Source organism: Streptomyces camelliae (assembly GCF_027625935.1).
GTDB lineage: Bacteria > Actinomycetota > Actinomycetes > Streptomycetales > Streptomycetaceae > Streptomyces > Streptomyces camelliae.
Genome location: NZ_CP115300.1, coordinates 4688159 through 4745360, shown reverse-complemented (window position 1 = coordinate 4745360; position 57202 = coordinate 4688159). Strand labels below are relative to the sequence as shown.

Below are 57202 nucleotides of genomic sequence, written 5' to 3'. Positions count from 1 at the left end.
ATGACATGGGGGTTTGCGATGCTTTCCAGCAATACGCACCGGTCTGAAGGCCGGACACCATGAACGCCCCGCACCCTCCGAAAGTGGCCGGAATCGATCCACCGGTTCCGACGCCCGCACACACTGTCGCGCCCACTCCCCCCGCCCCGGGCGCCACAGCCTCCCCGGACGCCGCTTCCGTCCCCGCGCCGACCGGGCCCGCCCCCGGCACCCTCCTGCAGGACCGGCTGGCCGGCTGGGTCTCGGACCTCACGACCCTCCACGAACTCACCGAGCGCCTGTCCCGCACGAACGCGCTCGACCCCGCGCTGCACGAGCTGCTGTGCGCCGGAGCCGCCCTCGTCGGCGCCCGCCGCGGCCTCGTCGTCCTGGAGCCCGCCGACGGACTCGGCCCGCGCACCACCCTCGGCCTCGGCCTCGGCCGCGCCGACCTCGGCCACATCGAGACCGTCCCGCGCGGCGCCCTGCCGTACGACACCGGCGCGGGCACCGAGATCGCCCACCCCGACCTGTTCGCCGAGGACGGCCTCGACCCCCGGCACCGCGAGGTGGCCGCCCGCCTCGGCTACGCCGCCAGCTACGCCCTCCCCCTCGCCGGCGACTCGGCCGGCCGCCTCGGCGCCGCCGTCTGGCTCTACGACGAACCGGCCGAGCCCGACGAGCGCCGGCGCCATCTCGCCGGCCTCTACGTCCGCCACGCCACCGAGCACCTCGCCCGGCTGGTGGAGGTGGAACGCGCACGCGCACGCGTGGCGACCATCACCGAGGAGCTGCTGCCCTCCCGGCTGCCCCGCGTGGCCGGCGTGCAGCTCGCCGCCCGGCACCGCACCGGCCCGCGCGGCGGCGGCGACTGGTACGACGCGCTGCCGCTGCCCGACGCCGCCCTCGGCCTGTCCGTCGGCTCGGTCACCGGCTCCGGCCCGAGTGCCGTGGCCGCCATGGGCCGGCTGCGCGCCTCTCTGCGCGCGTACGCCGTGATGGAGGGCGAGGACCCGGTCGCCGTCCTGTCCGACCTGGAGCTGCTGCTGCGGCTCACCGAGCCCGCCCGCTCGGCCACCGCCCTGTTCGCCTACTGCGAGCCCGCCCTGCGCAAGATCACCCTGGCCGGCGCCGGCCACAGCCCGCCGCTGCTGATCGGTGAGCGGCGCACCGAGTTCGCCGAGACCTCCGTCTCCGCCCCCCTCGGCATGCTCGCCTGCTGGGAGGCGCCCAGCGTGGAGATCCAGGCCGAGGCCGGGGAGACGGTCCTGCTCTACACCGACGGGCTGCTGCACCGTACCGGCGACCCCATGGACCGCGCCTTCGCCCGCCTCCACGCGGCCGCCGCGAGCATCCCGCGCGCGCTGCGCCAGGACCCCGACGCCATCGCCGACCACGTCCTGCGCACCGTCCTGCCGGACGGCCCGGAGACGGCTGACAGCGAGGAGGACGTGGTGCTGCTGGCGGCCCGCTTCGACTGAGCATTCGGTGCGCATCCGGAATGCATGACCGGGCATAACAGGTCATGCGACCCTGGCCCGCTCCTGGTACGACCGTACGATGATGGAGGCCCCCCGCTCGGACACGATCGCGAGCAGCGCGGGCCGCCGGGGGAGATCACACGCCGTACCGAGGAGGAACACGTGGCCGACGAGCTCAACCCGGAGACCCCGGAAACTGAGTCCGAGGAGCCCATCAAGCAGCGGAAGAACGGCCTGTACCCGGGCGTCTCCGACGAGCTGGCCGAGAACATGCAGTCCGGCTGGGCCGACACCGAGCTGCGTGACCTGAAGCCGATCGCGCAGGCCGCCGAGACCGCGCGCCGCCGCGCCGCGCTCTCCGCCCGCTTCCCGGGCGAGCGCCTGGTGATCCCGGCGGGCAACCTGAAGACCCGCTCGAACGACACGGAGTACTCCTTCCGCTCCTCCGTGGAGTACGCGTACCTCACCGGCAACCAGACCGAGGACGGCGTCCTGGTCCTGGAGCCGAAGGACGGCGGCCACGAGGAGACGATCTACCTCCTGCCCCGCTCCAACCGCGAGAACGGCGAGTTCTGGCTCTCCGGCCAGGGCGAGCTGTGGGTCGGCCGCCGCCACTCCCTCACCGAGTCCGAGGCGCTGTACGGCATCCCGGCCGCCGACGTGCGCGAGCTGGCCGACAAGCTCCGCGAGGCCACCGGCCCGGTGCGCGTGGTGCGCGGCTACGACGCCGGCGTCGAGGCCGCGCTCACCGACAAGGTCACCGCCGAGCGCGACGAGGAACTGCGCGTCTTCCTGTCCGAGGCCCGCCTCGTCAAGGACGAGTTCGAGATCGGCGAGCTGCAGAAGGCCGTCGACTCGACGGTCCGCGGCTTCGAGGACGTGGTGAAGGTCCTCGACAAGGCCGAGGCGACCTCCGAGCGCTACATCGAGGGCACGTTCTTCCTCCGCGCGCGCGTGGAGGGCAACGACGTCGGCTACGGCTCCATCTGCGCCGCCGGCCCGCACGCCTGCACCCTGCACTGGGTCCGCAACGACGGCCCGGTCCGCTCCGGCGACCTGCTCCTGCTGGACGCGGGCGTGGAGACCCACACCCTCTACACCGCCGACGTCACGCGCACGCTGCCGGTCAACGGCACGTACAGCGAGATCCAGAAGAAGATCTACGACGCCGTGTACGAGGCCCAGGAGGCCGGTATCGCGGCCGTGAAGCCGGGCGCCAAGTACCGCGACTTCCACGACGCCGCCCAGCGCGTGCTCGCCGAGAAGCTGGTCGAGTGGGGCCTGGTCGAGGGCCCGGTCGAGCGCGTCCTGGAGCTGGGCCTGCAGCGCCGCTGGACCCTGCACGGCACCGGCCACATGCTCGGCATGGACGTCCACGACTGCGCCGCCGCGCGGACCGAGACGTACGTCGACGGCACCCTGGAGCCGGGCATGGTCCTCACCGTCGAGCCGGGGCTGTACTTCCAGGCCGACGACCTGACGGTGCCGGAGGAGTACCGGGGCATCGGCGTCCGGATCGAGGACGACATCCTCGTGACGGAGGACGGCAACAGGAACCTTTCGGCCGGACTGCCGCGCCGGTCCGACGAGGTCGAGGCGTGGATGGCCGCGCTGAAGGGCTGATCTGCGTTTCAATGGCCGGGTACCGGGGAGTGCCCGGCCATTGGCATGCCTAGGGGGAGGGCTTTCATGGACGACTTCTGGTCCGGTGCGGGGGTGGACCTGCATCTGGAGACCGACACGGGGGACGGCCGGCGGATCGGGCTGGAGCGAGCGCTCAGGGCCGCCGTCCGGGACGGGCGGCTCGCGCCCGGGACCCGGCTGCCCGCCACCCGGCGGCTCGCGGCCGACCTCGGCGTCTCCCGGGGCACGGCGAAGGCGGCGTACGACCAGCTGGTCGCGGAGGGCTATCTGACGGCCCGGCAGGGCTCGGGCACGCGGGTCGCCGCGCTACCGCCCGCCCTGGACGCCGCAGGCCCGCGGACCGCCGCACACGCGCGTGCGCCGCGTTTCGATCTGCGCCCCGGCAGCCCGGACGTCGGCGCGTTCCCGGCGGCCGCCTGGCTGCGCGCGCTGCGCCGCGCCATAGCGACGGCGCCCTCCCTGGCGTACGACTACGGCGACCCGCGCGGCCGCATCGAACTGCGTACGGCCCTGTCGGGCTATCTGGGCCGGGCCCGCGGGGTCATCGCGCCCCCGGAGCGGATCGTCGTCACCTCCGGGTACGTCCAGGGCCTCGCGCTCCTCACGCGCGTGCTCGACGGCGCCGTCATCGCCATGGAGGACCCCGGTCTGCCGTTCCACCGGGAGGTGGTCCGGCACAACGGCGGCACGGTGCGCCCGGTGCCGGTCGACGCGCGCGGGGTACGCCCCGGGGAACTCGGCGACGCGGCCGCGGTGGTGGTCACCCCGGCACACCAGTACCCGACCGGGGTGACCCTGCATCCCGAACGGCGCCGGGCGCTCGGCGACTGGGCACGCGCGCGTGGCGGACTGATCGTCGAGGACGACTACGACGGCGAGTTCCGCTACGACCGCCAGCCGGTCGGCGCGCTGCAGGGCATGGCACCGGGCCAGGTGATCTACCTGGGCACCGCCTCCAAGACACTCGGCCCGGGGCTGCGGCTCGGCTGGATGGTGCTGCCGCCGCACCTGGTCGACCCGGTCGCCGACGCAAAGCTGCACAGCGACCACCACACCGAGACCATCGGCCAGCTCGCGCTCGCCGAGCTGATCGACAGCCACGCCTACGACCGCCACGTACGCGCGTGCCGGCTGCGTTACCGGCGCCGCCGGGACCAGTTGCTGGACCGGCTGGGGGCGGGCCGGAGCGTGCACGGGATCGCGGCCGGGCTGCACGCGCTGATCGACGTGCCCGACGAGGCGGAGGTGCTGGCCCGCGCGCAGGCGGAGGGTCTCGCCCTGGGCGCCCTGAGCGACCACTGGCACACCCCGGGCGTCCCGGCCGGCCGCCCCCAGGGGCTGGTCGTGGGCTACGGCACGCCTCGGGAGCGGGCCTATCCGGAGGCGCTGGAGGCGCTGGCGAAGGTGCTGGAGGTCTGAAGGCGCCGTCAGGCGGTGAGCAGCGAGGGGTCCTTCGTCCACTTGAGGATCTTGTCGAAGCTGACCACCGTCCCGCCGCCCCGGCCGGGCTTGGCACCGATGTGGACGTGATCGGCCAGTTCCCGGATCAGACAGAGGCCGCGGCCGCTCTCGGCGTCCACGCGCGCGGGGCGGATGTCCTGGACGCGGGTGAATCCGGGCCCCGAATCGGCCACTTCGATACGGCACTTCTCGCCGTCGAGGTAGGCCGTCACCCGGTACGCCTCCACGGCGCCTTCGCGGGCGGGGTTCCCGCCGTGCTCGACCGCGTTCGCGCAGGCCTCGGTCAGGGCGACGGACAGGTCGTAGGAGATCTCGGGGTCGACGCCCGCCGTCTCCATCGTGCCGATCAGCAGCCGGCGGGCGAGCGGCACGCTCGCTGCCTCGCGGCGCAGATGGAGTGACCACCAGATGCTCATGCTCCAGCCTCCTGGCCGCGGCTCGACATACCGTTACGTATTGCCGCCCATACACGGCCGTAAGCACACTCTTGACGTGACGCCGCCCATACAGCCGATGCGCCACGGGAGGAATCGGTGTATGAGGGACACCTCCACCCCTCCCAAGACCCGCTCCCGAGCCCGGCCGTAGCAATCCTCCGCCCGGCTTCCGCCTCCCCCCGCGGTCCCGCTTTCCGCGCCCTGCCGTAGGGCGTCGGTGAGCGCAGTGCGATGATGAGGCCGCCATGACTGCCCCCCACGCGCGCACGGCGCGGCCCGGAGCCGGGCTGCGGACTCTGCGGGCCGCGGTGTTCGCCGCGGTCTGTGTCGTGCTGGCCGCGTGCGGGCACACCCTGGCGTCCTGCGTGGGCGTGCCGCTGTGGACGCTCGGCGCCGGGTTCCTCGGTTGTCTGGTGGTCGTGGTGCCGCTCGCCGGGCGGGCTCGCTCGCTGCCCGGCATCGCCGCGCTGCTCGCGCTCGGCCAGACCGCCCTGCACGCGCTGTTCGCGCTGGGCGGGCACGGGGCCGCGATGGCCTCCGGCGGCATGGCGATGGGGTCGATGAACGCCATCGGCACCACGGGTGCCACGGGCGCCACGGGTTCGTCGCTCAGCGACACCGCGCTCGTCGAGCAGGCCGCGCGGCTGCTGTGCGGGACGAGCGCCACCGGGCTCACCCCCGGGCACGCCTTCCATCTGCTGCTCGACGCGCATCTCATCGACCGCGCGGGCCGACCCGTCGCCGGCCGGGGCGTTCTGTCCCACGCGGCCGACGCCACCGGCCCCTCCGCGGGGCTGCTGCCCTCGCTGCCGATGCTGCTCGGCCACGTCCTCGCGGCCGTCGCCGCCGGCTGGCTGCTGCGCCGCGGCGACCTGGCTCTGCTGCGGCTGATCGAACTGTCGGCGCACGGAGTCGCGGAGGGCGTCGCAGAAGGAGCCCTCGTACGCTCCCTGCGCGCTGCTCTCGCGCTGACGTACGCCCTGTGCGCCGGGCTGCTGCCCGCCGCCGAGCGGGGCCCGCGCGCCCGGTGCGGCGCCCCGGACGACGCGCCCGCCCCGCACACCACCGCACTCCAGCACACGGTGATCCGGCGCGGTCCGCCCGCCGCCGCCTTCCTCCTCGCCGCCTGACGCGACGCGAGCACTCCCTCCCGGTCAAGACCCGGTGGAGAGGCCGCCGTCGCGCGGCACGCGCGCGTGCGCACCCTCCCCCACTCTCGACTTCGCTCGACCGGGGGACCCCTGCCGATCCGCCCCGAGCGGCGCCGGCACGCGCACGCGTACCTCTCGACATCACCGGAACTCTCACCAGTGGAGTGCTCCTGCCATGCAGGCTTCTCGTATCGCCTCTCGGGTCACCGCCGCCGCTGCCGTCGCCGGCACCGCCGTCCTGACGCTGTCCGTCCCCGCCTTCGCGCACGTCTCCGTGCAGCCGGAGGGCACCGCGGCCAAGGGCGGCTACGCGGTCGTCGACTTCAAGGTCCCCAACGAGCGCGACAGCGCCTCGACCACCAAGGTCGAGGTGACCTTCCCGGCCGACCACCCGCTCGCCTCGGCCATGCCCGAGCCCATGGCCGGCTGGAACGTGCAGGTCACCAAGTCCAAGCTGGACAAGCCGCTGATCGTGCACGGCCAGAAGATCGACGAGGCCGTCACCAAGGTCACCTGGACCGCGGCCGACGGCAAGGGCATCCAGCCCGGCTACTTCCAGAAGTTCCCGCTCTCCATCGGCGCTCTGCCCGACAACGCCGACCAGCTGGTGTTCAAGGCGCTCCAGACGTACTCCGACAAGGAGGTCGTGCGCTGGATCGAGGTGCCGCAGGCGGGCCAGGACGAGCCGGAGAACCCGGCGCCCGTGCTGCAGCTGTCCGCCGCGGCCGACGCACACGGCGGCGCGGCGGACGCCAAGGACACCGCCGACAAGACCGCCGGCACGACCGAGACCGCGGCCTCCGCCGCCGGTTCCGACGGGCACGACACCGACACCACCGCGCGCGTCCTCGGCATCATCGGCATCGTCGCCGGCGTCGCTGGCGTCGCCTACGGCGTCTTCGCGGGCCGCCGCCGTACCGCCTAGCCCCCTCCTTCCGGAGCGCGCACCGGGGTCGCCCGTACGGCCCCGGTGCGCACCGGAGTTCTCACATCTGGGACATTTTTCTATGCGCAAGAAGACGTTCGCCGCGGCCTCGCTGCTCGCTGCCGCCACCCTGACCCTCTCCGCCTGCGGCAGCGGCGACGACAGCAAGTCGCCGGTCACCGTGGTCTCCCAGGAGTCCGACTCGGGCAAGGCCGCCACCGTGCTCGACCAGCCCTTCGCCAAGCCGGACCTGGTCCTCACCGACACGCACGGCCAGAAGTACGACCTCCGCAAGGAGACCCAGGGCCATCCGACCCTCGTCTACTTCGGCTACACGCACTGCCCCGACATCTGCCCGACGACGATGAGCAACATCGCCGTCGCCAAGAAGGCGCTGCCCCAGGCCGAGCAGGACGACCTGCGGGTCGTGTTCGTCACCACCGACCCCGGCCGCGACACCCCCACCGAGCTGGGCAAGTGGCTCAAGGGCATCGACCCGCAGTTCATCGGCCTGACCGGGGACTTCGCCACGATCCAGGCCGGCGCCCGCTCGCTCGGCATCTCCGTGGAGCCGACGTCGAAGGACAAGAACGGCAAGCTCGTCTCCGTCCACGGCACCCAGGTCATCGCCTTCTCGCCGAAGACGAACGGCGGTTACGTCCTCTACGGCGAGGACGCCACGGTCGACGACTACACCAAGGGCCTGCCCAAGATCGTCAAGGGGGCCAACCCGTGAGGCACCCCGTGAGGCGCCGGGCCGTCCTGACCGCCGCCGCCCTCACCGGCACCCTGGCCCTCGCCGGCTGCTCGGACTCCGGGTCCGCGAGCGCCGGGGCCGAACTGTCGGTGAGCGGGGCGTACATACCCCAGCCGGTCTCCGCCGACATGGCCGCCGGCTTCCTGACGATCACCAACAAGGGCGGCGCGAAGGACGAGCTGACCTCGGTGACCAGCGATGACGCCGGCCAGATCACCATGCACAGCACCACCGGCGGTGCCATGCGGGAGCAGGCCTCCTTCGCCGTGCCCGCCCACGGTCAACTCGTGTTCAAAAGCGGCGGCAACCATCTGATGTTCGAGAAGCTGAAGCGACAGCCGAAGCAGGGCCAGACGGTCACCGTGAAGCTCACGTTCGCCGCGTCCGGGCCCCTCACCGTCGAGATGCCGGTGAAGTCCGCGACGTACAACCCGTCGACCGGCCACTGAGGGAGGGACCCACCACCGTGACGCGAACCATCACCCCCAGGCGACGCAGGGGCAGCCTGCGCACCCTGGTGCTGCTGCTCCTCGCCGTCGCCGGCGCGCTGCTCGCGGGCGCCGCCCCGGCCTCCGCGCACGCCGCGCTGACCGGCAGCGATCCCGCGCAGGGGGTGGTGGTCAAGCAGGCACCCAGCCAGGTGGCGCTCACCTTCTCCGAGAAGGTGGCGATGAACGACGACTCCCTGCGCGTCCTCGATCCCCGGGGCAAGCCGGTCCAGACCGGCAAGCCCGCCGACCTGAGCGGGACGACCTACGGCATCCAGCTCAAGAGCGGCCTGGGCAAGGGCACCTACACGGTCACCTACCAGGTCGTCTCGGCCGACAGCCACCCCGTCTCCGGCGCCTACACCTTCTCCATCGGGACGCCCTCGCCGACGGTCGTCTCCGGCACCGGGCCGACCGCGGGCGGCGGCACCGTGGGCATGCTCTACGCACTCGGGCGGTACGCGTCGTACGCCGGCTTCATCGTGCTCGCCGGCGGCGCGGCCTTCGTGCTCGCCTGCTGGCAGCGCGGCGCGGGCGTACAGGCCGTCCAGCGACTGATCGTCGGCGGCTGGCTCACGCTCGCCGCGGCCACCCTGTGGCTGCTGCTCCTGCGCGGCTCGTACACCACCTCGGGGACGTTCGGCGACGTCTTCGACCTCGGGCTGCTCGGGCAGGTGCTGCAGACCAAGACGGGCGCGACCCTGGTCTCCCGGCTGCTGCTGCTCGCCGCCGCCGCACTGTTCGTCACCGTCCTCTTCGGCGCCTACACCAAGCGCGAGGAGGGCCAGGAGAAGCGTGATCTGACCTTCGGGCTGGCGATCGGCGGAGGGGTCGTCGCGGCCGGGCTCGCGACCAGCTGGGCCATGGCCGAGCACGCCTCGGTCGGGCTCCAGCCGGGCATCGCCATGCCCGTCGACGTCGTCCATCTGCTCGCCGTCGCCACCTGGCTGGGCGGGCTCACCACCCTCCTGGTCGCCCTGTACCGGGCGCCCGCCGAGACACCGGTGGAAGCCGCCGCCGTGCGCCGCTTCTCCCGGCTGGCCTTCGGGTCCGTCGTCGTGCTCGCCGGAACCGGCACCTACCAGTCCTGGCGCCAGCTCGGCTCCTGGTCGGCCTTCACCGACACCCGGTACGGACAGCTGCTGCTGGTCAAGATCGGGCTGGTGGCTGTGCTGGTCGCCATCGCGTCGATGTCACGGCGGTGGACGCGACGGCTCGCCGTCGGTGCCGACACGGTCCCGGCCACAGTGGAGGAACGCGAGAAGGTCACGTCGCCTGCCGCATCGGAGACCGCGTCCGGTGCCGTACCGGAGGGCGCATCCGACGCAGCGGCGCAACCCGCGCCCGGCACCGGCGACTCCCGGCGGGCCGCGCAGCTCGCCCGGCAGCGGGCCGCGATGGACACCGCCCGGCGCAAGCGGATGCGCGACGGCGACCCCCACCGCTTCGGGCTGCGCCGCTCGGTGCTCGCCGAGGCCGGTGTCGCGGTCGTCCTCCTCGCCGTCACCACCGCGCTCACCCAGACCGAGCCGGGCCGCACCGAGCTGGAAGCCAAGGCCGCCACCTCGTCCTCCGGTCCGGCCACGGCGCCCACGAACGGCGCGCTGACCCTGGACATGCCCTTCGACACCGGCGGCACCAACGGCAAGGGGGTCGTCAGCGTCGACCTCGACCCCGCGGGCGTGGGCGCCAACGAGATGCACGTCTACGTCCAGACGCCCGGCGGGAAGCCCTACGACATACCCGAGGTGAAGGTCGCCTTCACCCTGGAGGCGAAGAAGATCGGCCCGCTTCCCGTGACCCCCGACCACATCACGACCGGCCACTGGTCGGCGAGCGGAGTGCAGATTCCCATGGCCGGCGACTGGAAGATCGCCGTCACCGTGCGGACCTCCGACATCGACCAGGTGACCGTCTCCAAGAACGCGCAGATCGGCTGAACGACCCATGCCCGACCAGTCCATCCCCCAGACCCGAACCTCCCCCGAGGCGGCGGAGGAGCCGACGTCCGCCGGGGGCCGGGGCGTCTCCCGGCGCGCCCTGCTCGGCACCGCGGGCGCCACCGGGCTCGTGCTCGGCGCGGCAGGCGGTGCCGTGGGCTACGCCGCCGCGCCCGCCCCGGCCACCCCGCTGTCCTCGGTGGGCTCCGAGCGGGCGATGTTTCACGGGAAACATCAGCCCGGCATCACCGAGGGCCTCCAGGCGCGCGGCCATCTCGTCGCCTTCGACCTGGCGGCGGGCGCCGGGCGCAAGGAGGCCGCGGCCCTGCTGCGCCGCTGGTCGACAACGGCCGAACGGCTGATGGCCGGCGAGGCCGCGCCGCACGACGACACCGACGTGGCCCGTGACGCGGGCCCCTCCGCGCTGACGATCACCTTCGGCTTCGGGCACGGCTTCTTCGGCAGGACGGGCCTGGAGAAGCAGCGGCCGAGCGCGCTGGACCCGCTGCCGGACTTCTCCTCCGACCAGCTGGACAAGGCACGCAGCGACGGCGACCTGTGGGTGCAGATCGGTGCGAACGACGCCCTGGTCGCCTTCCACGCCCTGCGCGCGATCCAGAAGGACGCGGGCGGCGCGGCCCGGCTGCGCTGGCAGATGAACGGCTTCAACCGCACCCCGGGCGCCACCGCGCACCCCATGACGGCCCGCAACCTCATGGGCCAGCTCGACGGCACCCGCAATCCGAAGCCCACCGACTCCGACTTCGACCAGCGCATCTTCGTACCCGCCTCGGGCGAGCCCGCCTGGATGGCGAACGGCTCCTACGCCGTCGTACGCCGCATCCGCATGCTCCTGGACGACTGGGAGAAGCTGTCGGTGGCGGCCCAGGAGGCGGTCATCGGGCGGCGGAAGTCCAACGGGGCGCCGCTGTCCGGGGGCGACGAGACGACGCCGATGGACCTGGAGAAGGCCGACGCCAAGGGCCAGTACGTCGTCCCGCTCAACGCGCACGCCCGGATCACCCGGCCCGACAAGAACGGCGGCGCCGCCATGCTGCGGCGCCCGTTCTCCTACCACGACGGCTTCGAGGCGGACGGCACGCCCGATGCCGGTCTCCTCTTCGTCTGCTGGCAGGCGGACCCGCTGCGCGGCTTCGTACCGGTGCAGCGCAAGCTCGACCGGGGCGACGCGCTGTCGCAGTTCATCCGGCACGAGGCGAGCGCACTGTTCGCGGTGCCGGGCGGGGCGGCGAAGGGCGAGTACGTGGGGCAGCGGCTGCTGGAGGGCTGATCCGGCGCGAACCAGAGCGCTGAATCCGGCGCCGGAAGAGAAAATCCAGCCTTTCTGCTGCTTTCCTGGTTCAAACCACTCGGTCGAGTGGATCTCATGAGACACCCGCGCCGAGGCAGCCTGCGGCCATTAGGGTGAGGGACATGCCAGCGAGCTATGCGTATCTCGGCCCCGAGGGCACCTTCACCGAAGTCGCCCTGCGGACGCTCCCGGAATCGGCCACCCGGGAGCTGATCCCGTACGTGTCGGTGCAGTCCGCGCTGGACGCGGTGCGGGCGGGCGAGGCCGAGGCCGCGTTCGTGCCGATCGAGAACTCCGTCGAGGGCGGGATCACCACCACGCTGGACGAGCTGGTCGCGGGCGAGCCGCTGACCATCTACCGCGAGGTGCTGCTGTCGATCACCTTCGCGCTGCTGGTCCGGCCCGGCACGAAGCTCACGGACATCAAGACGGTCTCCGCCCACCCGGCCGCCCAGTCACAGGTGCGGAACTGGCTGCGGAACAACCTCCCCGACGCCGCCTGGGAGTCGGCCGCCTCCAACGCGGACGCCGCCCGTCTGGTGCAGGAGGGCCGCTACGACGCCGCCTTCGCCGGTGAGTTCGCCGCCTCCCGGTACGGCCTTGAGGCCCTGGAGACCGGGATCCACGACTTCCCGGAGACCGCGCAGACCCGGTTCGTGCTGGTCGGCCGCCCCGCCCGGCCCGCCGCACCGACCGGCGCCGACAAGACCTCCGTGGTGCTGTGGCAGCGCGACGACCACCCCGGCGGCCTGCGCGACCTGCTCGGCGAGTTCGCCTCGCGCGGCATCAACCTCATGCTGCTGCAGTCCCGGCCGACCGGCGCCGGGATCGGCAACTACTGCTTCTGCATCGACGCCGAGGGCCATATCTCCGACCGGCGGATGGCGGAGGCGCTGACAGGGCTGAAGCGGATCTGTCTCCAGGTGCGCTTCCTCGGCTCCTACCCGCGCGCGGACATCACGCCGGCCGAGGCCCCGGCGACCCGGCAGGGGACGTCGGACGAGGAGTTCGTGGCGGCGGCGGACTGGGTGGCGCGCTGCCAGGACGGCCGATTCTAGCCAGTCCTACCTGCATATCATCGTTATCCACAGGAGTTATCCACAGGTCCGCTTCTCGACCTGGGGACAAGTCGACAAGGGTGCGTGAGTCGGTCGACAAATCGCCCCTCATGCCCCCGATGCCGCCACCGGGCCGCACCTCACCCTTCGTCCACTCGTTTCCTTTGATTCATCTTTTGGGGCGACCGCTTTCCACCCGAAAGTGGGTGTCACCCAGGTTTGCCCTGGGAATTCTTCAGTTCGCCGCACAGTTCCGGAGTGATCAATTCCGAAGTCCACAGATCTTCCACACAGCCTGTGGATAACTCTCCGGAGGGTGTGGATTCCTGTGGACAGTGAGGCCGCGAAGTCCCGTTCTCCACAAGGAAATCCGGTCAACCGGGCACCAGGGGCCTGCTCCGTCCCAGGGAATGAGACACTTTCGCTTGACGCGCTTCTGGCGCGTACTCACACGTTCCGCAATTTACGCATAACGGAACGTAAGCATCGAAATAGTGGCTGATCGGAACTCCGCCGAATAGTGATTCGTGAGCGGCGAGCCCGCACCGGTAGCCTTGACCTTGTGATTGACCTTCGCCTGCTTCGTGAGGACCCCGACCGTGTGCGCGCGTCCCAGCGCGCCCGTGGAGAGGATGTCGCCCTCGTCGACTCCCTCCTGTCTGCCGACGAGCGGCGCAGGTCCTCCGGCGTCCGCTTCGACGAGCTGCGCGCCGAGCAGAAGCAGCTCGGCAAGCAGATCCCCAAGGCAACCGGCGACGAGAAGGCCGAGCTGCTGAAGCGCGCCGAGCAGCTGAAGGCCGACGTCAAGGCCGCCGACGCCGAGCGCGACGCGGCCGACGCCGAGACCCAGGAGCTGCTGCTCCAGCTCGGCAACCTCGTCCACCCCGACGTGCCCGTCGGCGGCGAGGAGGACTTCGTCACGCTGGAGACGCACGGCACGATCCGGGACTTCGGTGCCGAGGGCTTCGCGCCCAAGGACCACCTGGAGCTCGGCCAGCTGCTCGGCGCGATCGACGTCGAGCGCGGCGCCAAGGTCTCCGGCTCCCGCTTCTACTTCCTCACCGGCGTCGGCGCCCTGCTGGAGCTGGCCCTGGTGAACGCGGCGATGGCCCAGGCCACCGCGGCCGGCTTCACGCCGATGCTCACCCCGGCGCTGGTGCGCCCGCAGTCCATGGCGGGCACCGGCTTCCTCGGCCAGGCGGCCCAGGACGTCTACCACCTCGACAAGGACGACCTGTACCTGGTCGGCACCTCCGAGGTCGCCCTCGCGTCCTATCACATGGACGAGATCATCGACGCCGACCGGCTGCCGCTGCGCTACGCGGGCTTCTCCCCGTGCTTCCGCCGCGAGGCCGGCTCGCACGGCAAGGACACCCGGGGCATCTTCCGGGTGCACCAGTTCGACAAGGTCGAGATGTTCTCGTACGTCGACCCCGAGGACTCCCAGAACGAGCACCGGCGTCTGCTGGAGTGGGAGAAGCAGTGGCTGACCTCGCTGGAGCTGCCGTTCCGCGTGATCGACGTCGCCACCGCCGACCTCGGCTCCTCGGCCGCCCGCAAGTTCGACTGCGAGGCGTGGATCCCGACCCAGGGCAAGTACCGCGAGCTGACCTCGACCTCGGACTGCACCGAGTTCCAGTCCCGGCGCCTGTCGATCCGGATGCGTGACGGCAAGCAGGTCAGGCCGCTCGCCACGCTCAACGGCACGCTGTGCGCCGTACCGCGGACGATCGTGGCGATCCTGGAGAACCACCAGCTGGCCGACGGCTCCGTCCGGGTCCCCGAGGTGCTGCGCCCGTACCTGGGCGGCCGGGAGGTTCTGGAGCCGGTCGCCAAGTGACCGGTTTCCCGTACCGACTGATCGCCACCGACCTCGACGGAACGCTCCTGCGCTCCGACGAGTCGGTCTCGCAGCGCACGCGTGACGCGCTCGCCGCGGCCACCGCGGCGGGCGCCGCGCACATCGTCGTCACCGGCCGCGCGGTCCCGTGGACCCGGCACATCCTGGACGACCTCGGCTACGACGGCCTCGCCGTCTGCGGCCAGGGCGCACAGGTCTACGACGCCGGCGCGCACCGCCTGCTGACCTCGGTCACCCTGGACCGTCAGCTGGCGGGCGTGGCCCTGGCCAAGATCGAGGCCGAGGTGGGCCCGCTGTATCTCGCGGCCAGCCGGGACGGCCTGGACGGCGAGGTGCTGGTGGGTCCGGGGTACGCGGTCACGGGCAGGCTCCCCGCCACCCCCTTCACGGACGCGTCCGACCTGTGGACGGCGCCGCTGAACAAGATCTACATACAGCATCCGACGCTGTCCGACGACGAGTTGGCGCAGGCGGCCCAGCGCGCGGCCGGCGGCTTCGTCACTGTGGCCATGGCGGGCGAGGGCATCGTGGAACTGCTCCCGCTCGGCCTGTCCAAGGCGACGGGGCTGTCTCTGGCGGCCCGCCGCCTGGGTCTCAAGGCGGCCGACACGATCGCCTTCGGCGACATGCCCAACGACATCCCGATGTTCGCCTGGTCCTCCCGGGGTGTGGCGATGGCCAACGCCCACGAGGCGCTCCGCGAGGTGGCCGACGAAGTGACCGCCTCCAACGAGGAGGACGGCATCGCGGTGGCGCTGGAGCGGTTGCTGGGCTGAGCCTGCGGTGTCTTCTGCTTCTTCTGCGGAGGATGCACGGATCGAACGTGCGCGGGGTTGTCCCCCGACCACGGCTTAGCAAGCCGGTGCCTTACCACTCGGCCAATCCTCCGGGTGGGCGGCCCACGCGAGCGCAGCGCTCACGTGCTCGAAGAGGCCGCCCCGGGCGGTTCCTGTGGCTCCACGGCGGGGTAACTACACCGGAGCCGGCCTCGGACCGCCCTGTCGGGAGCTGGGCGTACTGCCGTGCATGGACATCGCCCACCTCCACTCCCGGATCGCGGCGCCGGGACATTCCCGGCGGATGGGCTGCAACCACTCTGCCCCGCCGCCGAGTTGGACGCCACCGAATTACGCGGCGCTCCGCCCTATCGCCGACGCCACCTGCGTCGCCGCGCCTTGCTGAAGAACCAGCCCGCCGGCGGCTCGTCGGAGCGCCACGGCTGCGGCTCGGGCTCCTCGGCGCGCCAGCGGGCGGCGAGCATACGGGCCCGCGCCGACGGCTCGGAGGTCTCGGCGCCCCGGATGAACTCCTCGTCCAGGACGAGCCCGTCCAGCCCGTCCCGGACGTCGCCCTCAAGGCGCCCGTGCCCGTCGTGTGCGGGTATCTCCTCTGCCATCGACGACCTCCTAGCCCTACGTCCTGCTTTGTCCAGTGTGCCCGGCCCGGTGTGAAGCCCCCGTCAAGCGGCCGGAGGCCTACTCCTCGCCCGTGAGCTTCAGTGCCCGCAGCTTCTGGCCGGCGTACCAGGTCGCCAGCACCGTGACGACCACCAGCAGCACGGTGGCCGTCGGCAGGCCCACGTAGGAGGTCACGAGGTCCCCGCCGGCCACCTTGTGGGCGACGGCCAGCGACCACTGCTGGACGCTGAGCGTGCGCGCGCCGGGCACCAGGGAGCCGAACAGCGCCTCCCAGACCAGCGCGTAGACCAGTCCGAAGACCACCGCGTGCCGGGAGACCGTGCCCAGCAGCAGGAACAGCGCCGAGTAGGCGATGGAGGAGACCAGCGCGGCGACCGTGTAGGCGACGGCGATCTGCTGGCCGTTGCCGTTGAGGATCAGGCCCGCGATCAGGGTCGGCACCGCCGAGAAGACCATGGTCACGGCGATGGCGACGATCAGCTTGGTGAAGATGATCGCGGGCCGCTTCAGCGGTTTGGACAGCAGGTAGACGACGGAGCCGTCGTCGATCTCGGGGCCGATCGCGCCCGTGCCCGCGATGACGCCGATGATCGGCACCATCGTGGCGATGGCGAAGCCGCCGAGGACGTCGGACGCGGTCTGGTCGTCGGCTCCGGTCAGGGCCCGCACGGCCACCGAGAGCACGATCAGGAGCAGCGGCAGCGCGCCGAGGATGAGGGCCCGGCGACGGCCGAGCAGGGCCCGGTAGGTGAGCCGGGCGACGGTGGGGTCGTACATCTTCGGCCTCCTACGCCGCGACCAGGTACGAAAAGACGGACTCCAGGGACTCGTCGGACGGCGAGACCGTGAGGAGCCGGATGCCGTGGTCCCGGGCGACCTTCGGCAGCAGGGCGGTGAAGCGGCCGAAGTCGACGGCCTGGACGCGCAGCGCGCCCTCGCTGTGGTCGACCTCGATGCCGGCCGTCGAGGGGTCGGCGATCAGCGCGGCCGCGAGGGCGCGGTCGTCACTGGAACGCACCAGGTAGCGGTGCGGGCGGTCGGTCATCAGGCGGCGGATCTTGCGGAAGTCGCCGCTGGCCGCGTGCCTGCCGGCGACGACGACCTCGATGTGCCGGGCGAGTTGCTCGACCTCTTCGAGGATGTGCGAGGAGAACAGCACCGTGCGGCCCTCGTCGCCCATCTTCCGCAGCAGGTCCATCAGTTGCATGCGCTGACGCGGGTCCATGCCGTTGAACGGCTCGTCCAGCAGGAGCAGCGAGGGCTCGTGGACGAGGGCGCTCGCCATCTTCACGCGCTGGCGCATGCCCTTGGAGTACGTGGCGATCTTGCGGTCCTGCGCATACTCCATCTCGACCGTGGCGAGCGCCCGTTGGGCCGCCTTGTCGCCCAGGCCGTGCAACTCGGCGTTGGCGACGACGAACTCGCGGCCGGTGAGGAAGTCGTACATCGCCTCGCGCTCGGGGACGATGCCGATGTGCCGGTAGATCTGCTCGTTGCGCCACACCTGCTGTCCGTCGAGGGTGACGGTGCCGGTGGAGGGGGCGAGGAAGCCACCCATCATGTTGATCAGGGTGGACTTTCCGGCGCCGTTGGGGCCGAGCAGGCCGGTGACGCCGGGTCCGATGGTCATGGTGATGTCGTTGACGGCGACCACGTTGCCGAACCAGCGGGAGACGTGGTCGATGACGAGCGTGGTCACAGTCCCACCTTCTTGTAGCGGCGCATCAGCAGGCCGTAGCTGCCGGCGATCAGGGCGAGCACGACCAGGACGTAGACCACGCCCTGTCCGGCCGACGGGCTGACGCCTCCGGGGTTGCGGGCGGTCGCGCCCAGGAAGGCCGCCTGGACGCCGTCGATGAGGGTGACCGGTGAGAACAGGCCGATCCACGGAATGGCGCTCGCGTGGTTGTGCACGTCGGAGATGGCCTGGAGCGTGGAGACGGCGCCGTAGGAGATGATCATGACGGCGATCACAGCGGCGATGCCGAAGCCCCGGCGCGGAGTGACGGCGGCGATGACGAGGCCGATGCCGGCGAACAGCAGGGAGAGCAGCGCCACGGAGACCAGTCCCTCGGCGAATTCCTTCGTCTGGTGGGCGAAGCCCAGCTTGGCCAGCAGCGCGCCCACGTACATCACGAGCAGGGGGGCGCCGGTGAGGATGAAGATCGCCGAGGCGAGTGCCGCGAACTTGGCGCGGACGTAGTCGGCGGTCTCGATGGGCCGCGAGAAGTACAGCGGTACGGTCTTGAAGCGCAGGTCGCGGGAGACGGACTGGGGCGCCTGGGAGGCGACGTACAGGCTGATCACGGCCTGCAGCAGGATCGCGTAGCGGGTGTAGGCGACCGGCAGTTCGTGCGCCTTGGTGAAGACCGCGACGGCCACCATGATGGCGGCGGGCACGCACATCACCGCGAACAGCAGCATCGGCAGCACCTTGGACTTGGCCGAGCGGCCGAGTCCGTAGGCGCCGCGCAGGGACTGCGCGTACAGCGAGCGGCGGGCGTAGGCGCGGCCGAGGCGGGGGCCGTCGTAGCCGCGGTAGCCGATGTCGTGGATGCGGGTCTGGTCGCCGGCGGGGGCGGCCAGGGGGTGCTCAACCGCCATGGACGGCCGCCTCCTTGCGCTGCTCGTCGCTGTCCCGGAAGACCTCCGAGATGTGGTGCCGGCGCTGCTCCATGCGCACCAGGCCGAGGCCGAGGTCGGCGACGACGTCCCGGACGAGGTCGTAGATCTCCTCGCCCTCGGCGGTCAGCAACAGGATGTGTCCCGCGCCGGGGAGTCCCGCGCCTTCGCCCTGGGTGTCGACCCCGCGCGCGTGGAGCGCCTCGCGGACCGCGCGGGTGCCGTCGGGGTGGGTCTCGCTGTCGGTGACCTCGATCGCGAGGGTGGTCGTGGTCTGGGTGAAGTCGGTGGTGGAGCTGGAGCGCAGGAGCTTGCCGCCGTCGATGACGACGACGTGGTCGCAGGTACGCTCCAGCTCGCCCAGCAGGTGGGAGGTGACCAGGACCGAGATGCCGAAGTCGGTGTGGATGCGGCGGATCAGGCCGAGCATGTCGTCCCGGCCGACCGGGTCGAGGCCGTTGGTCGGCTCGTCCAGGAAGACCAGCTGCGGGTCGTGCACCAGCGCCTGGGCGAGCTTCACCCGCTGCTTCATGCCGGTCGAGTAGCCGCCGATGGGGCGGTAGCGCTCCTCGTACAGGCCGACGTGGCGCAGGGTGTCCGCGGTGCGCTCGCGAGCGGCGGTCGGCGGCAGGCCGGACATGCGCGCCATGTGGACGACGAACTCGGTGGCCGAGACGTCCGGTGGCAGACAGTCGTGCTCCGGCATGTACCCGACGCGCTCGCGGATGGTGCCGCCCTTGGTGGCGACGTCCAGGCCGAGCACCTCGGCACGGCCCTCCGTGGCGGGGGACAGCCCCAGCAGGATCTTGATCAGGGTGGACTTGCCGGCGCCGTTGGCTCCGACGAGTCCGGTCACACCGGCTCCGATGTCCACGGACAGCCGGTCGAGAGCGGTCACCCGGGGGAACCGCTTGCTCAGGCTTTCGGTCGCGATCACAGTCACGCCTTCGACCGTAGTGATTCAGGCCACGCCGGTCGTCAGACCTCAGAGCCGTCTTGGCGTCAGACCCAGGTATTACGGGACCCTAAGGGATGCCCCACCCAAGGGTTACCGCGGGTTTTCCACAGCCTGACATCCCTCCTATTGACGCCGCCTCTAACAACTGTCACATTCACCAGTGTCAAGTTACGGACGCGTACCGCAGCCGATGGGACGAATCGGCGGCACGACGGGACGGGGCGGCATGACGACGGCAGTGAGCAGCGAACTCTCCGTGGAGCTGCGGGGGTTCAGGCGGGTGCAGCGCCTCGCCTACGAGTGCGCGGAGGCGGTCGCGGCGCGGCTGGAGCCGGGCGTGACCGAGTGCGAGGCGGCGCGGATGCAGCGCGAGTGGCTGCGCGAGCGCGGGGTGCGGGACTGGTTCCATCTGCCCTTCGCCTGGTTCGGCGACCGCACCGCGTTCGTGAACTTCCGCATACCCCTGCAGTTCTTCCCGACCGACCGCGCCCTGGCGCCCGGGATGCCGTTCATCCTGGACATGGCGCCGGTCTACGAGGGATACACGGCGGACATCGGCTACTCGGGCTCCCTCGGGGTGAACCCGGTGCAGGACCGGCTGCTGGCCGACCTGGAGGCACACCGCGAACTGATCCTGCGCGAGGTGCGCGAGCGGCGCCCGCTGCGCGAGATCTACGAGGACGTGGACCGGCTCATGGTCCGCCAGGGCTACGCCAACCGGCACCGCGCGTACCCGTTCGGGGTGATCGCCCACAAGGTGGACCGGGTGAAGCAGCGCCGTTTCTCGCCGCACCTGTTCGGGTTCGGCACGCAGTCCCTGAAGGGTCTGGCCGCCGACGCGCTGCACGGCCACCGCGAGGGCTGGTCGCCCCTGTGGTCGCCGTACCGCTTCTCCGACCACCCGCCGCGGCCGGGCCTGTGGGCGGTCGAACCCCACCTCGGCTTCCGGGGTACGGGCGCGAAGTTCGAGGAGATCCTCGTGGTCACCGACTCCAAGGACCCCGAACAGAGCGCGTTCTGGCTGGACGACGATCTGCCGCACGTGCGGCGCTGGGCGGAGGAGAAGTGACGCTGGAAGGGGCGCGGGAGCGCCGCATAGCCACCGGCGGGGTCGAGCTGTGCGTGGCCGAGCTGGGCGATCCGGAAGCGCCGACGGTGGTGCTGGTGCACGGCTACCCGGACAGCAAGGAGGTCTGGTCCGAGGTCGCCGTCCGCCTCGCCGGCCGCTTCCACGTGGTGCTGTACGACGTCCGCGGCCACGGCCGCTCGACGGCACCGAAACCGCTGCGCGGCGGATTCACCCTCGCCAAGCTCACCGACGACTTCCTGGCCGTGCTGGACGCCGTCAGCCCGGACCGGCCGGTGCACCTGGTCGGGCACGACTGGGGCTCGGTGCAGTCGTGGGAGTTCGTCACGGTGAGCCGCACGGAGGGCCGTATCGCCTCCTTCACCTCGATCTCCGGCCCGTCCCTGGACCACTTCGGGCACTGGATCAACGCGCGCGTGAAGCGTCCGACGCCCCGCCGGGTGGGCCAGCTGCTCGGCCAGGGCGCCAAGTCCTGGTACGTGTACCTGCTGCACACGCCCGCCCTGCCCGAGCTGGCCTGGCGCGGCCCGCTCGGCAAGCGCTGGCCGGGCATCCTGGAGCGGGTCGAGAAGGTCCCCGGCGGCGACTACCCGACCGCGTCCCTCCCCTCCGATGCGGCGCACGGCGCCTGGCTGTACCGGGACAACGTCCGCGCCCGGCTGACCAGGCCCCGCGCCGACGCGTACGCACACGCGCCCGTGCAGCTCATCACGCCCCAGGCGGACGCATTCCTCTCCGAGCGGCTCTACGACGACCTGGAGCGGTGGGTGCCCCAGCTGACCCGCCGCACACTCCCGGCCCGGCACTGGGTCCCGCGCACCCGGCCCGACCACGTCGCCTCCTGGATCGAGGAGTTCATCATGTCCGTCGACGGCGGCCGTCCCGAGCCGAAGGCCACCGGCCGTCACGCCGCCCGGTTCGGCGGGCAGTTGGTGCTGGTCACCGGCGCGGGCAGCGGTATCGGCCGGGCCACGGCGTTCGCCTTCGCGGAGGCCGGCGCGCGCGTGGTCGCCGTCGACCGCGACGCCGAGGCCGCCGCCCGCACCGCCGAGCTGTCCCGGCTGATCGGCGCACCCGAGGCCTGGGCGGAGACCGCCGACGTCTCCGACGAGCAGGCGATGGAGAAGCTCGCCGAGAAGGTGCACCGCGCGTACGGCGTGCTGGACGTGCTGGTCAACAACGCGGGCATCGGCCTGTCCGGCTCCTTCTTCGCCACGACGACGGACGACTGGCGCAAGGTCCTGGACGTGAACCTGTGGGGCGTGATCCACGGCTGCCGGCTCTTCGGCGCGCGGATGAGCGAGCGCGGCCAGGGCGGCCACATCGTCAACGTCGCCTCCGCGGCGGCCTACCAGCCCTCCCGCGCGCTGTCGGCCTACAGCACCTCCAAGGCGGCGGTGCTGATGCTCTCCGAGTGCCTGCGCGCCGAACTCGCCGGGCAGGACATCGGGGTGAGCGCGATCTGCCCCGGGTTCGTCAACACGAACATCACCTCCACGGCCCGCTTCGCCGGCGTCGACGAGGCGGAGGAGCGCCGCCGCCAGAAGAACTCGGCCCGGCTGTACGGCATGCGCAACTACCCGCCGGAGAAGGTGGCCTCGGCGATCCTGGACGCGGTGAGCCGCGACAAGGCGGTCGTCCCGGTCACCCCGGAGGCTCGCGGCGCCCACCTCATGTCCCGTTTCCTGCCGGGGGCGTTGCGGCGCATCGCGCGCGTGGAGCCGAGGCTGTGACATGACCGGAGCGCCGCCCGCGCGGACGTACCGCATCGAGGACCTCGCGCACCACACCGCGACGACGGTACGGACCATCCGCGCCTACCAGGACCGCGGTCTGCTCCCCCGGCCCGAGCGCCGGGGGCGGGCCAACGTCTACTCCGAGGCGCACGTCACCCGGCTTCACCAGATCGCCCACCTCCTCGACCGCGGCTACACCCTGGCCTCGATCAAGGAGCTGCTGGAGGCCTGGGACACCGGCCGGGGCCTGGGCGGGGTGCTGGGCCTGGTCACCGAGGTCGACGGCCCCTGGACGGACGAACGCCCCGATCGCGTCACGCGCGCCGAACTCGACGCCCGCTTCGGCGGCACGTCCGACGACGCCGTGGCGGAGGCGGTCGAGCTGGGCGTGCTGGAGCGGATCGACGGCGACCCGGACACGTTCCTGGTGCCGAGCCCCCAAGAGCTGTCCGTGGCCGTCGAGTTGCACGCGGCCGGAGTCCCGCTGTCCGCGATCTCGGGCCATCTACGGGAGTTGAGGGGCCGGGTCGAGCACATCGCCGCCCGTTTCCTGGAGTTCACCACCGAGTACGTCTTCGCGCGCTACCTGGACGATCCCGGTCACCGCACGGACGCGCACGCGGCGGAAGCGGCCTCCCTCGTGCGCCGGCTGCGGCCCCTTGCGCAGCAGACGCTGGAGGCCGAACTCGCGCGCGCCATGCGCACCTTGGCCACCCGGCACTTGCGCACACATCTGGTGGCGGAGAAGCGGGCTGATGATCCGGTGGCCACTCGTTCCGTGGCCTTGCCCGCGGGGGTGATCGCCGCTGTGGAAAGGCTTGTTGGCCCCGGGCATGTTTCCGAGTTCATCGCACTGGCTGCCGAACGAGAGGTCAGGGCACGGACGTTGGACCGGCTGTCCACAGGGTCCTTTGCGGACAAGAAACTTCGCGAATCACCCTAAGTAGCACGTCACTTGTCCACAGATTCGCCAATTCCCCTGTGGATAACCTCACTTGGTTGTGGATCAAACCTGCGAACAAAAAAACCTGCGTGATCAGCGTCTCGCGCGCACGCTGGACACATGAACGAAAGACCCATCGACGACAGACGCACCGTGAAGGTGTCGAAGTACCTCTCCCGGCACCTGCGTCACCAGCCGGAGCGGATCGGGCTCGCCCCGGACCCGGCCGGCTGGGTGGAGATCGACGCCCTGATCGCCGCGGCCGCCGCCCACGGCTTCCCGTTCACGCGCGAGGAGCTGGACCATGTAGTGGCCGCCAACGACAAACAGCGCTTCGCGATCGAGGGCGGCAGAATCCGCGCCAGCCAGGGCCACAGCATCGAGGTCGACCTCGGACTGCCCCCGGTGACCCCACCGCCGTACCTCTATCACGGGACCGTCGCGCGCAACCTGGACGCGATCCGCGCACAGGGGCTCAGGCCCATGAACCGGCACGACGTGCACCTCTCCGCCGACCGCGAGACCGCCACCCGGGTCGGCGCCCGCCGCGGCCGCCCCGTGGTGCTCGCCGTGGACGCGGGCGCCATGCACCGGGACGGCCATGTGTTCCGCGTCAGCGCCAACGGGGTCTGGCTGACGCAGGCCGTACCGCCGCGCTACCTGCGGTTTCCCGGACCCCGGTGAGCGGCGGTGCCGTGACCGCGATGCCATGATCAGTGGTATGGACCACTCGCCCGAGCATCTGCCGACCACCCAGGCCGCCGTCAACGCCCTGCGCGACCTCGCCGCCCGCTGCGCGCGCGAGATCGAGGTGACCGACGACATCGGTGCCGACCAGACCTCCCGGCGCAGCGCCGCGGGCATCGGGACGACCATGGACCCGGACGGCTCCCTGCCGCACGAGGCGTACGTCGAGTTCGGCGGCCTGCCCCGGGTGAGCGTGCGGCTCTACCCGGACGACGACGCGCTGATCACCGTCGAGGGCGTCGAGTGCCCCGACATCGCGCGCGACGACGTGCCGGCCTTCCTCCGTTCCGTCTTCGACGGCCTCGCCCACGTCAAGGCGCGCCGCTTCCCGCCCGGCTACCGCCTGGTCGTCCCGCTGCCCGGCGACCGCACGCACATCGAACACGTGCCGATGATCCTGCTCAGTCCGTGGCTGAGCCGGAACATTCGGTGACCGTTTCGTCCGCTGTCGGTGGGTCCGCTTACCCTCGACCGCATGAGCCTGCGTCTGAGCACCGTGATCCTGCCCCACCGCCGCTGGAGCGAAGGCGGCCGTTCCGCCTGGACCCGGGCCGAGCAGCTCGGCTTCCACACCGCGTACACCTACGACCACCTGTCCTGGCGCAGCTTCCGTGACGGCCCGTGGTTCGGCGCGGTCCCGACGCTGACCGCCGCCGCCGGCGTCACCGAGCGCCTCCGCCTCGGCACGCTGGTGACCTCGCCGAACTTCCGGCACCCGGTGACCCTCGCCAAGGAGCTGATCTCCCTCGACGACATCTCCGGCGGCCGGATCACCCTCGGCATCGGCGCCGGCGGCACCGGCTTCGACGCCACCGCGCTCGGCCAGGAGCCGTGGAGCCCGCGCGAACGCGCCGACCGCTTCGCCGAGTTCGTACCGCTGCTCGACCGGCTGCTCACCGAGGACGCGGTGTCGTACGAGGGCCGGTTCTACTCGGCGGACGAGGCGCGGAACATCCCGGGCTGCGTCCAGCGTCCCCGGCTGCCGTTCGCGGTGGCGGCCACCGGCCCGCGCGGCCTCAAGCTCGCCGCGCGGCACGGGCAGGCGTGGGTCACCACGGGCGACCCGAAGCTGTACGAGACGGGCACCCCGGAGCAGTCCGTCGAGGCCCTGCGCGGCCAGCTCGGCAAGCTGTCCGAGGCCTGCGCGGCCGTCGGGCGGGACGCGGCCGAGCTGGACAAGATCCTGCTCACCGGCTTCACCCCGGACCGCGGCAGACCGCTGGGGTCCCTGGACGCCTTCGTGGACTTCGCCGGCCGGCACCGGGACCTGGGCTTCACCGAGATCGTGATCCACTGGCCCATCCCGGACTCCGACTTCGCCGCGGACGAGAAGGTCTTCGAGCAGATCGCCATGGAGGGCCTCGCCCAACTGGGCTGACGCCGGGGACCGTCCGGCCTGCGGAACGTCATCTGCGTCTCATCTGCGCGGAGTCCCGCACGGGCGTGCGGGCATATGCGCGAGAATGGGCCGGTGATCTCAGCGACCAGACAGCCCGGGACCCCTGCCGCCGCCGTGCCCCCGCGGCTGATCGCCACCGACCTCGACGGCACCCTGCTGCGCGACGACAAATCGGTCTCCCCGCGGACCGTCGCCGCGCTCGCCGCCGCCGAGGAAGCGGGCATCGAGGTCTTCTTCGTCACCGGCCGCCCGGCCCGCTGGATGGACGTCGTCAGCGACCACGTCCACGGCCACGGCCTGGCGATCTGCGGCAACGGCGCCGCCGTGGTCGATCTGCACGGCGGCCCCGGCGCCCACCGCTTCGTCAAGGTGCGGGAACTGGCCCGCGCGGGCGCCCTGGACGCCGTACGACGGCTGCGCACGGCGGCGCCCGGCACGGTGTTCGCGGTGGAGCAGACCTACGGATTCCACCAGGAACCCGACTATCCCAAGCTGCACATGGAGATACCGGACAACCTCCTGCCCGCCGAGCGGCTCCTCGCCCCCGACGGACCGGACGCCGACCAGCCCGTGCTCAAGATCCTGGCCTACCACCCGGACCTCGACCCGGACGCCTTCCTCACCCTCGCCCGGGTCGCGATCGCCGACCGCGCCAACGTCACCCGCTCCAGCCCCAGCGCCCTGCTGGAACTGAGCGGCCCCGAGGTCTCCAAGGCCAGCACGCTCGCCCTGTGCTGTGCCGAACGCGGCATCTCGCACGAGGAGGTCGTCGCCTTCGGAGACATGCCCAACGACCTGGAGATGCTGACCTGGGCCGGCCGGTCGTACGCGATGGGCAACGCACACCCGGACGTCATCGCCGCCGCGTCGGGCCGTACGGTCGCCAACAACGAGGACGGGGTGGCGGTCGTCATCGAGGAACTGCTCGCGGAACGCTTCTAGCACCCCGCTGGAGCTCAGCGGGCCTATGCGGCTCAGTGGGGCGCCTCCGCCCCCACCAGCGCTTCCGCCTCCTCCTCCCGCAGCGCCATCGCCCGCAGCGGCCCCTCCACCGCGACGAGTTCCGCATACGCACCCCGCTGCACCACACGGCCCGCATCGAGCACGATCACCTCGTCCACCGCGTCCAGCCCCGCCAGCCGGTGGGTGATCAGCAGCGTCGTACGGCCCTCCGTGGCGGCCAGCAGGTCGGCCGTGAGCGCGTCCGCAGTCGGCAGGTCCAGATGCTCGGCGGGCTCGTCGAGGACCAGGACGGGGAAGTCGGCCAGCAGCGCGCGGGCCAGCGCGAGCCGCTGCCGCTGACCACCGGACAGACGTGCCCCGTGCTCGCCGACGAGCGTGTCCAGGCCGTCGGGCAGCCCGTCCACCCAGTCCAGCAGCCGGGCCCGGGCCAGCGCCCGGCGCAGCTCGGCCTCGGTGGCGCCCTTCCTGGCCAGCAGGAGGTTCTCACGCACCGAGCTGTCGAAGAGATGCGCGTCCTGCGCACACAGCCCGACCAGCCGCCGTACATCGTCACCGGCCAACGCGTACGCGTCGACACCGGCGAGCGTGTACGTGCCCTCTTCCGGGTCGAGGAAGCGCAGCAGCACCTGGGCGAGGGTCGTCTTGCCGGCGCCGGAGGCCCCGACCACGGCGATCCGCCGCCCCTCCGCCAGCGTGAGATCGAACTGGGCCAGCGCCTCTCGCCGCTGCCCCTCGTACCGTGCGCCGAGTCCCTTGAGCACCAGCGGGAACGGCGAGGCGGGCGCCTGCCGCGGCCGTTCCGGCTCGCGTACCGGCTCCGGGGCGTCCAGCACCTCGTACACCCGCTCCGCGCTCCGCCGCACCCGCTGCCGGTGGCGCACGGCGAGCGGCATGCCCAGTACGGCTTCGAAGGCCGCCAGGGGAGTGAGGACGACCACGGCCATCGCCACGCCGCTGAGCCGGCCCGCGGCCACCGCCTGAGCGCCGGACAGTGCCGCGGCCGTCACGGTCAGCCCGGAGATCAGCGCGGTCAGCCCGTCACCGAGCGCGGTGGCCACGGCGGCACGCGAGGCGATCCGCGTGAGCGTGCCGTCGGCGCGCCGGGCCGCGTCCTTACGGGCGGGCAGCGCACCGGCGACGGTCAGCTCCGCGGTGCCGGTGAGGAGGTCGGTGACGCGGGTGGCGAGCACGCCCCGGGCCGGCGCCAGACGCCGCTCGGCCCGCCGGGCCACGGCCGCGGTGACGAGCGGGACACCGACACCGGCCGCCACGAGGCCCACGGCGAGGGCGGCTCCGGCCTCGGGCAGCAACCAGGCCGTGAAGCCGACGGAGGCGGCGGAGACAACGACGGCGACCGATGCGGGCAGCAGCCAGCGCAGCCAGTAGTCCTGGAACGCGTCCACGTCCGCGACCAGCCGGGTGAGCAGATCACCGCGGCGCGCGCTGCGCAGCCCGGCGGGCGCGAGACGCTCCAGCCGCCGATAGACGGCAACCCGGGTGTCCGCCAGCATCCGCAGCACCGCGTCGTGCGACACCAGCCGCTCGGCATACCGGAAGACGGCCCGTCCGATCCCGAAGGCCCGCGTGGCAGTCACGGCCACCATCAGATACAGCACAGGCGGCTGCTGCGAGGCCCGCGAGATGAGCCACCCGGACGTCGCCATCAGCCCGACAGCACAGCCCAGCGCCAACCCCCCGAGCACCAGAGCAACCCCGAGCCGCCCCCGCCAAGCCCCGCCAAGCCCCCGCACCCGAGCAAGCACACTCCGGCTCCGCCCAGAAACGTGCGCCTGCCCTCCAGAGCCACTGCCCGAGCCCGCCGACCCACTCTCCAGCCCGTCAAGCTGGGTGACCGGTGGGCGAGGGCGGGGGTCCAGGGGGCGGGGGCCCAGGGAGCGGAGCCCCCTGGGTGTGTGACTGTCCTTCAGGCGCACCACTCGATCCGCGACGTCGAGCAACGCCGGCCGATGCACAACAAGCAGCACCGTACGACCGACAGCAAGCCTCCGCACCGCGGCAACGACCTCCCCCTCGGTCACCCCGTCCAGCGCAGCCGTCGGCTCATCCAGCAACAGCACAGGCCGATCGGCAAGAAACGCCCGCGCCAACGCCAGCCGCTGCCGCTGCCCCGCCGACAACCCGGCTCCGTACTCGCCGAGCACGGTATCGACGCCCTCGGGCAACGCGTCCACGAACTCCAGCGCCCCCGCGTCCCGCAGCGCCCGCCGTACGGCACCGTCGTCCGCGCCGGGCCGGGCCAGTCGTACGTTCTCCGCGATGGTCCCGGCATACAGATGCGGCCGCTGCGGCACCCAGGCGATCCGGGACCGCCACTCCTCCAGGTCCAGCCCTGCCAGGTCCGCACCGCCGACCCGCACTCGCCCCGCGGTGGGCTCCACAAACCCCAGCAGCACGTTCAGCAGCGTCGACTTGCCCACCCCGCTCGGTCCCACCAGCGCGACCGTCTCGCCGGGCTCCACGGTGAAGGACACATCGGTCACGGCATCGGCGGAGCGGCCGGGATAGCGGACGGTCACTCCCTCGAAGGCCACCGCACCCGCGGGCACCGTTCCGGCACCGGACGCCGGCACCGGCGTCTCCAGCACCGCGAAGATCTCCTCTGCGGCGGCCAGCCCCTCCGCCGCCGCGTGATACTGCGCACCGACCTGACGCAACGGAAGGTAGGCCTCAGGCGCCAGCACCAGGATCACGAGGCCGATGTACAGATCCATGTCCCCGTGGACGAGCCGCATGCCGATCGTCACCGCGACCAGCGCCACCGACAGCGTGGAGAGCAGCTCCAGCGCGAACGAGGAGAGGAAGGCGATCCGCAGGGTCCGCATGGTCGCCTGCCGGTACTCACCGGTGATCCGGCGGATGGACTCGGCCTGCGCCTTGGCCCGGCCGAACACCTTCAGCGTGGGCAGGCCCGCAACCACGTCCAGGAAGTGACCGGACAACCGGGACAGCAGCTGCCACTGACGGTCCGTCCGGGACTGGGTGGCCCAGCCGATCAGCACCATGAAGAGCGGGATGAGCGGCAGGGTGCCGACAATGATCGCCGCCGAGACCCAGTCCTCGGTGACGATCCGCGCCAGCACCGCCACCGGCACGACCACCGCAAGCCCCAACTGCGGCAGATAGCGCGAGAAGTAGTCGTCCAGGGCGTCCACACCCCGCGTGGCCAGGGTGACCAGCGAACCGGTCCGCTGACCGCTCAGCCACCCTGGACCGAGCGCCGCCGCCCGGTCCAGGAGCCGTCCGCGCAGCTCGGACTTCACCGCCGCGCTCGCCCGGTGAGCGGCCAGTTCCGTGAGCCAGGAGACCATCGCCCGGCCGCCGGCGACGGCCACCAACAGCAGCAGGGGAGTACGCAGCTCAGCAACGGACTGCCCGTGCTGGAAGGCACCGACGACGACCTCGGCGACGAGCATCGCCTGGGCAATGACCAGCCCCGCGCCGACGGCCCCCAGGCCGACGACTGCCACGAGGAAGAACCGGGTGGCGCGGGCGTAGCGCAGCAGACGTGGATCGATTGGTTTCACGTGAAACGTGCCCTTCGGTCCAGAGGGTGTGTTTCACGTGAAACACACCCTCGGCGGACTCAGTGCGCGATATCGGCGGCGAGGTGCTGCGTACCGATCCGCTTGCGGAACACCCAGTAGGTCCAGCCCTGGTAGAGCAGGACGATCGGGGTGGCGATCCCCGCACACCAGGTCATGATCTTCAGGGTGTACGGGCTCGACGAGGCGTTGGTGACCGTCAGGCTCCAGTCCCCGTTCAGGGTGGACGGCATGACGTTGGGGAAGAGCGACAGGAAGAGCATCGCCACGGCGGCCACGATGGTGAGGCCGGACAGGGCGAACGACCATCCCTCACGCCCGGCCTGGTTGGCCACCAGCGCGGCGACCAGCGCGGCGCCCGCCACGATCAGGGCCACCAGGCTCCTGCCGTTGCCGGTGTCGGCCTGCGTCCACAGCAGGAACGCGAGCGCCGCCACGGCCGTGACGAGACCGACCCGCAGAGCCAGCTTCCGTGCCCGCACCCGGATGTCCCCCACGGTCTTGAGCGCGGTGAACACCGCCCCGTGGAAGGTGAAGAGCGTGAGCGTGACCAGACCGCCGAGCAGGGCGTAGGGGTTGAGCAGGTCCCAGACGGTGCCGACGTACTCGAAGTGCTGGTCGATCTTCACTCCCCGCACGATGTTCCCGAAGGCCACGCCCCACAGGAACGCCGGGATCAGCGAGGTCCAGAAGATCGCGTGCTCCCAGTTGCGCTGCCAGTTCTCCTCGGGCCGCTTCGCCCGGTACTCGAAGGCGACGCCCCGGACGATCAGGCAGACCAGGATGACCAGCAGGGGCAGATAGAAGCCGGAGAAGAGGGTGGCGTACCACTCCGGGAAGGCCGCGAAGGTCGCGCCGCCCGCGGTGAGCAGCCACACCTCGTTGCCGTCCCAGACGGGGCCGATGGTGTTGATCAGCACCCGCCGTTCCGGCCGGTCCCGGGCCAGCAGCTTGGTGAGGATGCCGACTCCGAAGTCGAAGCCCTCCAGGAAGAAGTAGCCGGTCCACAGGACGGCGATGAGGACGAACCAGACGTCGTGAAGATGCATGACTGTTCCCCCGGCCTAGTAAGAGAAGGCCATCGGCTTGTCGGCGTCACGGGTGTCGCCGCCGATCTTCGTGGGCGGGTTGAGGTCCGCCTCGGTCAGCTCGGGCGGGCCGGCCTTGACGTACTTCGCGAGCAGCTTGACCTCGACCACCGCGAGGATCGCGTACAGCGCCGTAAAGACGATCATCGAGGTGAGGACCTCGGCCTGGGAGACCCCGGGGGAGACCGCGTCGCGGGTCCGGAGGACGCCGTAGACGACCCAGGGCTGGCGGCCCGTCTCGGTGAAGATCCAGCCCCAGGAGTTGGCGATCAGCGGGAAGGCCAGGGTCCAAGTCGCGATGCGCCAGTACCAGGGCGACAGCTTCGGGCTGAGCGCCTTGTTCTTGAACAGCACCAGATGCGGCACCTCGTCCTCACCGACCCGCAGATGCTTGGGCAGCAGGAACTTCTTGCGGGTCAGCCACAGTCCGGCCAGACCGATCGCGAAGGAGGCCATCCCGAAGCCGATCATCCAGCGGAAGCCCCAGAAGGCGACCGGGATGTTGGGCCGGTAGTCACCGGGCCCGAACTTCTGCTGCTCGGCCTTGTTGACGTCGTTGATGCCGGGGACGTACGAGGTGAAGTTGTCGTCGGCCAGGAAGGACAGCAGACCGGGGATCTCTATCGCCACGGTGTTGTGGCCCTTCTCCACATCGCCGTAGGCGAAGATCGAGAAGGGCGCCGGCTTCTGGCCGTCCCACAGCGCTTCGGCGGAGGCCATCTTCATCGGCTGCTGCTTGTACATGACCTTGCCGAGGGTGTCGCCACTGATCGCGGTGAGCAGACCGGCGATGACCACGGTGACCAGGCCCAGCCGCAGCGAGGTCTTCATCACTCGGATGTGCTTCTTGCGGGCCAGGTGGAAGGCGGCGATGCCGACCATGAAGGCGCCACCGGTGAGGAAGGACGCCGCCAGGGTGTGAAAGGCCTGACTGAGCGCGGTGTTCTGGGTCAGCACGGCCCAGAAGTCGGTCAGCTCGGCGCGGTGCCTGGCCCTGTCGATCTTGTAGCCGACCGGGTGCTGCATCCAGGAGTTGGCCGCGAGGATGAAGTAGGCCGACAGGATCGTGCCGATCGAGACCATCCATATGCAGGCCAGGTGGATCTTCTTGGGCAGCTTGTCCCAGCCGAAGATCCACAGGCCGATGAAGGTGGACTCGAAGAAGAACGCGATCAGCGCCTCGAAGGCGAGCGGGGCCCCGAAGATGTCACCGACGAAGCGCGAGTAGTCGGACCAGTTCATGCCGAACTGGAACTCCTGCACGATGCCGGTGACCACGCCCATGGCGATGTTGATCAGAAAGAGCTTGCCCCAGAACTTGGTCGCCTTGAGGTACTTCTCCTTCTCCGTGCGTACCCAGGCTGTCTGGAGCCCGGCCGTGAGGGCGGCCAGGGAGATCGTCAGCGGGACGAACAGGAAGTGGTAGACGGTGGTGATGCCGAACTGCCAGCGCGCCAGTGTCTCCGGCGCCAAAGCCAAGTCCACGTCGTCAGCTCCTTACTTCGCCGCGGTGAGCGGCGGTTTGCCCCTTTTGTCGCGCACATCATGGGAGCAACCGGGACGCGCTTGTGAACGCGTTCACATTCACAAGCCATTATGACGCACTGATTTTCGGCCCGGCAGGGCGGGGTGGCCCTAGTGCCACGACGTCAAGACCTTGGCAGCGACTTCAACATCTTGTTGAATTGCGCGCCATGCAGATACGGATCTCCTGGCCCGCGGGAAACGCCACCGCGACCCTCGACGCAGACACACCGACCGTGCAGGCCCTCGCCAAGGCGCTGCCGCTTACCTCCAGCGCCCACACCTGGGGCGAGGAGGTCTATTTCGACACAGGTGTCTCTGTTTCACGTGAAACGGACGCACGGCAGGTCGTGGAGCCAGGCACCGTGGCCTTCTGGACGGACGGCGACGCACTCGCCCTCCCCTACGGCCCCACGCCGATCTCGCGAGGCGAGGAGTGCCGCCTCGCGAGCCCGTGCAACGTCCTCGGGAGCGTGGACGGGGACGCCGCCATCCTGGCGACCGTACGGGACGGCGACCCCATCCGAGTGGAACTGATCGACGAGTAGAGCCGGAGCGGAACTACAGCTCCTTGCGGAACGCCTCCGTCACCTTCAGGAAGATGTCGTTCGCCTCGGTCTCGCCGACCGTCACCCGCACACCCTCGCCCGGGAACGGCCGGACCACCACTCCGTGCTGCTCACAGGCCTGCGCGAACGCGACCGTACGCTCCCCCAGCCGCAGCCAGACGAAGTTGGCCTGTGTCTCCGGCACCGTCCAGCCCTGGGCACGCAGCGCGTCGACCACGCGTGTGCGCTCGCACACCAGCGAGCCGACCCGGCCCAGCAGCTCGTCCTCCGCCCGCAGGGAGGCGATCGCCGCCTCCTGCGCCAGCTGGCTCACCCCGAACGGCACCGCGGTCTTGCGCAGCGCCGCCGCAACCGGCTCATGGGCGATCGCGAAACCGACGCGCAGCCCGGCGAGCCCGTAGGCCTTGGAGAAGGTCCGCAGGACGCAGACGTTGGGCCGGTCCCGGTACAGCTCGACACCGTCGGGCACCTCGGGGTCGCGGATGAACTCCCGGTAGGCCTCGTCCAGCACCACCAGCACATCGCCGGGCACCCGGTCGAGGAACCGCTCCAGCTCGGCCCGCCGCACCACCGTGCCGGTCGGGTTGTTGGGGTTGCAGACGAAGATCAGCCGCGTCCGGTCGGTGATCGCGTCCGCCATGGCGTCCAGGTCGTGCACATCACCGGGCGTGAGCGGCACCTGCACCGACCGGGCGCCGCTGATCTGCGTGATGATCGGGTACGCCTCGAAGGAGCGCCAGGCGTAGATCACCTCGTCGCCGGGTCCGCTGGTGGCCTGGACGAGCTGCTGGGCGACGCCCACCGAGCCGGTGCCGGTGGCCAGGTGGGAGAGCGGGACTCCGAAGCGCTCCGACAGCTCGTTCATCAGCCCGGTGCAGGCCATGTCCGGGTAGCGGTTGAAGTCGGCGGCGGCCGCCGTCACGCTCTCCATCACGCCGGGCAGTGGGGGGTACGGGTTCTCGTTGGAGGACAGCTTGTAGGCGACCGGCCCGCCGGCCGCGGCAGGCTTGCCCGGCTTGTAGGTGGGAATACCCTCCAGCTCGGCGCGCAGCTTCGGGCTCGTCTCGCTCACCGCAGTCCTCCTCGCGACCACCGGCGGACCGTCGACGCCGCCGGCTTCCAATACTGCTCACCTTATGAGGATTCGGCTCCGGTGCGTACAGGTGCGGGGACGACAACCGGAGAACCTCGTCTCCCGTCAGCGGCATCGGGGGCATCCCCGTACGAAGGCGTACGTTTCAGGGGGCGCGCCATACATATATCTATGCGCCGGTGGCTCACGCCGTGGCGCGCATCCCCCGTGCAGGTGAGTTGAGACCTCTTCGAAACATCGGGTACTTGGCAGGTCCATACGCGTCACTACGTCACGTCCTGCCGCAGGATCGTTCAACTACCTGCATTTCTAAGGTAGTTGACGTCGTATGACCATGCAGAAACGTGCCTGTCAACGCGTGCATATGCGTCCGCACTACCCCACCGCATGAGCCCTACTATCGGCTCGCCATGACAGCAGCAGGGAAGCACCAGGTGAGCCGCGCGGAAACCTCACGTCGAGGCAGCCGGCCGGGCCGGGCGGGCATCAGAGACGTGGCCGCCGCCGCCGGAGTCTCCATCACGACCGTCTCCGACGCCCTCAACGGCAAGGGCCGGCTCCCGGACGCCACCCGGCGCCATGTCCGCGAGGTCGCCGACCGGCTCGGATACCGCCCCTCGGCCGCCGCCCGCACCCTCCGTACCGGCAAGTCGGGTCTGATCGGCCTGACCGTGACGACGTACGGGGATGAACCTTTCACCTTCACGGAGTTCGCCTACTTCGCGGAGATGGCCCGGGCGGCCACCTCGGCCGCGCTCGCCCGCGGCTACGCCCTCGTCATCCTGCCCGCGACCTCCCGCCACGACGTGTGGTCCAACGTCGCGCTCGACGGCACCGTTGTCATCGACCCCTCCGACCAGGACCCGGTGGTCAGCGAGCTGGTCCGGCAGGGACTGCCGGTCGTCTCCGACGGCCGCCCGGCGGGCGCGCTGCCGGTCACCGCCTGGGTCGACAACGACCACGAGGCCGCCGTACTCGGCATCCTCGACCATCTCGCCGCCGCCGGCGCCCGCCGCATCGGCCTGCTCACGGGCACCTCGACGGACACGTACACCCATCTGTCCACCACGGCCTATCTGCGCTGGTGCGAGCGGGTCGGCCAGGACCCGGTCTACGAGGCCTACCCGGCGCACGACCCGTGCGCGGGCGCCGTCGCCGCGGATCGGCTGCTCGCCCGCCCCGACCGGCCCGACGCGGTCTACGGCCTGTTCGACCCCAACGGCACCGACCTGCTCGCCGCCGCCCGCCGCTACGGGCTGCGCGTCCCGGACGACCTGCTGCTGGTGTGCTGCAGCGAGTCCACGGTGTACGCGAGCACCGAGCCGCCCATCACCACGCTCTCCCTGAAGCCCCGCCGCATCGGTACCGCGGTGGTCCAGCTCCTCATCGACGCCATCGAGGGCGTCGAGTCGGACCAGCCGGTCGAGCAGGTCATACCGACCGAGCTGATCGTGCGCACCTCCTCCCAGCGGCGCCCTCCGCGCACGACGGTCAGCCCGCCGCGGACACCGGACGAGATGTGACGTCGTAGCGACGGCAGCGCGGGGGAGTGGGCGGCCGTAAGAGCGGGGCGCGCGCCCCGTACTCCCGGCGGCCGAAGGCAGGGACCCGGCGGGCCGACGACCGGTCGGCAGGGGTCCGGTCGGCCCGAAGCGGGCCGAACACCTGCCCAAACCGGGCGAAAGCCGCGGTGAACTGGAGTGTTGTTCCGATTCACCACCCCTGGGTCATCACACGGCGAGACGCGCATTCCTATGATGGGCCCACGACACCGCGGACCGCTGCGACCAGGCAGTCACAAGCGGTGCAGCTGCGGCGCGATGGTGGAGGGGTCTGATGACTCAGGGGGCCGGTCAGGGACCCGAGGTGGAGCGGACGGCGACGCTGCGCGACTTCCGGGTGCCCGCATACGTCCATGAGACCGGTCCGTACGTCCGCACCGCCCATCCGGGCGACACCGTGCCGCCCGCCGACGAGGCGTACCCCGAGGACTACACGCCCACCCAGCGCGACCTGCCGGTCATCACCCGGGCCGACACGGTCCAGGTCCCCGTCGAGCCCGCGCCCGCTCCCCCGGTACCGCAGCCCGCGACCGGCCCCGGACCGCTGTTCGTCGTCGGAGACGTCCACGGATACCTCGACGAACTGGTGACCGCACTGCGGGAGCAGGGGCTGATCGACGCCTCGGGCCAGTGGTGCGCGGGCACCGCCCGGCTGTGGTTCCTCGGCGACTTCACCGACCGCGGGCCCGACGGCATCGGCGTCATCGACCTGGTGATGCGGCTGTCCGCCGAGGCCGCCGCGGCCGGCGGCTACTGCAAGGCGCTCATGGGCAACCACGAGCTGCTGCTGCTCGGCGCCAAGCGGTTCGGCGACACCCCCGTCAACTCCGGTGCGGGCACCGCCACCTTCCAGGCGGCCTGGCTGCTCAACGGCGGCCAGAAGACCGACATGGACCGCCTCCAGGACCACCATCTGCAGTGGATGGCCCGCCTCGACGCCGTCGAACTCGTCGACGGCTATCTCCTCGTGCACTCGGACACCACCGCCTATCTCGACTACGGCGACTCCATCGAGGCGGTCAACGACACCGTCCGCGAGACCCTCACCCGCAACGACGCGGACGAGTGCTGGGACCTGTTCCGCAAGTTCACCAAGCGCTTCTCCTTCCGCGACGAGGGGGGTGCAGACGCCGTCCGTTCCCTTCTCGATACGTACGGCGGCACCCGGATCGTTCACGGCCACAGCCCGATTCCCTATCTCCTCGGCGAGGTCGGCTCCGAGGACGGCGAGGAGGGCAGCGGCCCGGTCGTGGAGGGGCCGCACGTGTACGCCGACGGGCTCGCCATCGCCATGGACGGCGGAGTGACCATGGCCGGAAAGCTGCTGGTCCGGCAACTGCCGCTGGATAACTGACCGTTCCCCGGGAAGGCGTCCTCGCGTCGGCGTACGCCCAGGCCGCAACGCAATTTCCGCAACCCCCTGTCACCGCGCGCCGTCACGGCTCTACCATCGGCTTATCCGTAGCAGGCTCCCCTCCGTTTCTGCCCGACGGCTCGCCGGCGTGCGAGCCCCAGCCCTACGGAGCATCGGGGGATGCACATGAACAGCGTTCCGCAGCACCTTCAGAGCGAGGACCGCCAGGAATTCGAGCGGCTCCTCGATGAGGCGCTGCGCTCCGCACCACACCGTCCGGAACTGGCCGCTGTCGGACAGCGGCTCAACCCCGAACAGCTGCGCACCATGGCGCTCAACGCCACCGCCCTGATCACGGCGGCCGCCGCGGCCGAGTACGAGCACTACGTCACGGTCCGCGAGGAACTGCGCCACCCGGCGATGGCCCCCGCGGCGGCCCCGGGCGATTCCGCTTCCGCGGACCCGGGTCCGGCCGAGGCGGAGCTCGCCACCACCATCGGCGACGCGACGGCCGAGAACACCGGCGCGGGCGCCGTCGCGGTCGTCGCCGTGCTGGCTCCCGTCCTGTCCGGCACGGCCGCGGCGATATTCCTGCTCATCGGCTACATCCTGAAGACGCTGAATCCCGGCCAGACCTTCGCCGAGACCATGCTCACCGCCGGCTGGGTCTTCGGCGCCGTGACCGTGGCCGCGATCCTGGTCGCCGCCGTCGGACTGCTTCTCACCGCCCTGCGCAACAGCAACTCGGAGCAGGCCCAGGCGCTGAACGCGGCGCACCAGGAGCTGGACAGGGCCAGAGAGGCCTGGCGCAGCGCCCTGCTGGAGCGCGGCATCCTGCCGTTTCTGCGGGAGGCGCTCGCCGAGCCCGGCCCTGCCCCCGCGCGCCTGCGCACGACCCCGCCCGCCCCGCCCGGCCGGATGCCACGCCTGGGCTACGGCCGCCCCGGCTTCAGCAGCCCCGACGACGGCACCGGCTCCGGCCGCCCGAGCTTCACCAGCCCGGACTACACCAGCCCGGACTTCGGCGGCCCTGAGCACCAGCCGGAGTGACCGCGCGGCAGCCTGCGGCCCGGGTGCCCCGGGGTGGCGAGTTCGCCGTACCCGGGTTCCGGGTTCACCTGCGGTGTGTGCCGTTCAGTACCACCGGCTGAACGCGGCGACGCCCAGACCCGCCTCGGCCGCATGGCGCAGCACCTCCAGCGGACCGTCCAGCAGCTCCTCCGCGGCGAACCCGGGTGCGTCACCCATCCCAGTCATCCAGTCACCGATCCGGCCCAGCACCACCGCACGCCGCTCACCGTCGATCCGCAGAGCCCGCTCGGCGTCGGGCAAGGCGGCGCGCACATCGTCGGCGGGGAGCAGGAAGTCGCCGAACCAGCCCGGCAGAAGCCCGGCCGCCTCGGCTCCCAGACCGTAGTACAGCGCGGCAACCGGACTCGCCTTGCGGGCGACCGCGCAGAACACCCCGGCGGATCCCTCTGCCGGCATCAGCTCCAGGCTCGCGTCCCGTATCGCCTCCGTCGCGGCGGTCTCCGGATTGGCGCCATGGACGAAATCCGCGAACCGTCTCCCCGCAGCGGTGGGCAGCAGAACCGCCGGATCGCTCCCGTCCCGTGCGAAGAAGGGCTCGCCGGCACAGCCCTCGCTCCACCAGGCCAGTGTCTCCGCGAAGCCCTCCGGCCTGCGGAAGGCTCCCTCCGCGACCAGATGGACGAACTCGTCCGGCAGCGACACCGCGGCCCGGTCGGGTACGGCACCGACCACCCACATCCCGGTCGAGCTCATCGCACTGCTCCGAGGATTCTGAGGTCCGGGAGGTACACGCACGCGACCGCGATCGCGACCGGCTTCCCGGCGGCCGAACGACCCAGCCACACCGGCCACACCCCGTCCCCACCGGTGGGGAAGTGGATGAGGTCGCCGCCGGTCGCACTGTCCGACGTGCGTACATAGCTGCTGTCGGCGATCGGCTCCCCGGCGTCTTCCTCTCCCTCCATGCTGTAGCGCCGGTACTTGTCCGCGAGCACGGACCAGGCGGCGGCGTCGGCAAAGCTGCCCAGGGCGGCATCGGTGGGGAAACCGTAGGCCTCGTCGTCCCGCAGCAGCCTGGCGTCCTCACCCTCGGCGAGCGCCAGCTCCCAGGTGGCCGCCGGTTCCTCGTCGATCAGAAGCCGTACGGCGGCCCCCTCCTCCACCGGGAACACCTCGCCCGCGTACTCCAGCTCGTAGCTGAGGACGGCCTCCTGCAGCGGGTAGGCGCCCGGCGGAATGCGCTCCCGCAGCTCGCGTTGCCTGCCGTCGTCCGTCGTCAGCGGGCAGGCGACGGCGAGTCTGCCGCTGGGCACCCGCAGCACGGCGATCTCCCGCACGGCGTGCACGGTCATCTCCGGCTGGTCCTTCGTCGCCACGCGCGTGCCAGGCCGGAACAACTCGCTCAGGTGCGGCGGAGCGGCCGGGCGCGGCGGCAGCCAGGGGAACGGAGCCGCTGCGGCGCCGTCCGCAGGGGAAGCCTCCGGGGTGGCCTCCGGGCCGTCCGCGTGCCGGCCGCGCAGGGACGGCTCGGACAGGAGCGGGCTCCCGACACCACCTACGCCGAACTCCGCCCGGTCCCGCCGACGGTCCACTTCCGGTACCTCCGCGCGCCCGTGCCGCGACGGGCCCAGGGCACCCTGCGGCTCGCATGCCGTTCTCCCCCTGCCGTCCGGTCCGAGGTCCGTCCTCGTGCGCCAGACGTCCTTCGCGAACTCGGCCTGGTCCAGGGAGTCGTAGCGCCACTGCGCGCGGCGGCGCAGGAGCAGGCGCCCCGGTTCGAGCAGCCGCCAGTCCAGCTCCTGAGTACGGCGGCCCCGCTCGTCGTACGCCCACACACCCACGTAATGATCGCCCCAGGCCACCAGGTGCACCTCCACAGGTACGGTGCGCCCCGGCACCCGATGGACCATCACATACGGCTCGTCCGCCCGGTCCCGCGCCTCTGCCTCGGACCGCGAGAGCGGTTCCAGGGCACTGCGCGAGGACAGATCCCACCCCTTCGCGTACGACACCAGCGCGGTGCGTCCGTCGTCAGCCATCACAAGCCCCCCTCGACACCCCATGGATTGCCCCGCCGCTACGCAGCGTAACGCCCGCCACTGACAACGGGGCGTGGCCCAGGGAGCCGTCAGCTCTCCTGCGGTTCGGTGGTGAACCGGCGCCAGTCCGGCGGATACAGACCGGTCCCGCTCGGGGATCTCACTCCCAGGTAGCGCCAGAAGTCGAAGAGCGCTTCGGCCTCCAGTCGGCCCCAGCGATCGCCCTCGCGGACCGGACGGTTCCTGGGATCGTCGTCGTCCCACCAGAAGTCCTCGTACGCCGGATCGTCGGCGCTGTAGGGGGTCAGGTAGCCCCGCACATGCTCCAGGTCCAGCTTCAGTTCCGGAAACTGCGCCACCAGCAGCTCGGGACGTCCGTGCACCGGGAGGTCGTCGAAGAAGCGCTGTTCCGCGTCGGTCCACTGGACGAACTGATCCACCGCGCCGCCGTGGTGGAAGAGCTCGTACCCCCAGTAGTCCCCGTCGTACATGAAGGTCAGGAGTCCAGGGCAGTCGTACACGCGGGAGACATGGAGCTGCGCGCGGCGCCGCAGGTCCCATTCCCAGCCCGGCGTCCAGTCGAGCACGGTCCAGCCGTTGTGCTCCTCGTGCAGGGTGTAGACGTCGGTCTGCTTCGGATCGGCAGGCGCGAGCCAATGGCCCTCGCCCTCCCAGAACTCGGACAGCGCCTCGTAAACCTGCCGATGATCAACACCGCGGAAGAGATTGCACCGCAAAAATCCGCCCACGCACATCGCTCCTGACCCAGAAGGCGGAGGACCAGCAGATCCGGATCCTCCAAGTGGCGTGGGAATCGTCGCCCATCGGCGGGCGGGCGGTCCATGCCCCGGCCGGCTCAGGCCGTTCGGTGGCAGGGACCGCCGTACGCCGGCTCAGTCCGCGATCGGCAGGTACACCCGGTTGCCCGCCTCGGCGAACTCCTTCGACTTCTGGGCCATGCCCTCCTCGATCTCGGCCCGGCTGCCGCCGTGTTCGCGGCGGATGTCCTGCGAGATCTTCATCGAGCAGAACTTCGGCCCGCACATGGAGCAGAAGTGAGCCGTCTTGGCGGGCTCGGCCGGCAGGGTCTCGTCGTGGAACTCCCGTGCCGTGTCCGGGTCCAGCGCGAGGTTGAACTGGTCCTCCCACCGGAACTCGAAGCGGGCGTCGGACAGCGCGTCGTCCCACTCCTGCGCGCCCGGGTGCCCCTTGGCGAGATCGGCCGCGTGGGCGGCGATCTTGTAGGTGATGACGCCGGTCTTGACGTCGTCCCGGTTGGGCAGACCCAGGTGCTCCTTGGGCGTGACGTAGCAGAGCATCGCCGTGCCCCACCAGGCGATCATCGCGGCACCGATGCCGGAGGTGATGTGGTCGTACGCCGGCGCGATGTCCGTGGTCAGCGGGCCGAGCGTATAGAACGGAGCTTCATCGCAGATCTCCTGCTGAAGGTCGATGTTCTCCTTGATCTTGTGCATCGGGACGTGTCCCGGGCCCTCGATCATGGTCTGAACATTGAAACGCTTGGCGATCCGGTTGAGTTCCCCAAGAGTTCGCAATTCCGCGAACTGTGCCTCGTCGTTGGCGTCCGCGATCGAACCCGGCCGAAGGCCGTCGCCCAGCGAGTACGTGACGTCGTAGGCGGCGAGGATCTCGCACAGCTCCTCGAAGTTCTCGTACAGGAACGACTCCTTGTGGTGCGCCAGGCACCACGCGGCCATGATCGAGCCGCCGCGCGAGACGATGCCGGTCTTGCGGTTGGCGGTGAGCGGCACGTACGGCAGGCGCACGCCCGCGTGGACGGTCATGTAGTCCACGCCCTGCTCGGCCTGCTCGATGACCGTGTCCTTGTAGATCTCCCAGGTCAGCTCCTCGGCCCGGCCGTCGACCTTCTCCAGGGCCTGGTAGAGCGGCACCGTGCCGATGGGGACAGGGGAGTTGCGCAGCACCCACTCGCGGGTCGTGTGGATGTTGCGGCCGGTCGACAGGTCCATGACCGTGTCGGCGCCCCAACGGGTCGCCCAGGTCATCTTCTCCACCTCCTCCTCGATGGAGGAGGTCACCGCGGAGTTCCCGATGTTGGCGTTGACCTTCACCAGGAACCGCTTGCCGATGATCATCGGCTCGATCTCCGGGTGGTTGACGTTGGCCGGCAGTACGGCGCGGCCCGCCGCGATCTCCTCGCGGACCACCTCGGGCGAAACGTTCTCCCGGACGGCCACGTACTCCATCTCCGGGGTGATCTCGCCCCGGCGGGCGTACGCGAGCTGCGTGACCGCCTCACCGCTGCGGCCACGGCGCGGCTGGCGCGGGCGTCCCGGGAAGACCGCGTCCAGATTGCGCAGCCCGCCGCGCGGCGAGGTGTGCTTGATCCCATCGTCCTCGGGACGGACGGGACGGCCCGCGTACTCCTCGGTGTCGCCGCGGGCGATGATCCAGTTCTCCCGCAGCGGCGCCAGGCCCCTGCGGACATCGGTGTCGACGAGCGGATCGGTGTACGGGCCGGATGTGTCGTACAGCGTGACCGACTGCCCGTTGGTGAGGTGCACCTGGCGGACCGGCACACGCAGGTCGGGGCGCGAACCCTCGACATACGCCTTGTGCCAGCCGATGGACTTCCCGGCCTCCTGGGACTTCTCGCCCTGGACGGAGACAGGCGTGCGTGCGTCCTTGTTGGTCATGAGACCTACTCCCTACGCCGGCATTACCCGGTAACAGGTTCGGCGGTCGACGCAGCGGTTTCCGTCTGTCGGCGCTTCCCGTGGAACAGGCTTCGTTCCACGTGAAACATCGCGAATACGGAGGTCAGCGCCCTCTCAGCCCGGTGCTCCGAGCTCCCGCGTGTGCAAAGGTGCCTCCACGCTAGCGTCATATGTGGCGTGCTGAACAGTGGGCCCCGTCCGTTCTTGCGATGATCGGGCGGTGACCAGGATGGAGCAGTACCCGTATCAGCCGCCCGAGCCGCGCCACCAGGACGCCTCGGCGCCGGGCGTCGGGCACAGCCACGACCACATCCACGAGCAGGGGCACAGCCCCGAGCAGAGGCACAGCCCCGAACAGGGGCACGGCCACGGGCCAGGGCACGGCCACTCGCATGGGCACAGTCACAGCCACGGACCTGCCGCTCCGGTCTCCCGGCATCTGCGTAAGGTCATCGCGGCGATCCTGATTCCGTTCACGGCGGCTGTCGTGGTGGGGCTCGTGGTGCTGTGGCCGGGCGGGACGCCGCCCCACAAGCGCACTGGCGTCGGCTTCGACCAGCAGACCCAGCAGGCCACGGTCACCCAGGTCGTCCAGGTCAGCTGCAAGGCGGTGAACGCCTCGGGCGAGACGCCCACTGGGGACACGTCCACCGCCGAGGGCAGTTCGGCGCAGCAGGAGGCGAGCGGCACCTGCCACACGGCGACGGTCCGCATCGACACCGGCAAGGACAAGGGCCGTACCTTCACCGAGATCGTGCAGCCGGACCAGCCCCGGCAACTGCACCAAGGCGAGAAGGTCGTGGTCGCCTACGAGCCCTCCGCGCCCAAGGACCTGCAGTACTCGGTCGCCGACGTCAATCGCCGCCTCCCGATGGGTCTGCTGGCCGGGATCTTCGCGCTCGCCGTCGTGGTGGTGGGCCGGCTGCGCGGTGTCATGGCGCTCGTCGCACTGGCGGTCAGCTTCCTGGTGCTGAACCAGTTCATCCTGCCGGCGATCCTTCAGGGCTCCAACCCGCTGCTGGTGGCGGTGGTCGGATCGAGCGCCATCATGCTGATCGCCCTGTACATGTGCCACGGCCTGTCCGCCCGGACATCGGTGGCCGTGCTCGGCACGCTGGTCTCGCTGGCACTGATCGGCATCCTCGGCTCACAGTTCATCGGCTGGGCCGCGCTCACCGGCAACACCGACGACCAGACCGGCCTGATCCACGGCCTCTACCCGAAGCTCGACATGAGCGGGCTGCTGCTCGCCGGCGTCATCATCGGCTCCCTCGGCGTCCTGGACGACGTGACCGTGACCCAGACGTCGGCCGTCTGGGAACTGCACGAGGCCAACCCGACGATGGGCCGGCGCGGACTGTACCGGGCGGGCATCCGCATCGGCCGCGATCACATCGCCTCCGTGGTCAACACGCTCGTCCTCGCCTACGCCGGCGCCGCGCTGCCGCTGCTGCTGCTCTTCTCGATCGCGCAGAGCGGCGTGAGCACCGTCGCCAACAGCGAACTGGTCGCCGAGGAGATCGTGCGCACGCTGGTGGGCTCGATCGGCCTCGTCGCCTCGGTCCCGGTCACCACCGCGCTCGCCGCGCTCGTCGTCGCGGCCGACCGGCCCGGCCCGGACGCCCCGGCCCGCAGCGGCCCCTCGCCCGCCCCGGCCCGGGGCGGGCGAGGGCGACGCCGGAAGCGGTGAGGCTGGGTGACGCCGGGAGCGGTGAGGTTGAGGCGCCGGTAGCCGTGCGGCTGGGGCGCTGTCGGCAACCTCCGCTCGCCGTCCTGCGCTCGCCGTCCTGCGCTCGTCGTCCTCCGCAGAAGCGTTCCTGCGCAGTCCCACGCATCACGCGGAGCACCCGGCGCCCCCTGCCGTAACGCTTCAGCCGGCGCTCTGTTCCTCGGCCAGGATGCGATCCAGCGCCTCTTCCAGATGCGCGTCGAAGTCGGCCAGCGCCCCTTCCTGGCCGAGCGGCACCAGCTTGTCCGTACGGTCCAGAAAGGCCACGAGCGGCGGCGCCGACGAGCGGAACAGTGCCTGGTCGGTGCCGACCTGAAGCCTGATCAGCACTTCGCCGAGCACCTCGGAGTCGGCGGGGGCGATGTGCACATCCCCTTCCCCGCACGGCCTGCCGACCCCGTCGATCATCAGCTCGCGCCCGAAGGCCCAGGTCACCGGGGCGTCACCGGGCAGATGAAAGGTCAGTCGCACGGCATAGGGATCACTGGTCTCGTAGCGCAACTCCACCGGAATGCGGAAGGAGAGCTCCTCCGAGACGAGAAAGCTCATCATGACTTCTGCCTGTACGGACTCGCGCATCGTCTACCCCGTCATAGGACATCGACTGGCTGGGATTGATCCCTCTAAGCGTGGTCAAATCTTGCTGAACGTACACAGCAGATCACAAGGAGTAAGTTTTCAGATACTGATAGAGAGGGTGAGCGTGCCCAGATGCCGCCCGATCTCCGTCTGCAGCCGATGCGCCGCGGGCAGCAGCCGGTCGGCCTGGTGGAGCGGGAGCGACATGGCCATCGTGGCCACGGTGGTGCCCACGGTGATCGGGACCGCCGCGCAGACCGTCCCCAGCGCGTACTCCTGACGCTCCACCACCGGCTCCATGCGCCGCATCCGGGCCAGCCGCCGCAGCAGGGCGTCGTTGTCCCGGACTGTGTACGGCGTGATGGGCTGCACCGGATAGCGGGCGAGATGGTCGCGGCGGGCATCCTCGTCCAGCTGAGAGAGCAGGCACTGCCCGATGGCGTGCGCGTGGCCGGTCGCCCGGAAGTCGGCCCACTCCTCGACCGCGGGGGCCTCCGGACTGTCGGAGACGCACATGACCTCGATCTCGCCGTCCCGGTACATCGCGTAGTACACCGGCACACCGATGGAATCGCGCCAGTGCGCCAGCGTGTCCGCCACCGCGCTGCGACGTTTCTGCTGTGCTCCGCTGCTGCTCAGCCGCTCGGCCGCGTCACCGAGGAAGAACAGCCCTTTCTCACGGCGCAGATAGCCCTCGTGGACCAGGGTGCGCAGCAGGTGGTAGGCCGTCGGCAGGGCGAGGCCGGTCTCGCGGGCCAGCTGCTTGGCGGGGGCGCCGTAGACATGCGCGGCGACCGTCTCCAGCAGGCGCATGGCGCGCTGCACGGATCCGATGAGCGTCGCGGCGGCCGCCGGTTCGGGAGAGGTCACGGAGTGCGGCTGGACGAGCAGGGCCGGGGGGTGCGGCTGGCCGGAGACGTCCGCCGAGTGCGGTTGACCGGGCACGGCCACAGCCGTGGAAGGTGGGTGCCGCGGGGGAGGCGCGCAGGAGCGCGGCGCGGTGGGGGGTGCGTGGGATTCCGCCGGTGCGGTGTCAACCGTGGCCAAGGGTCACTCCGAAGCGCGATGGGCAGCCCGTGCCGGGGAAGAGCACGGAGGGGTCTGCGCCGCCCACGGGGCCGGACCCCGTGGGGAGTTCCGGACTTTAACCGCCCGCCACCGCGCGCAGACGGCCTCGCGGGGAAACTTCCCTCCCCCGAGGGAATAGGTCACCCCTGGCCGGGACCGGTGATCGCGTGGTTCGCTCACCAGTCCCGCGTTCCGTCACCAGTCGCTGCGCGACGAGGAGTTCGACATGAACTTGCGCACGATGTAGATCAGTCCGCCGACCAGTGCGACGAAGACCAGCGCCTTGAACAGCAGTCCGATGACGAACCCGACGACGGTCGCTATCAGACCGCCGAACACGACCAGGGCGATGACCGGCACCGCGACCCACTTCACCCACCACGGAAGTCCCGCGAAGATCTCTCGCATCGCCTTTTCCTTTTCGTCGTCGGAGTCGTCGTACGACTCGGGTTCTCGTACGTCCTTGATGTTCCGCATTCGATGCTAGAGCCGTGAGGGGGCCTCACGGGGGCCTTGCGCCCCTTGTCCTGCCCTGACCCTTCCCCTAGGGAACCCTGGGGTCCGGCCTCACGCCTCGGGCGGAGAGAAGACGACGAGAACCCTCAGATCCTCGCTGATGTGGTGGAACCTGTGAGCGACCCCGGCCGGCACGTACACGACACTGCCCCGTGCCACCTCGGTCGTCTCCGAGCCGACGGTGATCGACGCCCGGCCGCTCACCACGAAGTACACCTCGTCCTGATTGTGCGGCTTCTGCGGGTCGTGCTCGCCCGCGTTGAGCGCGTACAGCCCGACCGACATGTTCCGCTCCCGCAGGAACTGCAGGTAGGCCCCCTCGTTGGCGGCGCGCTCCGCCTCCAGTTCATCCAGCCGGAATGCCTTCATCGCGCTGTTGCCCTCGCCTCACTGCTCGGTTCCGATCCGGTCTGCCACGATCAGACACATGAAGAATTTCGTAGTCAAGACGATCGCCAACGCAGGCGCCGTCGCGGTCGCCGTATGGCTGCTCGACAAGATCACCCTGACCGGTACCAGCACGGCCAAGAAGGCCGGCACGCTGATCGTGGTCGCGCTGATCTTCGGCCTGGTCAACTCGCTGGTCAAGCCGATCGTGAAGGTGCTCACCTTCCCGCTGTTCATCCTCACGCTGGGCCTGATCACCCTGGTCGTGAACGCGCTGATGCTGCTGCTGACGTCGTGGGTGTGCGGCAAGCTCTCGCTGAGCTTCCACGTGGAGGGCTTCTGGACAGCCGTCCTCGGCGGTCTGATCGTCTCCGTCGTCTCCTGGGCGCTGCACATGATCCTTCCGGACGAGGACTGAACACGCCATGACCTACCGCGTCTGCTTCGTGTGCACCGGCAACATCTGCCGCTCCCCGATGGCCGAATCCGTCTTCCGCGCGCGCGTGGCGGAGGCGGGGCTGGAGGACCGGGTGGAGGTCGACAGCGCCGGGACCGGCGGCTGGCACGAGGGCGAGCCCGCCGACCCGCGTACCGTCTCGGTGCTTGAGGAGCACGGCTACGACAGCGAGCACGTCGCACGGCAGTTCCAGCCATCGTGGTTCGCCCGTCTCGACCTCGTCATCGCGCTCGACACCGGCCACCTCAAGGCCCTGCGCCGCCTCGCCCCCACCGAGGAGGACGCCCGCAAGATCCGCCTGATGCGCTCCTACGACCCTGCGGCGGACGACGACGTCGACGTACCGGATCCGTACTACGGCCACCGCGACGGCTTCGAGGAGTGCCTTGCGCTGGTGGAGGCGGCGAGCACCGGGCTGCTCGCCGCCGTACAGGAGCACCTGGAAGGGCGGGCCGCATGAGCGACGCCACTGGCGAGGCGCGGCAGTCCGGCGACGGCACGCGGGCGGTACGCGCGGGACTGCCCGAGCCGGTCAAGCACGAGCCGACCCTGCCCGGCCCGGTGTTCGCGGCGCACTTCCACCTGCCCGGCGAGGCGACGGGCCCGTATCTGTACGGCCGTGACGAGAACCCCACGTGGACACTGCTGGAGCGGGCCGTCGGCGAGCTGGAGGCGCCCGGGCGGAACGACGTCGAGACGCTGGTCTTCGCCTCCGGCATGGCCGCGATCTCGTCCGTGCTCTTCTCCCAGCTGCGCGCCGGGGACGCGGTCGTGCTGCCCTCCGACGGCTACCAGGTGCTGCCGCTGGTCCGCGCCCAGCTGGAGGCATACGGCATCGAGGTGCGCACGGCGCCCACCGGCGGGGATGGCCAGCTGGAGGTCCTCGACGGCGCCCGGCTGCTGTGGATCGAGTCCCCGTCGAACCCCGGGCTGGACGTGTGCGACATCCGGCGGCTGGTGGCGGCGTCCCACGCGCAGGGCACCCTGGTGGCCGTCGACAACACCCTCGCCACCCCGCTCGGGCAGCGCCCGCTGGAACTGGGCGCCGACTTCTCGGTGGCCAGCGGCACCAAGCAGCTCACTGGACACGGAGACATCCTTCTGGGCTACGTCGCGGGGCGGAACGCCGAGGCCATGGCCGCCGTACGCCGCTGGCGCAAGATCGTCGGGGCGATCTCCGGGCCCATGGAGGCCTGGCTCGCGCACCGCTCCATCGCCACGCTCCAGTTGCGCGTGGACCGGCAGAACGCCACCGCCCTCGCCGTCGCCGAGGCCCTGCGGCAGCGGCCCGAGGTGTCCGCTCTGCGCTACCCGGGGCTGCCCGACGACCCCGCGCACAAGACCGCCTCGCGACAGATGCGCCGCTACGGCTGCGTGGTCTCCTTCACGCTGCCCACGCGCGCGCGTGCCGAGCGTTTCCTCGAAGCCCTGCGGCTGGTGGAGGACGCGACCAGCTTCGGCGGTGTGCGCTCGACGGCCGAGCGGCGGCGCCGCTGGGGCGGGGACGACGTTCCGGAGGGCTTCATCCGGATGTCCGTCGGCGCCGAGGACCCAGAGGACCTGATCGCGGACGTGCTGCGCGCGCTGGACGAGTCGGCCGGGTCCGCCGGGTGAGACACCGCACCCGGTGACACGGCGACGGTCCGAGCCTCCCCCCTCGTGGCTCGGACCGTCTTCGGTTCTGCGCGCGAAGAACCGCGCGAACAAGGCTAGTTGACTCTGTGTCAGTGTCCAATCACGCTAGCGACAGCGACCTATCGACATATTTATAGTGGGGGCCTGCCTGGCGCCGCAGAAGGGCAGGGACAGGGGAGGGGAAACCGTGGATCTGGCCTTGCTGCGCACCTTCGTCACCGTGCACCGGGCCGGCTCCTTCACCCGCGCCGCGGCGCTGCTCGGTCTCTCCCAGCCCGCCGTGACCTCGCAGATCCGCACGCTGGAACGCCAGTTGGGCAAGCCGCTCTTCCTGCGGCAGGCGCGCGGAGTGACCCCGACGACCATCGGCGACGAACTCGCGCACAAGGCCGCACCCCACCTCGACGCTCTGGTGGAGATAGCCGAGAGCGGCCTGGACGACGACTCCTCGCTGAGAACCCTGCATCTCGCCGGGCCACCCGAGTTCACCGCCGAACGTGCCCTGCCCGCCCTCACGGAGCTGACCGGCGACGACGGCCAGGGATTCGCTCTGCGTGCCTCGTTCGGCACGGCCGAGGAGACGCTGGAGGGCCTGGCCGCCGGACACCATGATCTGGCCATCAGTACGGCCCGGCCGCGTGGTGCGCTGCTCACCGCGACTCCGCTCTGCGATGAGGAACACGTGCTGGTCGCCGCTCCTCGCTGGGTGGAGCGGATCGGCGCGGAGGAGCTCCGTCTGAAGGGCGCGCCGGCGCTGGAGGATCTGCCCTTGGTCGAGGTCCACGAGTCACTGCCCCTCGTCTCGCACTACTGGGCCTCCGTCTTCGACTCCCGCCCGGCCGCCTCGGGCACGATCGTCGTCCCGGATCTACGGGCCGTGCTCGCCTGCGCGATCGCCGGTGCCGGACTGGCGGTGCTGCCCCGCTATCTGTGCGCCCCGGCCCTCGCCCAGGGCACGATCGTGACACTGCACGACCCGGCTGTACCGCCCCTGCGCACGTACTTCCTGGTGGTGCGCACGGGCACCCTCGCCATGTCCCATGTGGCACGGGCCCATGAGTGGCTTCTGCGGGCGGCCGCGTCCTGGGGCTGACCTGCCCGCCAGGGGTTCACGCAGCGCGGTCACACGATGGCGTATTGCGATGTTTCACGTGGAACCATCGGGGCCACATTTCTCCCATGACCGTCCGACCCGTGGTCAAGCGCACCGCCCGTGCCGTTCTCCTGGACGGTGACGACCTGATCCTGATCAAGCGCACCAAGCCCGGTGTCGATCCCTACTGGGTCACTCCCGGTGGCGGAGTCGAGCCCCGGGATTCGACCGTCGTGGACGCCCTGCATCGCGAGGTGTACGAGGAACTCGGCGCCAAGATCACCGATGTCGTGCCCTGCTTCGTGGACACGGTGGAGCACATCGGCGAGGACGGCGGCGCGACCGGCGTGAAAGTGCAGCACTTCTTCGTCTGCCGCCTGGAATCCATGGATCCGTCCCTGCGGCACGGCCCCGAGGTGGACGAGCCCGCCGGTGAGTACGAGATCGTCCGCGTCCCCTTCACCCGCGTCGGCATCGCCTCCGTCCACCTCGTCCCGCTGTCGCTGCGCCACTACCTGGACGGCAACATCGAGGGCGTACGGGCCATGCACGCTCCCGACCTCGGATAGCGCGGTCAGTCCCCGACGACGAGCAGTTCCTCCACGGAGTCGTGCCGTATGCGGCTCGACGGAATGCCGCTGTCCCGCAGCGCGTCGACACCACTGCGGATCATTCCGGGCGGGCCCGAGAGATAGGCGTCGTACTCGCTCCAGGGGCCGTACTCCCTTATGGCGTCGGGGAGCTGGAGATGGGCCAGTTGGTCGATGATCGCCCGGACCGCGAGCCACGGGTGGCTCTGCTGGAGCCTGAGCAGGCTGTCGATTTCGTACAGGTCGTGGTCGGTACGGGCGCCGTAGAAGACCTCGACCGGGCGGCGTGCCCCTCGCTCGGCGACATCCTCGACCAAGGCCTTGATGGGTGCTATGCCGGTGCCGCCGCCCAGACAGAGCAGTCCGCTGTCGGTCGTGTGGTCCACGGTCATCGAGCCGACCGGCGGGCCGAGGCGTATGACGTCTCCGGGCCGGGCGCGATGCACCAGGGCGTTGGAGACCCAGCCGGCCGGCACGGCCTTCACATGGAAGGTCAGCAGACCGTCCGAGCGGGGCGCCGAGGCGAAGGAGTAGTGCCGCCACACCCGCGGCCACCAGGGAGTCTCTACGCTCGTGTACTGGCCCGCCAGAAAGGGGTAGGGCTGGTTCGGGCGGACGGTGAGGATCGCGACCTCGGGAGTCCTGAGGTCGTGCGTGACGATCTCGGCGTGCCACCAGGGCGGGGAACGCAGTTCGTCTGCCGCGGCCGCGTCGATCATGACCTGGGAGATCGTCGTGTACGCCCGCACCCAGGCGGCCTCGGTCTCGGGGCTCCAGGTGCCGGTGGCGTACCTGCTCAACGCGCCGATCAGGCATTCCCCCACGGCGGGGTAGTGCTCTGCGCGTGTCCCGTACTTGCGGTGGCCGCGGCCGAGGTTCTGCAGGTAGTCGACGAGAACCGCCGTGTTGTCCAGGTGCTCGGCCGCCGTCAGCAGTGCCTTCAGCAGACGGTCCCGCTGGGTGTCCATCGCGGCCGGGAAGAGGCTGCGCAGGTCGGGGTGGCGGACGAAGAGCAGCGCGTAGAAGTAGGAGGTGACCTTGTCGGCGATCGGGCCTATCTCGGCCATCGTGCGACGGATGAGGATGGCGTCCGGGGACCCTTCCTCGACGGCCGGCGCCGACCGCTGCACCGGTACACGCTGAGCGTCCCTCGGCGGCGGGGCGGGAGCGTCGACCGGCCGCCGGGCGAATGCGTTTCCGCCGGTGCCGCCGGGCGTCTCCTGATCGCCGTCCGGCGGCGGGGTCGATGACACCTTGCGCGGCGTGAACCAGCCGCCACCGCCCGGCGTGCCGTTCTCCCCCGACGTGGTGGTCGGAGCGTCCATGGTGTGCCCTCGCCTCGAACGTCTTTCGGTCGGTCTGCGCACCTCCCTGGGAAGATGCATGCTTTCCCCCGGCGGGCGGCCAGCCGTAGCACTCACCGCGCAGCGTCCCATCCCAGTGGGATGCCGCGGTCGCGTACCCGGAAACGCCTGTGTTCGATCTCCGCGTCCCGTTAGGCTGCATACCCTGCTCTCGGCCCGCACGGAATGCACGCACTCCGTCCCGGACGTGAACCGGAGTCGACCCTACCGGCCGACGCCGTGCACACAAGTCCCCCCTGCCTTCCTCACGAATCGGGCAAGGAGACGAACTGTGACGTCCGTCAACTAGCGGGCGCCTACAACCAATTCATAGGCTTCCCACAGATCCCGTCCCGTGTAGGAGTGGGTCGCGAGTCCGGCCAGGTGGGCGTCCGCGTTGACCGCTACGGAAATCGGTACGACAGCAAACAGATCCTTGTCCGACGACGAATCGCCGTACGCCACGCAGTCCGCCCGCGCCACGCCGAACTCCGCGCACAGCCGGTCCGCGATGGTCACCTTGGTCGCCGAGCTGAGCACCCCGGCCGGGTCGACCGGCTCGGTGAACGGCACGGCGGGGAATCTCGATCCGTGGGCCGCGTGAGCGCCCCAGTCGAGCAGACGCTCCACGAAGAAGGACGGCGAGAGGGACACCACAGCGCAATACTCGCCCGCGCTTCTGATCTCCGCCCAGACCTCGCGGATCCGGGCCAGCCAGGGCGCCGCTTCGAACGCGGCACGGACATGCTCCTCGGTCAGGTCACCCCACAGGTCGTACACCTGCGCCGCGTACTCCGGCGGCCCGATCCGCCCCGCCGCGATCGCCCGGTCCAACGCCACGGTCTCGGCCTCCCGCCCCAACTGGCGGGAAATCTCCACCGGGGCAGTGGTGCCATGCAGCAACGTGCCATCGAGATCGAAGAGATGAAGTCTCGCCATGGCCCGAGGCTAACCGGCCGCCGATGTTTCACGTGAAACACTCCGAGGCTGTCCACAGGCTGTGCATGGCCCACATCATGGCCAAAAGCACGTACGTCTCCCCCGAAACGGCTGGACGCCAGGGGTGCCCGTCGGCCAGCCTGACCTGCGTGCCGACTCCTTCCCTCGCCGCTCTGCCCATCCGCCGTCTGACGCTTCGCGATCTCACCGCCTGCGCCGACTTGTCCGAGGACCGGGGGTGGCCACGCGAGGAACACAAGTGGAGCTTCCTCCTCACGGCCGGAAAGGGCTTCGGCATCGACGACCCACAGGGCGGTCTCGTCGCCGCATGTGTCGTCACGGAGTACGGCACATGGGGCCGTCCGGACCTCGGCGCGATCGGCATGGTCCTGGTCGCCGAACGCCATGCCCGTCAGGGCGTGGGGCGCCGCTTGATGCGTCACGTCGTGTCGAGCATGGAGCCCACTCCGCTGACTCTGCACGCCACGCCGTACGGCCGTCCCCTGTACGAGGAACTGGGCTTCAAGGTGACCGGCCGGGCGGAGATGCTGACGGGCCACTTCACCCCTGGCGGGCCGGAATCCGGCGTGCTCACCCGCGCCGCCACCGCGGAGGACCTCCCCTCGATCCTGCGTCTGGACGAGGAGGTGTTCGGCACCGACCGCACCCCTCTCATCACCCGGCTGCCGGCTTTCGCCGACCAGCTGCGGGTGGCCGAGGAGGACGGCCGGATCATCGGCTACACGGCCGCATGGCCGAACATGGACACCCATGTCGTCGGCCCACTGATCGCCCGGGACACGGAGACCGCCAAGGCCCTCATCGCCTCGCTGGCGGCCCATACGGACCGCCCGCTGCGCACCGACATCGACGTACGTCATGAGGAACTGCTGGCCTGGGCGAAGGCACGAGGGCTGGCCTCCGTGGCGTTCAACTCCGTGATGACGTACGGCATCCCCGATCTTCCGGGGGACTGGACCCGGCGGTTCGCCCCGCTGACGGTGGCGGCGGGCTGAGGTTCCCCCGCCGAAGTAAGCCGAAGTAAGCCGGACGCCGGCCCCGCCGCCGATGTGGCGGGGCCGGCGTCCGTCCATCCGGGACAGAGCCTGCGGCCATGTGATCAGGCGAGCGCCCGCACAGCCGCCGTGGCAAAGCCGTGGTCCTGCTCTGGCGCACCGCCGCCTACGCCGATGGCGCCGATCAGCCGGCCGTCCCGCTGCACCGGCACACCCCCGGCGATGAACAGCAGGGGACGGTCGAGGGCCGTGGGCAGGGTGTGGAAGAGGCCGCCCGGCTGGACGGCGTCGCCCAGGTCGGCGGTGGGCGTGTTCAGCTGAAGCGCGGTGTAGGCCTTACGGGTGCTGGTCTCGCCGGAGATCAGCACGGCCCGGTCGTCCCGGCGGAAGGCGAGCAGATGGCCACCGGCGTCCAGGACGGAGACGCTGACGGTCACTCCGGCCTCCTCGGCCGCGCGGCGGGCCGTGGCGACCAGCAGTTCGGCGTCCTCGATGGACAGCGGGGCGACAGCGGTGGTGCTCATGGAGCGATTCTCCTTGGGTGTTGCGAAGGTCACTGGCGTGGTGGGGACTTGAGGCTGGGATCGCTGAGGCCGTGGTCCGAGGCGCTCAGTGGTGGACCGGGGCCTGCTGCCCCGCGGGCGTCCCGGAGGCGATCACTGTGCTCCGTGTGCCGTCGCGGCGCTCCATGGCCGAGGACAGGACGGCGAGGACCAGGGCGGCCGCGGCAAGAGCGGCACCGACCCAGTTGGGGGCCGTGTAGCCGTAACCGGCCCCGATCACGAGGCCGCCGAGCCAGGCGGACAGAGCGTTGCCCAGGTTGAAGGCGCCGATGTTCACGGCCGACGCGAGCGTCGGTGCGCCGTGTGCCTGGTCGAGGACGCGCTTCTGCAGCGGCGGGACCGTGGCGAACCCGAGGGCGCCGATCAGGGCGATGGTCACCGCCGCCGCGATCTTGTTGTGAGCGGTGAGTGTGAAAAGGGCCAGGACGACCGCCAGGGCGCCCAGGGAGACGTACAGCATCGGCATCAGGGCGCGGTCGGCGAACTTCCCGCCGACGAGGTTGCCACCGACCATGCCGAGGCCGAACAGGACCAGCAGCCAGGTCACCGAGCCGTCGGCGAAGCCCGTGATGTGGGTCATCATCGGCGCGATGTAGGTGATGGCCGCGAAGACACCGCCGAAGCCGAGGACGGTCATCGCCATGGCGAGCAGGACCTGGGCGTTCTTGAAGGCGGCCAGTTCATGCCGCAGGTGCACACCCTCCGCCTTCGGCAGCTCGGGCACCAGCTTCGCGATGCCGGCCAGGCCGACGACCCCGAGCGCGGCGACGATGCCGAAGGTGACGCGCCAGCCGACGTGCTGGCCGACGAGCGTGCCCAGCGGAACGCCGACGACATTGGCGACGGTCAGGCCGGTGAACATCATGGCGATGGCGCCTGCCTTCTTCTGGGGCGCCACCAGCTCGGCCGCGACGACCGAACCGATGCCGAAGAAGGCACCGTGGGCGAGTGAGGCGATCACGCGCCCGATCAGCATGACCGCGAAGGCCGGCGCCACCGCCGAAAGCAGGTTTCCGGCGATGAAGAGGCCCATGAGCAGCATCAGCATCCGCTTGCGGGCGACCTTGGTGCCGAGCACGGTCATCAGCGGGGCGCCGGCGACCACGCCGAGCGCGTAGCCGGTCACGAGCAGGCCCGCCGTGGGGATGGAGACCCCGAAGTCGCCCGCGACCTCGGGCAGGAGTCCCATGATCACGAACTCGGTCGTTCCGATTCCGAAGGCCCCGATCGCGAGGGCCAGAAGCGCGAGAGGCATGAGGGGTGAACCTTCCCAACGATTGCAGGAGCGCTTTGCGTGCGTCCACAATAGTTGCAGACGCGGGCTAAAGGCAATCACGGGCTATTGCGATGCTGCTCTATCCTTGAGGCCAGCCGCTCCGGGACGGAGGAAAACGCCAATGACAGCGACGGACCCCGCACTCACTGCTCTCGCCCAGGGCTGGTGCGCCCTCTCTGCGCTGCACGGAAGGATCGAGGCGCACATCGAGCGCGCCCTGCAGACGAAGCACGATCTGAGCGTGCGCGAGTACTCCCTGCTGGACGTGCTGAGCCGACAGCACGACGGCGAGGGCGGCCATCTGCAGATGAAGCAGGTCGCCGACGCGGTCGTACTCAGCCAGAGCGCCACCACCCGTCTGGTGACCCGGCTGGAGGACCGCGGTCTGCTGGAGCGCTACCTGTGCCCCACCGACCGGCGTGGCATCTACACCAACGTCACCGAGGTGGGCCTGCGCCTGCTGGAAGAGGCCCGGCCCACCAACGACGCCGCCCTGCGCGAGGCCCTGGACGACGCCTCCAGAAACCCCGAACTGGCCCCGCTGGTCAGGGTTGTAGAGACACTCAACGTGCCCGCATAGGGTGCGGGCATGGGAGATCTTGAGATACGCCACGCGACCGCCGACGACCTTCCGGCGATCGTCGCGATGCTCGCCGACGATCCGCTCGGTGCACAGCGCGAGTCACCCCACGACCTGACCCCGTACCGGGCCGCGCTGGAGCGCCTGGCGGCCGATTCGAACCAGCACCTGGTCGTCGCAGCACGCGAAGACCGCGTGATCGGCACCCTCCAGCTCACGATCATCCCCGGCCTCTCCCACAAGGGGGCGACCCGCGCGCTCATCGAGGCTGTGCGCATCCACGCCGACGAGCGGGGCAGCGGGCTGGGCAGCCTGCTGATCCAGTGGGCGATCGACACGTCCCGGCAGCTCGGGTGTGTGATGGTGCAGCTGACGTCCGACAAGACGCGCACCGACGCCCACCGCTTCTACGCAAGGCTGGGCTTCAACGCCTCCCACGAGGGCTTCAAGCTGAAGCTCTGAGGGCAGCGACGACGGAAGCAGGCTGGGGTGTGTTTCACGTGAAACACACCCCAGCCGTCTCGGACCTAGCCGATACCCC

55 protein-coding genes and 1 tRNA gene (1 of these 56 only partly in view) are annotated in these 57202 nt (G+C 70.7%); 32 read left to right on the top strand and 24 right to left on the bottom strand.

The features are described 5' to 3' along the window. Positions 1–59: 59 nt before the first annotated feature. The 3 genes from O1G22_RS21545 (at position 60) to pdxR (ending at position 4523) form a co-directional block, all read left to right on the top strand. A complete protein-coding gene (locus O1G22_RS21545) occupies positions 60–1460 on the top strand; it encodes a PP2C family protein-serine/threonine phosphatase (protein WP_225099904.1) in 1401 nt (466 codons plus the stop codon). Positions 1461–1622: 162 nt separating this feature from the next. Beyond that, complete coding sequence (locus tag O1G22_RS21540) at positions 1623–3083, top strand: aminopeptidase P family protein (protein ID WP_270082833.1); 1461 nt, start codon at positions 1623–1625, stop codon at positions 3081–3083. A gap of 66 nt (positions 3084–3149) precedes the next feature. Then, positions 3150–4523, top strand: a complete 1374-nt coding sequence (gene pdxR / locus O1G22_RS21535; RefSeq protein ID WP_270082832.1) for a MocR-like pyridoxine biosynthesis transcription factor PdxR — start codon at positions 3150–3152, stop codon at positions 4521–4523. A gap of 8 nt (positions 4524–4531) precedes the next feature. Here the strand turns inward: pdxR and O1G22_RS21530 are convergent, their stop codons facing one another. Next, on the bottom strand, positions 4532–4981 hold the full coding sequence (locus O1G22_RS21530; protein ID WP_270082831.1) for an ATP-binding protein: 450 nt from the start codon (positions 4979–4981) through the stop codon (positions 4532–4534). 266 nt (positions 4982–5247) lie between these two features. Here O1G22_RS21530 and O1G22_RS21525 point away from each other — a divergent pair, with 266 nt between their 5' ends. From O1G22_RS21525 to O1G22_RS21485, 9 genes are all read left to right on the top strand, one after another. Beyond that, positions 5248–6132, top strand: coding sequence for a hypothetical protein (locus tag O1G22_RS21525; protein WP_270082830.1), 885 nt, complete (start codon positions 5248–5250; stop codon positions 6130–6132). A gap of 196 nt (positions 6133–6328) precedes the next feature. Beyond that, a complete protein-coding gene (locus O1G22_RS21520) occupies positions 6329–7078 on the top strand; it encodes a YcnI family copper-binding membrane protein (protein WP_270082829.1) in 750 nt (249 codons plus the stop codon). A gap of 82 nt (positions 7079–7160) precedes the next feature. Beyond that, positions 7161–7814, top strand: coding sequence for an SCO family protein (locus tag O1G22_RS21515; protein WP_270082828.1), 654 nt, complete (start codon positions 7161–7163; stop codon positions 7812–7814). Next, a complete protein-coding gene (locus O1G22_RS21510) occupies positions 7811–8284 on the top strand; it encodes a copper chaperone PCu(A)C (protein ID WP_374116190.1) in 474 nt (157 codons plus the stop codon). Before O1G22_RS21515 ends, O1G22_RS21510 begins: the two co-directional genes overlap by 4 nt. Before the next feature lie 17 nt (positions 8285–8301). Continuing rightward, positions 8302–10263 carry a copper resistance CopC/CopD family protein gene (locus O1G22_RS21505; RefSeq protein WP_270082827.1) on the top strand — a complete coding sequence of 654 codons (1962 nt, stop codon included), beginning with the start codon at positions 8302–8304 and terminating at the stop codon, positions 10261–10263. 7 nt (positions 10264–10270) lie between these two features. Then, positions 10271–11554, top strand: a complete 1284-nt coding sequence (gene efeB / locus O1G22_RS21500; RefSeq protein WP_270082826.1) for an iron uptake transporter deferrochelatase/peroxidase subunit — start codon at positions 10271–10273, stop codon at positions 11552–11554. A 143-nt stretch (positions 11555–11697) separates the two neighbouring features. Beyond that, the gene (gene pheA / locus O1G22_RS21495; protein ID WP_270082825.1) at positions 11698–12633 is read left to right on the top strand and encodes a prephenate dehydratase; all 936 of its coding nucleotides are present in this window, start codon (positions 11698–11700) and stop codon (positions 12631–12633) included. A 562-nt stretch (positions 12634–13195) separates the two neighbouring features. Next, on the top strand, positions 13196–14473 hold the full coding sequence (serS, locus tag O1G22_RS21490; protein ID WP_270082824.1) for a serine--tRNA ligase: 1278 nt from the start codon (positions 13196–13198) through the stop codon (positions 14471–14473). Next, entirely contained in the window at positions 14470–15270 is an 801-nt protein-coding gene (locus O1G22_RS21485; protein ID WP_270082823.1) for an HAD family hydrolase, read from the top strand. The genes serS and O1G22_RS21485 overlap by 4 nt, the downstream gene beginning before the upstream one ends. 26 nt (positions 15271–15296) lie before the next feature. On the opposite strand, the gene O1G22_RS21480 is transcribed toward O1G22_RS21485, so the two are convergent. From O1G22_RS21480 to O1G22_RS21455, 6 genes are all read right to left on the bottom strand, one after another. Further along, positions 15297–15382: transfer RNA gene (locus O1G22_RS21480), tRNA-Ser, on the bottom strand. A gap of 256 nt (positions 15383–15638) precedes the next feature. Next, positions 15639–15890 carry an SGM_3592 family protein gene (locus O1G22_RS21475; RefSeq protein ID WP_270082822.1) on the bottom strand — a complete coding sequence of 84 codons (252 nt, stop codon included), beginning with the start codon at positions 15888–15890 and terminating at the stop codon, positions 15639–15641. A gap of 79 nt (positions 15891–15969) precedes the next feature. Next, the gene (locus O1G22_RS21470; protein WP_225099917.1) at positions 15970–16689 is read right to left on the bottom strand and encodes an ABC transporter permease; all 720 of its coding nucleotides are present in this window, start codon (positions 16687–16689) and stop codon (positions 15970–15972) included. Between the two features lie 10 nt (positions 16690–16699). Continuing rightward, positions 16700–17611 (bottom strand): ABC transporter ATP-binding protein, encoded by a 912-nt coding sequence (locus O1G22_RS21465; protein ID WP_225099918.1) that lies wholly within the window; start codon positions 17609–17611, stop codon positions 16700–16702. Beyond that, positions 17608–18516: an ABC transporter permease subunit gene (locus O1G22_RS21460; RefSeq protein WP_270082821.1), complete on the bottom strand. Its 909-nt coding sequence runs from the start codon at positions 18514–18516 to the stop codon at positions 17608–17610. The genes O1G22_RS21465 and O1G22_RS21460 overlap by 4 nt, the downstream gene beginning before the upstream one ends. Then, a complete protein-coding gene (locus O1G22_RS21455) occupies positions 18506–19471 on the bottom strand; it encodes an ABC transporter ATP-binding protein (protein ID WP_333492486.1) in 966 nt (321 codons plus the stop codon). The genes O1G22_RS21460 and O1G22_RS21455 overlap by 11 nt, the downstream gene beginning before the upstream one ends. A gap of 247 nt (positions 19472–19718) precedes the next feature. Between O1G22_RS21455 and O1G22_RS21450 the strand changes: the two genes are divergently transcribed. The 7 genes from O1G22_RS21450 (at position 19719) to O1G22_RS21420 (ending at position 26346) form a co-directional block, all read left to right on the top strand. Next, positions 19719–20561, top strand: coding sequence for a M24 family metallopeptidase (locus tag O1G22_RS21450; RefSeq protein ID WP_270082819.1), 843 nt, complete (start codon positions 19719–19721; stop codon positions 20559–20561). Beyond that, positions 20558–22312, top strand: a complete 1755-nt coding sequence (locus tag O1G22_RS21445; RefSeq protein WP_270082818.1) for an SDR family oxidoreductase — start codon at positions 20558–20560, stop codon at positions 22310–22312. Before O1G22_RS21450 ends, O1G22_RS21445 begins: the two co-directional genes overlap by 4 nt. A gap of 1 nt (position 22313) precedes the next feature. Beyond that, a complete protein-coding gene (locus O1G22_RS21440) occupies positions 22314–23258 on the top strand; it encodes a MerR family transcriptional regulator (protein ID WP_270082817.1) in 945 nt (314 codons plus the stop codon). A 120-nt stretch (positions 23259–23378) separates the two neighbouring features. After that, positions 23379–23942 (top strand): RNA 2'-phosphotransferase, encoded by a 564-nt coding sequence (locus O1G22_RS21435; protein WP_270082816.1) that lies wholly within the window; start codon positions 23379–23381, stop codon positions 23940–23942. A 25-nt stretch (positions 23943–23967) separates the two neighbouring features. Further along, positions 23968–24438: a hypothetical protein gene (locus O1G22_RS21430; RefSeq protein ID WP_270082815.1), complete on the top strand. Its 471-nt coding sequence runs from the start codon at positions 23968–23970 to the stop codon at positions 24436–24438. A 42-nt stretch (positions 24439–24480) separates the two neighbouring features. Continuing rightward, positions 24481–25383, top strand: coding sequence for an LLM class flavin-dependent oxidoreductase (locus tag O1G22_RS21425; RefSeq protein WP_270082814.1), 903 nt, complete (start codon positions 24481–24483; stop codon positions 25381–25383). Between the two features lie 75 nt (positions 25384–25458). After that, on the top strand, positions 25459–26346 hold the full coding sequence (locus O1G22_RS21420) for an HAD hydrolase family protein (protein WP_270082813.1): 888 nt from the start codon (positions 25459–25461) through the stop codon (positions 26344–26346). 32 nt (positions 26347–26378) lie between these two features. Here O1G22_RS21420 and cydD read toward each other — a convergent pair whose 3' ends face one another. The 3 genes from cydD to O1G22_RS21405 are packed head-to-tail and all read right to left on the bottom strand — an operon-like array spanning position 26379 to position 32503. Next, entirely contained in the window at positions 26379–29912 is a 3534-nt protein-coding gene (gene cydD, locus O1G22_RS21415; RefSeq protein WP_270082812.1) for a thiol reductant ABC exporter subunit CydD, read from the bottom strand. 59 nt (positions 29913–29971) lie between these two features. Beyond that, positions 29972–30979: a cytochrome d ubiquinol oxidase subunit II gene (gene cydB, locus O1G22_RS21410; protein WP_270082811.1), complete on the bottom strand. Its 1008-nt coding sequence runs from the start codon at positions 30977–30979 to the stop codon at positions 29972–29974. Between the two features lie 15 nt (positions 30980–30994). Then, the gene (locus O1G22_RS21405; RefSeq protein WP_270082810.1) at positions 30995–32503 is read right to left on the bottom strand and encodes a cytochrome ubiquinol oxidase subunit I; all 1509 of its coding nucleotides are present in this window, start codon (positions 32501–32503) and stop codon (positions 30995–30997) included. 209 nt (positions 32504–32712) lie between these two features. Here O1G22_RS21405 and O1G22_RS21400 point away from each other — a divergent pair, with 209 nt between their 5' ends. Then, complete coding sequence (locus tag O1G22_RS21400) at positions 32713–33090, top strand: cyclophilin-like fold protein (protein ID WP_270082809.1); 378 nt, start codon at positions 32713–32715, stop codon at positions 33088–33090. 13 nt (positions 33091–33103) lie between these two features. On the opposite strand, the gene hisC is transcribed toward O1G22_RS21400, so the two are convergent. Then, positions 33104–34183 carry a histidinol-phosphate transaminase gene (hisC, locus tag O1G22_RS21395; RefSeq protein ID WP_270082808.1) on the bottom strand — a complete coding sequence of 360 codons (1080 nt, stop codon included), beginning with the start codon at positions 34181–34183 and terminating at the stop codon, positions 33104–33106. Between the two features lie 431 nt (positions 34184–34614). Between hisC and O1G22_RS21390 the strand changes: the two genes are divergently transcribed. The 3 genes from O1G22_RS21390 to O1G22_RS21380 all read left to right on the top strand — a co-directional run bounded on the left by O1G22_RS21390 (position 34615) and on the right by O1G22_RS21380 (position 38170). Next, the gene (locus tag O1G22_RS21390) at positions 34615–35727 is read left to right on the top strand and encodes a LacI family DNA-binding transcriptional regulator (RefSeq protein WP_270082807.1); all 1113 of its coding nucleotides are present in this window, start codon (positions 34615–34617) and stop codon (positions 35725–35727) included. A 313-nt stretch (positions 35728–36040) separates the two neighbouring features. Further along, entirely contained in the window at positions 36041–37120 is a 1080-nt protein-coding gene (locus tag O1G22_RS21385; RefSeq protein WP_270082806.1) for a metallophosphoesterase, read from the top strand. A gap of 180 nt (positions 37121–37300) precedes the next feature. Beyond that, positions 37301–38170, top strand: a complete 870-nt coding sequence (locus O1G22_RS21380; protein ID WP_270082805.1) for a hypothetical protein — start codon at positions 37301–37303, stop codon at positions 38168–38170. An 84-nt stretch (positions 38171–38254) separates the two neighbouring features. Here O1G22_RS21380 and O1G22_RS21375 read toward each other — a convergent pair whose 3' ends face one another. The 4 genes from O1G22_RS21375 to thiC form a co-directional block, all read right to left on the bottom strand. After that, positions 38255–38905: a hypothetical protein gene (locus tag O1G22_RS21375; protein ID WP_270082804.1), complete on the bottom strand. Its 651-nt coding sequence runs from the start codon at positions 38903–38905 to the stop codon at positions 38255–38257. After that, positions 38902–40191 carry a DUF4241 domain-containing protein gene (locus O1G22_RS21370; protein WP_270082803.1) on the bottom strand — a complete coding sequence of 430 codons (1290 nt, stop codon included), beginning with the start codon at positions 40189–40191 and terminating at the stop codon, positions 38902–38904. Before O1G22_RS21370 ends, O1G22_RS21375 begins: the two co-directional genes overlap by 4 nt. Before the next feature lie 89 nt (positions 40192–40280). Continuing rightward, entirely contained in the window at positions 40281–40940 is a 660-nt protein-coding gene (locus tag O1G22_RS21365) for a hypothetical protein (protein ID WP_270082802.1), read from the bottom strand. 144 nt (positions 40941–41084) lie between these two features. Beyond that, the gene (thiC, locus tag O1G22_RS21360) at positions 41085–42869 is read right to left on the bottom strand and encodes a phosphomethylpyrimidine synthase ThiC (protein ID WP_270082801.1); all 1785 of its coding nucleotides are present in this window, start codon (positions 42867–42869) and stop codon (positions 41085–41087) included. 250 nt (positions 42870–43119) lie between these two features. Here thiC and O1G22_RS21355 point away from each other — a divergent pair, with 250 nt between their 5' ends. Beyond that, positions 43120–44580, top strand: a complete 1461-nt coding sequence (locus O1G22_RS21355; RefSeq protein ID WP_270086485.1) for a YibE/F family protein — start codon at positions 43120–43122, stop codon at positions 44578–44580. 180 nt (positions 44581–44760) lie between these two features. On the opposite strand, the gene O1G22_RS21350 is transcribed toward O1G22_RS21355, so the two are convergent. The 4 genes from O1G22_RS21350 to O1G22_RS21335 all read right to left on the bottom strand — a co-directional run bounded on the left by O1G22_RS21350 (position 44761) and on the right by O1G22_RS21335 (position 47151). After that, complete coding sequence (locus tag O1G22_RS21350; RefSeq protein WP_225099943.1) at positions 44761–45198, bottom strand: SsgA family sporulation/cell division regulator; 438 nt, start codon at positions 45196–45198, stop codon at positions 44761–44763. A 99-nt stretch (positions 45199–45297) separates the two neighbouring features. Next, the gene (locus O1G22_RS21345) at positions 45298–46023 is read right to left on the bottom strand and encodes an IclR family transcriptional regulator (RefSeq protein ID WP_333492485.1); all 726 of its coding nucleotides are present in this window, start codon (positions 46021–46023) and stop codon (positions 45298–45300) included. 438 nt (positions 46024–46461) lie between these two features. Beyond that, a complete protein-coding gene (locus O1G22_RS21340; RefSeq protein ID WP_073887226.1) occupies positions 46462–46674 on the bottom strand; it encodes a DUF5326 family protein in 213 nt (70 codons plus the stop codon). Between the two features lie 159 nt (positions 46675–46833). After that, on the bottom strand, positions 46834–47151 hold the full coding sequence (locus O1G22_RS21335) for a cupin domain-containing protein (RefSeq protein WP_225099944.1): 318 nt from the start codon (positions 47149–47151) through the stop codon (positions 46834–46836). A gap of 58 nt (positions 47152–47209) precedes the next feature. Here O1G22_RS21335 and O1G22_RS21330 point away from each other — a divergent pair, with 58 nt between their 5' ends. The 5 genes from O1G22_RS21330 to O1G22_RS21310 all read left to right on the top strand — a co-directional run bounded on the left by O1G22_RS21330 (position 47210) and on the right by O1G22_RS21310 (position 50923). Beyond that, positions 47210–47587 (top strand): phage holin family protein, encoded by a 378-nt coding sequence (locus O1G22_RS21330; protein ID WP_270082800.1) that lies wholly within the window; start codon positions 47210–47212, stop codon positions 47585–47587. Positions 47588–47594: 7 nt separating this feature from the next. Then, positions 47595–48086: a low molecular weight protein-tyrosine-phosphatase gene (locus O1G22_RS21325; RefSeq protein WP_270082799.1), complete on the top strand. Its 492-nt coding sequence runs from the start codon at positions 47595–47597 to the stop codon at positions 48084–48086. After that, positions 48083–49240 carry a cystathionine gamma-lyase gene (locus O1G22_RS21320; protein ID WP_270082798.1) on the top strand — a complete coding sequence of 386 codons (1158 nt, stop codon included), beginning with the start codon at positions 48083–48085 and terminating at the stop codon, positions 49238–49240. The genes O1G22_RS21325 and O1G22_RS21320 overlap by 4 nt, the downstream gene beginning before the upstream one ends. 208 nt (positions 49241–49448) lie before the next feature. After that, on the top strand, positions 49449–50354 hold the full coding sequence (locus O1G22_RS21315) for a LysR family transcriptional regulator (RefSeq protein WP_270082797.1): 906 nt from the start codon (positions 49449–49451) through the stop codon (positions 50352–50354). 86 nt (positions 50355–50440) lie between these two features. Beyond that, on the top strand, positions 50441–50923 hold the full coding sequence (locus O1G22_RS21310) for an NUDIX domain-containing protein (RefSeq protein WP_225099949.1): 483 nt from the start codon (positions 50441–50443) through the stop codon (positions 50921–50923). Positions 50924–50928: 5 nt separating this feature from the next. Here O1G22_RS21310 and O1G22_RS21305 read toward each other — a convergent pair whose 3' ends face one another. Further along, complete coding sequence (locus O1G22_RS21305; protein ID WP_270082796.1) at positions 50929–52269, bottom strand: globin domain-containing protein; 1341 nt, start codon at positions 52267–52269, stop codon at positions 50929–50931. A gap of 324 nt (positions 52270–52593) precedes the next feature. Then, complete coding sequence (locus O1G22_RS21300) at positions 52594–53226, bottom strand: HAD family hydrolase (RefSeq protein ID WP_270082795.1); 633 nt, start codon at positions 53224–53226, stop codon at positions 52594–52596. A gap of 149 nt (positions 53227–53375) precedes the next feature. On the opposite strand from O1G22_RS21300, the gene O1G22_RS21295 reads away from it, so the two are divergent. Beyond that, complete coding sequence (locus O1G22_RS21295; protein WP_270082794.1) at positions 53376–54242, top strand: GNAT family N-acetyltransferase; 867 nt, start codon at positions 53376–53378, stop codon at positions 54240–54242. A gap of 104 nt (positions 54243–54346) precedes the next feature. On the opposite strand, the gene O1G22_RS21290 is transcribed toward O1G22_RS21295, so the two are convergent. After that, entirely contained in the window at positions 54347–54766 is a 420-nt protein-coding gene (locus tag O1G22_RS21290; protein ID WP_270082793.1) for a GlcG/HbpS family heme-binding protein, read from the bottom strand. An 85-nt stretch (positions 54767–54851) separates the two neighbouring features. Next, a complete protein-coding gene (locus O1G22_RS21285) occupies positions 54852–56060 on the bottom strand; it encodes an MFS transporter (protein WP_270082792.1) in 1209 nt (402 codons plus the stop codon). A 142-nt stretch (positions 56061–56202) separates the two neighbouring features. Here O1G22_RS21285 and O1G22_RS21280 point away from each other — a divergent pair, with 142 nt between their 5' ends. Then, entirely contained in the window at positions 56203–56661 is a 459-nt protein-coding gene (locus O1G22_RS21280) for a MarR family winged helix-turn-helix transcriptional regulator (protein ID WP_270082791.1), read from the top strand. 9 nt (positions 56662–56670) lie between these two features. Continuing rightward, the gene (locus tag O1G22_RS21275) at positions 56671–57123 is read left to right on the top strand and encodes a GNAT family N-acetyltransferase (protein WP_270082790.1); all 453 of its coding nucleotides are present in this window, start codon (positions 56671–56673) and stop codon (positions 57121–57123) included. 65 nt (positions 57124–57188) lie between these two features. Here O1G22_RS21275 and O1G22_RS21270 read toward each other — a convergent pair whose 3' ends face one another. Beyond that, positions 57189–57202, bottom strand: the final stretch of a protein-coding gene (locus O1G22_RS21270) for a serine hydrolase domain-containing protein (RefSeq protein WP_270082789.1). Its footprint extends 1372 nt past the window's final position; the window shows 14 of its 1386 coding nt (coding positions 1373–1386); its start codon lies beyond the right edge, outside the window; its stop codon occupies positions 57189–57191.

Coding starts and splice junctions, on each gene's coding strand:
- efeB (WP_270082826.1), top strand. CDS start 10,271: ATGCCCGACCAGTCCATCCCCCAGACCCGAACCTCCCCCGAGGCGGCG.
- O1G22_RS21435 (WP_270082816.1), top strand. CDS start 23,379: ATGAACGAAAGACCCATCGACGACAGACGCACCGTGAAGGTGTCGAAG.
- O1G22_RS21310 (WP_225099949.1), top strand. CDS start 50,441: ATGACCGTCCGACCCGTGGTCAAGCGCACCGCCCGTGCCGTTCTCCTG.
- O1G22_RS21330 (WP_270082800.1), top strand. CDS start 47,210: ATGAAGAATTTCGTAGTCAAGACGATCGCCAACGCAGGCGCCGTCGCG.
- O1G22_RS21290 (WP_270082793.1), bottom strand. CDS start 54,766: ATGAGCACCACCGCTGTCGCCCCGCTGTCCATCGAGGACGCCGAACTG.
- O1G22_RS21325 (WP_270082799.1), top strand. CDS start 47,595: ATGACCTACCGCGTCTGCTTCGTGTGCACCGGCAACATCTGCCGCTCC.
- O1G22_RS21305 (WP_270082796.1), bottom strand. CDS start 52,269: ATGGACGCTCCGACCACCACGTCGGGGGAGAACGGCACGCCGGGCGGT.
- O1G22_RS21530 (WP_270082831.1), bottom strand. CDS start 4,981: ATGAGCATCTGGTGGTCACTCCATCTGCGCCGCGAGGCAGCGAGCGTG.
- O1G22_RS21275 (WP_270082790.1), top strand. CDS start 56,671: ATGGGAGATCTTGAGATACGCCACGCGACCGCCGACGACCTTCCGGCG.
- O1G22_RS21285 (WP_270082792.1), bottom strand. CDS start 56,060: ATGCCTCTCGCGCTTCTGGCCCTCGCGATCGGGGCCTTCGGAATCGGA.
- O1G22_RS21545 (WP_225099904.1), top strand. CDS start 60: ATGAACGCCCCGCACCCTCCGAAAGTGGCCGGAATCGATCCACCGGTT.
- O1G22_RS21440 (WP_270082817.1), top strand. CDS start 22,314: ATGACCGGAGCGCCGCCCGCGCGGACGTACCGCATCGAGGACCTCGCG.
- O1G22_RS21520 (WP_270082829.1), top strand. CDS start 6,329: ATGCAGGCTTCTCGTATCGCCTCTCGGGTCACCGCCGCCGCTGCCGTC.
- pdxR (WP_270082832.1), top strand. CDS start 3,150: ATGGACGACTTCTGGTCCGGTGCGGGGGTGGACCTGCATCTGGAGACC.
- O1G22_RS21380 (WP_270082805.1), top strand. CDS start 37,301: ATGCACATGAACAGCGTTCCGCAGCACCTTCAGAGCGAGGACCGCCAG.
- O1G22_RS21350 (WP_225099943.1), bottom strand. CDS start 45,198: ATGCGCGAGTCCGTACAGGCAGAAGTCATGATGAGCTTTCTCGTCTCG.
- O1G22_RS21385 (WP_270082806.1), top strand. CDS start 36,041: ATGACTCAGGGGGCCGGTCAGGGACCCGAGGTGGAGCGGACGGCGACG.
- O1G22_RS21420 (WP_270082813.1), top strand. CDS start 25,459: ATGCGCGAGAATGGGCCGGTGATCTCAGCGACCAGACAGCCCGGGACC.
- cydB (WP_270082811.1), bottom strand. CDS start 30,979: ATGCATCTTCACGACGTCTGGTTCGTCCTCATCGCCGTCCTGTGGACC.
- thiC (WP_270082801.1), bottom strand. CDS start 42,869: ATGACCAACAAGGACGCACGCACGCCTGTCTCCGTCCAGGGCGAGAAG.
- O1G22_RS21370 (WP_270082803.1), bottom strand. CDS start 40,191: ATGGCTGACGACGGACGCACCGCGCTGGTGTCGTACGCGAAGGGGTGG.
- O1G22_RS21340 (WP_073887226.1), bottom strand. CDS start 46,674: ATGCGAGAGATCTTCGCGGGACTTCCGTGGTGGGTGAAGTGGGTCGCG.
- O1G22_RS21320 (WP_270082798.1), top strand. CDS start 48,083: ATGAGCGACGCCACTGGCGAGGCGCGGCAGTCCGGCGACGGCACGCGG.
- O1G22_RS21475 (WP_270082822.1), bottom strand. CDS start 15,890: ATGGCAGAGGAGATACCCGCACACGACGGGCACGGGCGCCTTGAGGGC.
- O1G22_RS21390 (WP_270082807.1), top strand. CDS start 34,615: ATGACAGCAGCAGGGAAGCACCAGGTGAGCCGCGCGGAAACCTCACGT.
- O1G22_RS21335 (WP_225099944.1), bottom strand. CDS start 47,151: ATGAAGGCATTCCGGCTGGATGAACTGGAGGCGGAGCGCGCCGCCAAC.
- O1G22_RS21355 (WP_270086485.1), top strand. CDS start 43,120: ATGGAGCAGTACCCGTATCAGCCGCCCGAGCCGCGCCACCAGGACGCC.
- O1G22_RS21470 (WP_225099917.1), bottom strand. CDS start 16,689: ATGTACGACCCCACCGTCGCCCGGCTCACCTACCGGGCCCTGCTCGGC.
- pheA (WP_270082825.1), top strand. CDS start 11,698: ATGCCAGCGAGCTATGCGTATCTCGGCCCCGAGGGCACCTTCACCGAA.
- O1G22_RS21300 (WP_270082795.1), bottom strand. CDS start 53,226: ATGGCGAGACTTCATCTCTTCGATCTCGATGGCACGTTGCTGCATGGC.
- O1G22_RS21450 (WP_270082819.1), top strand. CDS start 19,719: ATGACGACGGCAGTGAGCAGCGAACTCTCCGTGGAGCTGCGGGGGTTC.
- O1G22_RS21525 (WP_270082830.1), top strand. CDS start 5,248: ATGACTGCCCCCCACGCGCGCACGGCGCGGCCCGGAGCCGGGCTGCGG.
- O1G22_RS21430 (WP_270082815.1), top strand. CDS start 23,968: ATGATCAGTGGTATGGACCACTCGCCCGAGCATCTGCCGACCACCCAG.
- O1G22_RS21460 (WP_270082821.1), bottom strand. CDS start 18,516: ATGGCGGTTGAGCACCCCCTGGCCGCCCCCGCCGGCGACCAGACCCGC.
- O1G22_RS21375 (WP_270082804.1), bottom strand. CDS start 38,905: ATGAGCTCGACCGGGATGTGGGTGGTCGGTGCCGTACCCGACCGGGCC.
- O1G22_RS21400 (WP_270082809.1), top strand. CDS start 32,713: ATGCAGATACGGATCTCCTGGCCCGCGGGAAACGCCACCGCGACCCTC.
- O1G22_RS21280 (WP_270082791.1), top strand. CDS start 56,203: ATGACAGCGACGGACCCCGCACTCACTGCTCTCGCCCAGGGCTGGTGC.
- O1G22_RS21515 (WP_270082828.1), top strand. CDS start 7,161: ATGCGCAAGAAGACGTTCGCCGCGGCCTCGCTGCTCGCTGCCGCCACC.
- O1G22_RS21425 (WP_270082814.1), top strand. CDS start 24,481: ATGAGCCTGCGTCTGAGCACCGTGATCCTGCCCCACCGCCGCTGGAGC.